Annotated in this window: 48 protein-coding genes (1 of these 48 cut by a window edge); 12 read left to right on the forward strand and 36 right to left on the reverse strand. The window is 70.9% G+C overall.

Going from position 1 to position 57469, the window contains the following annotated elements:
• The 4 genes from KVT45_RS42635 to rimP form a co-directional block, all read right to left on the reverse strand.
• Positions 1-325: translation initiation factor IF-2 N-terminal domain-containing protein (locus KVT45_RS42635; protein ID WP_217554877.1), on the reverse strand; the 325-nt coding region annotated here is incomplete at its 3' end.
• 154 nt (positions 326-479) lie between these two features.
• Positions 480-749, reverse strand: coding sequence for a YlxR family protein (locus KVT45_RS42640; RefSeq protein ID WP_217554879.1), 270 nt, complete (start codon positions 747-749; stop codon positions 480-482).
• A 147-nt stretch (positions 750-896) separates the two neighbouring features.
• On the reverse strand, positions 897-1883 hold the full coding sequence (gene nusA / locus KVT45_RS42645; RefSeq protein WP_217554880.1) for a transcription termination factor NusA: 987 nt from the start codon (positions 1881-1883) through the stop codon (positions 897-899).
• Positions 1884-1885: 2 nt separating this feature from the next.
• Positions 1886-2395: a ribosome maturation factor RimP gene (gene rimP / locus KVT45_RS42650; RefSeq protein ID WP_217554881.1), complete on the reverse strand. Its 510-nt coding sequence runs from the start codon at positions 2393-2395 to the stop codon at positions 1886-1888.
• Between the two features lie 263 nt (positions 2396-2658).
• Between rimP and KVT45_RS42655 the strand changes: the two genes are divergently transcribed.
• The 3 genes from KVT45_RS42655 to KVT45_RS42665 are packed head-to-tail and all read left to right on the forward strand — an operon-like array spanning position 2659 to position 4669.
• On the forward strand, positions 2659-3240 hold the full coding sequence (locus tag KVT45_RS42655) for a hypothetical protein (RefSeq protein ID WP_254648172.1): 582 nt from the start codon (positions 2659-2661) through the stop codon (positions 3238-3240).
• Positions 3237-3749, forward strand: coding sequence for a ferritin-like domain-containing protein (locus tag KVT45_RS42660; protein ID WP_217554882.1), 513 nt, complete (start codon positions 3237-3239; stop codon positions 3747-3749). The genes KVT45_RS42655 and KVT45_RS42660 overlap by 4 nt, the downstream gene beginning before the upstream one ends.
• A 23-nt stretch (positions 3750-3772) precedes the next feature.
• Positions 3773-4669 carry an aminoglycoside phosphotransferase family protein gene (locus KVT45_RS42665; RefSeq protein ID WP_217554883.1) on the forward strand — a complete coding sequence of 299 codons (897 nt, stop codon included), beginning with the start codon at positions 3773-3775 and terminating at the stop codon, positions 4667-4669.
• 58 nt (positions 4670-4727) lie between these two features.
• Here the strand turns inward: KVT45_RS42665 and KVT45_RS42670 are convergent, their stop codons facing one another.
• From KVT45_RS42670 to dxr, 11 genes are all read right to left on the reverse strand, one after another.
• On the reverse strand, positions 4728-4928 hold the full coding sequence (locus tag KVT45_RS42670) for a ferredoxin (protein WP_217554884.1): 201 nt from the start codon (positions 4926-4928) through the stop codon (positions 4728-4730).
• Position 4929: 1 nt separating this feature from the next.
• Positions 4930-6147 (reverse strand): NADH-ubiquinone oxidoreductase-F iron-sulfur binding region domain-containing protein, encoded by a 1218-nt coding sequence (locus KVT45_RS42675; RefSeq protein ID WP_217554885.1) that lies wholly within the window; start codon positions 6145-6147, stop codon positions 4930-4932.
• Complete coding sequence (locus KVT45_RS42680; RefSeq protein ID WP_217554886.1) at positions 6147-6722, reverse strand: ferric reductase-like transmembrane domain-containing protein; 576 nt, start codon at positions 6720-6722, stop codon at positions 6147-6149. The genes KVT45_RS42675 and KVT45_RS42680 overlap by 1 nt, the downstream gene beginning before the upstream one ends.
• The gene (locus tag KVT45_RS42685; protein WP_217554887.1) at positions 6719-7690 is read right to left on the reverse strand and encodes an FAD:protein FMN transferase; all 972 of its coding nucleotides are present in this window, start codon (positions 7688-7690) and stop codon (positions 6719-6721) included. Before KVT45_RS42685 ends, KVT45_RS42680 begins: the two co-directional genes overlap by 4 nt.
• Positions 7687-8064, reverse strand: coding sequence for a hypothetical protein (locus KVT45_RS42690; RefSeq protein WP_217554888.1), 378 nt, complete (start codon positions 8062-8064; stop codon positions 7687-7689). Before KVT45_RS42690 ends, KVT45_RS42685 begins: the two co-directional genes overlap by 4 nt.
• 135 nt (positions 8065-8199) lie before the next feature.
• Entirely contained in the window at positions 8200-9906 is a 1707-nt protein-coding gene (locus tag KVT45_RS42695) for a proline--tRNA ligase (RefSeq protein WP_217554889.1), read from the reverse strand.
• Between the two features lie 87 nt (positions 9907-9993).
• Complete coding sequence (locus KVT45_RS42700; RefSeq protein WP_217554890.1) at positions 9994-10524, reverse strand: GNAT family N-acetyltransferase; 531 nt, start codon at positions 10522-10524, stop codon at positions 9994-9996.
• 107 nt (positions 10525-10631) lie between these two features.
• Positions 10632-11480 (reverse strand): GNAT family N-acetyltransferase, encoded by an 849-nt coding sequence (locus KVT45_RS42705; RefSeq protein WP_217554891.1) that lies wholly within the window; start codon positions 11478-11480, stop codon positions 10632-10634.
• A 317-nt stretch (positions 11481-11797) separates the two neighbouring features.
• Entirely contained in the window at positions 11798-12955 is a 1158-nt protein-coding gene (ispG, locus tag KVT45_RS42710; RefSeq protein WP_217554892.1) for a flavodoxin-dependent (E)-4-hydroxy-3-methylbut-2-enyl-diphosphate synthase, read from the reverse strand.
• 170 nt (positions 12956-13125) lie between these two features.
• Entirely contained in the window at positions 13126-14418 is a 1293-nt protein-coding gene (locus KVT45_RS42715; RefSeq protein WP_217554951.1) for an RIP metalloprotease, read from the reverse strand.
• A gap of 8 nt (positions 14419-14426) precedes the next feature.
• Complete coding sequence (gene dxr, locus KVT45_RS42720) at positions 14427-15698, reverse strand: 1-deoxy-D-xylulose-5-phosphate reductoisomerase (RefSeq protein ID WP_217554893.1); 1272 nt, start codon at positions 15696-15698, stop codon at positions 14427-14429.
• A gap of 109 nt (positions 15699-15807) precedes the next feature.
• Here dxr and KVT45_RS42725 point away from each other — a divergent pair, with 109 nt between their 5' ends.
• A complete protein-coding gene (locus KVT45_RS42725) occupies positions 15808-16017 on the forward strand; it encodes a type II toxin-antitoxin system VapB family antitoxin (protein WP_217554895.1) in 210 nt (69 codons plus the stop codon).
• A complete protein-coding gene (locus KVT45_RS42730) occupies positions 16014-16433 on the forward strand; it encodes a PIN domain nuclease (RefSeq protein ID WP_217554896.1) in 420 nt (139 codons plus the stop codon). Before KVT45_RS42725 ends, KVT45_RS42730 begins: the two co-directional genes overlap by 4 nt.
• A 12-nt stretch (positions 16434-16445) precedes the next feature.
• Here KVT45_RS42730 and KVT45_RS42735 read toward each other — a convergent pair whose 3' ends face one another.
• Positions 16446-18380, reverse strand: a complete 1935-nt coding sequence (locus tag KVT45_RS42735; RefSeq protein ID WP_217554897.1) for an acyl-CoA dehydrogenase family protein — start codon at positions 18378-18380, stop codon at positions 16446-16448.
• Between the two features lie 144 nt (positions 18381-18524).
• A complete protein-coding gene (locus KVT45_RS42740; protein WP_217554898.1) occupies positions 18525-19334 on the reverse strand; it encodes an endo-1,4-beta-glucanase in 810 nt (269 codons plus the stop codon).
• Between the two features lie 233 nt (positions 19335-19567).
• On the opposite strand from KVT45_RS42740, the gene KVT45_RS42745 reads away from it, so the two are divergent.
• From KVT45_RS42745 to KVT45_RS42755, 3 genes are all read left to right on the forward strand, one after another.
• Positions 19568-20581 (forward strand): LacI family DNA-binding transcriptional regulator, encoded by a 1014-nt coding sequence (locus KVT45_RS42745; protein WP_217554899.1) that lies wholly within the window; start codon positions 19568-19570, stop codon positions 20579-20581.
• Between the two features lie 64 nt (positions 20582-20645).
• Complete coding sequence (locus KVT45_RS42750) at positions 20646-22700, forward strand: TIM-barrel domain-containing protein (RefSeq protein WP_217554900.1); 2055 nt, start codon at positions 20646-20648, stop codon at positions 22698-22700.
• A 125-nt stretch (positions 22701-22825) separates the two neighbouring features.
• A complete protein-coding gene (locus tag KVT45_RS42755; RefSeq protein WP_217554901.1) occupies positions 22826-24013 on the forward strand; it encodes a sulfotransferase in 1188 nt (395 codons plus the stop codon).
• Positions 24014-24058: 45 nt separating this feature from the next.
• Here the strand turns inward: KVT45_RS42755 and KVT45_RS42760 are convergent, their stop codons facing one another.
• The 7 genes from KVT45_RS42760 to KVT45_RS42790 form a co-directional block, all read right to left on the reverse strand.
• Positions 24059-24772: a hypothetical protein gene (locus KVT45_RS42760; RefSeq protein WP_217554902.1), complete on the reverse strand. Its 714-nt coding sequence runs from the start codon at positions 24770-24772 to the stop codon at positions 24059-24061.
• Positions 24773-24807: 35 nt separating this feature from the next.
• Entirely contained in the window at positions 24808-27018 is a 2211-nt protein-coding gene (locus KVT45_RS42765; protein WP_217554904.1) for a glycoside hydrolase N-terminal domain-containing protein, read from the reverse strand.
• A complete protein-coding gene (locus KVT45_RS42770) occupies positions 27015-29000 on the reverse strand; it encodes a beta-galactosidase (RefSeq protein WP_217554906.1) in 1986 nt (661 codons plus the stop codon). Before KVT45_RS42770 ends, KVT45_RS42765 begins: the two co-directional genes overlap by 4 nt.
• Positions 28997-31186, reverse strand: a complete 2190-nt coding sequence (locus KVT45_RS42775) for a sialidase family protein (RefSeq protein ID WP_217554908.1) — start codon at positions 31184-31186, stop codon at positions 28997-28999. The genes KVT45_RS42770 and KVT45_RS42775 overlap by 4 nt, the downstream gene beginning before the upstream one ends.
• Before the next feature lie 243 nt (positions 31187-31429).
• On the reverse strand, positions 31430-32374 hold the full coding sequence (locus tag KVT45_RS42780; RefSeq protein WP_217554910.1) for a carbohydrate ABC transporter permease: 945 nt from the start codon (positions 32372-32374) through the stop codon (positions 31430-31432).
• Positions 32371-33411, reverse strand: coding sequence for a sugar ABC transporter permease (locus KVT45_RS42785; RefSeq protein WP_217554911.1), 1041 nt, complete (start codon positions 33409-33411; stop codon positions 32371-32373). Before KVT45_RS42785 ends, KVT45_RS42780 begins: the two co-directional genes overlap by 4 nt.
• A gap of 27 nt (positions 33412-33438) precedes the next feature.
• The gene (locus KVT45_RS42790) at positions 33439-35127 is read right to left on the reverse strand and encodes an extracellular solute-binding protein (RefSeq protein WP_217554912.1); all 1689 of its coding nucleotides are present in this window, start codon (positions 35125-35127) and stop codon (positions 33439-33441) included.
• A gap of 370 nt (positions 35128-35497) precedes the next feature.
• Here KVT45_RS42790 and KVT45_RS42795 point away from each other — a divergent pair, with 370 nt between their 5' ends.
• Positions 35498-38359 (forward strand): glycoside hydrolase family 3 protein, encoded by a 2862-nt coding sequence (locus tag KVT45_RS42795; protein ID WP_217554913.1) that lies wholly within the window; start codon positions 35498-35500, stop codon positions 38357-38359.
• Positions 38360-38585: 226 nt separating this feature from the next.
• Here KVT45_RS42795 and KVT45_RS42800 read toward each other — a convergent pair whose 3' ends face one another.
• The 3 genes from KVT45_RS42800 to KVT45_RS42810 all read right to left on the reverse strand — a co-directional run bounded on the left by KVT45_RS42800 (position 38586) and on the right by KVT45_RS42810 (position 44066).
• Positions 38586-40034, reverse strand: coding sequence for an aldehyde dehydrogenase family protein (locus KVT45_RS42800; RefSeq protein ID WP_217554914.1), 1449 nt, complete (start codon positions 40032-40034; stop codon positions 38586-38588).
• 154 nt (positions 40035-40188) lie between these two features.
• Positions 40189-41757, reverse strand: coding sequence for a PucR family transcriptional regulator (locus KVT45_RS42805; RefSeq protein WP_217554915.1), 1569 nt, complete (start codon positions 41755-41757; stop codon positions 40189-40191).
• Positions 41758-41906: 149 nt separating this feature from the next.
• Positions 41907-44066, reverse strand: a complete 2160-nt coding sequence (locus tag KVT45_RS42810) for an ATP-binding protein (protein WP_217554916.1) — start codon at positions 44064-44066, stop codon at positions 41907-41909.
• A 302-nt stretch (positions 44067-44368) separates the two neighbouring features.
• On the opposite strand from KVT45_RS42810, the gene gabT reads away from it, so the two are divergent.
• Both gabT and KVT45_RS42820 read left to right on the forward strand, forming a co-directional pair.
• On the forward strand, positions 44369-45703 hold the full coding sequence (gene gabT, locus KVT45_RS42815; RefSeq protein WP_217554917.1) for a 4-aminobutyrate--2-oxoglutarate transaminase: 1335 nt from the start codon (positions 44369-44371) through the stop codon (positions 45701-45703).
• A 222-nt stretch (positions 45704-45925) separates the two neighbouring features.
• Complete coding sequence (locus KVT45_RS42820) at positions 45926-46783, forward strand: phosphatase PAP2 family protein (protein ID WP_308311032.1); 858 nt, start codon at positions 45926-45928, stop codon at positions 46781-46783.
• Here KVT45_RS42820 and KVT45_RS42825 read toward each other — a convergent pair.
• The 8 genes from KVT45_RS42825 to KVT45_RS42860 form a co-directional block, all read right to left on the reverse strand.
• A complete protein-coding gene (locus KVT45_RS42825) occupies positions 46722-48497 on the reverse strand; it encodes a chitinase (protein ID WP_217554919.1) in 1776 nt (591 codons plus the stop codon). The genes KVT45_RS42820 and KVT45_RS42825 overlap by 62 nt on opposite strands.
• A 215-nt stretch (positions 48498-48712) precedes the next feature.
• On the reverse strand, positions 48713-49159 hold the full coding sequence (locus tag KVT45_RS42830) for a hypothetical protein (protein ID WP_217554920.1): 447 nt from the start codon (positions 49157-49159) through the stop codon (positions 48713-48715).
• 127 nt (positions 49160-49286) lie between these two features.
• Positions 49287-50714 carry an FAD-binding oxidoreductase gene (locus KVT45_RS42835; RefSeq protein WP_217554921.1) on the reverse strand — a complete coding sequence of 476 codons (1428 nt, stop codon included), beginning with the start codon at positions 50712-50714 and terminating at the stop codon, positions 49287-49289.
• Positions 50715-50746: 32 nt separating this feature from the next.
• Positions 50747-51547, reverse strand: coding sequence for an ABC transporter permease (locus tag KVT45_RS42840; protein ID WP_217554922.1), 801 nt, complete (start codon positions 51545-51547; stop codon positions 50747-50749).
• Positions 51548-52480, reverse strand: a complete 933-nt coding sequence (locus KVT45_RS42845) for an ABC transporter permease (RefSeq protein ID WP_217554923.1) — start codon at positions 52478-52480, stop codon at positions 51548-51550.
• Positions 52480-53625 (reverse strand): ABC transporter ATP-binding protein, encoded by a 1146-nt coding sequence (locus KVT45_RS42850; protein WP_217554924.1) that lies wholly within the window; start codon positions 53623-53625, stop codon positions 52480-52482. Before KVT45_RS42850 ends, KVT45_RS42845 begins: the two co-directional genes overlap by 1 nt.
• 7 nt (positions 53626-53632) lie before the next feature.
• A complete protein-coding gene (locus KVT45_RS42855; protein ID WP_217554926.1) occupies positions 53633-54868 on the reverse strand; it encodes a PotD/PotF family extracellular solute-binding protein in 1236 nt (411 codons plus the stop codon).
• Positions 54869-54920: 52 nt separating this feature from the next.
• The gene (locus KVT45_RS42860; protein ID WP_217554928.1) at positions 54921-56456 is read right to left on the reverse strand and encodes a gamma-aminobutyraldehyde dehydrogenase; all 1536 of its coding nucleotides are present in this window, start codon (positions 56454-56456) and stop codon (positions 54921-54923) included.
• 209 nt (positions 56457-56665) lie between these two features.
• Between KVT45_RS42860 and KVT45_RS42865 the strand changes: the two genes are divergently transcribed.
• Positions 56666-57229, forward strand: coding sequence for an NADAR family protein (locus tag KVT45_RS42865; protein ID WP_217554930.1), 564 nt, complete (start codon positions 56666-56668; stop codon positions 57227-57229).
• Positions 57230-57370: 141 nt separating this feature from the next.
• On the opposite strand, the gene KVT45_RS56900 is transcribed toward KVT45_RS42865, so the two are convergent.
• A protein-coding gene (locus KVT45_RS56900) for a DUF4190 domain-containing protein (protein WP_254648174.1) crosses the window boundary here: on the reverse strand, positions 57371-57469 show its end. It continues 645 nt past the right edge of the window; 99 of the gene's 744 nt are visible here — the last part of the coding sequence; the start codon falls outside the window, past its right edge; it ends in the stop codon at positions 57371-57373.

Below are 57469 nucleotides of genomic sequence, written 5' to 3' on the forward strand. Positions count from 1 at the left end.
CCGGAGCCGGAGCCGCGGGCGCCGCCGAGGCCGCGGGCGCGACCGGGGTCGGGGCCGCGGGCTGCGGGGCAGCCGGGCGCGGGGCCGGCTTGGGGGCAGCCGGACGTGCCGCCTGCGCCGGAGAGGGCGCGGCGGGCCTGGGAGCCGCCTTGCGGGGGGCCTTGCCGCCGCCTTGGAAGGCGTCGGTCAGCTTGCGTACTACGGGCGCTTCGATGGTCGAAGACGCCGAACGGACGAATTCACCGAGTTCCTGGAGCTTGGCCATGACGACCTTGCTCTCAACCCCGAACTCCTTGGCGAGTTCGTATACCCGGACCTTAGCCACTTCGCTCCTTTTAGGTCCGGGTGCGTCCGGACCGTCGCTACTTCATGGGCGTACTCATCGCGTGCTCATCGAGTGCTCATCGCAATCTCGACCTACTTCCAACTCGCGGGGTACCAGAGCCGCACGGACGTTCCGAACGACGCTTCTTACGGTGTTACTCCTCGACGTACCGGCGCAACGCCTTTACGTCGAGCGGACCCGGGACGCGGAGCGCCCTCGGAAGTGCCCGGCGGCGTACCGCCTGGTCCAGACAGACCTGGGCGGGGTGTACATATGCACCCCGGCCGGGCAGCGTACCGCGAGGATCGGGGACGCATTCATCCTCGACCGCCACGATCCGCAGCAGTTCGGTCTTGGCCGCTCGCTGCCTGCACCCCACACAGGTGCGCTCAGGGCATGCGCGGGCACGCGTCCGGCCAGACACTGCTAAGTCTACCTCCCCGCACCGACCTCACCCCTTCGGGGCAAAGATCGAACGGCTGTTGTCGTAATCCAAGCGACCTGCGGCTTGGAACTATTCCCCTCGTCCGGGTGAACCCCGGACGAGGGCCGGCATCATCCGCCGGGTGATCTACTCGGACACCTGTTCGGTATCCGGGCGGATGTCGATCCGCCAGCCGGTGAGCCGGGCGGCGAGCCGGGCGTTCTGCCCCTCTTTGCCGATCGCCAGCGACAGCTGGTAGTCCGGCACGGTGACCCGGGCGGACCGGGACGCCAGGTCCACGACCTCGACCTTGGAGACGCGGGCCGGGGACAGCGCGTTCGCCACCATCTCGGCCGGGTCGTCCGACCAGTCGACGATGTCGATCTTCTCGCCGTTCAGCTCGCCCATGACGTTGCGGACCCGGCCGCCCATGGGGCCGATACAGGCGCCCTTGGCGTTCAGACCCGAACGGGTGGAGCGGACCGCGATCTTCGTACGGTGACCGGCCTCGCGGGCGATGGCGGCGATCTCGACGGATCCGTCGGCGATCTCCGGCACCTCAAGCGCGAAGAGCTTCTTCACCAGGTTCGGGTGCGTACGGGACAGGGTCACGGACGGACCGCGGACGCCCTTCGCCACCCGTACGACGTACGACCGCAGCCGCATCCCGTGCGGGTAGGTCTCACCGGGGACCTGCTCCTGCACCGGCAGGATGGCCTCCAGCTTGCCGATGTCGACGAGCACGTTCTTCGGGTCGCGGCCCTGCTGGACCACTCCGGTGACGATGTCGCCCTCGCGGCCGGCGTACTCGCCGAGCGTGGCGTCGTCCTCGGCGTCGCGCAGCCGCTGCAGGATCACCTGCTTGGCGGTGGTGGCGGCGATCCGCCCGAAGCCCGACGGGGTGTCGTCGAACTCGCGCGCCTCCTGCCCCTCCTCCAGGTCCTCGGGGTCCTCCTTCGCCCACACGGTCACGTGCCCGGTGTTCCGGTCGAGCACCACGCGCGCGTGGCGGCGGCTTCCCTCGGTGCGGTGGTAGGCGATGAGGAGGGCCGACTCGATCGCCTCGACCAGCAGGTCGAAGGAGATCTCCTTCTCCCGAACCAAGCCCCGCAGGGCGCTCATGTCGATGTCCACGGCTACGCCTCCTCTTCTTCCGTCATGTCCTTCTTGTCCTTGCGGTTGAACTCGACCTGCACACGCGCCTTGTCGATCTCGGCGAAGCCCACTCTGCGGCCGCTCGCCTTGCGTCCCTTGACACCGGGCACTTCCAGATCGAGGCCCTCGTCGTCGACGTCCAGGATCCTGGCGACCAGTTCCCCGCCCTCGGCCAGCTGGAACCGCACCAGGCGGTCCACGGCACGCAGGTAGTGCCGGTGCTCCGTGAGCTGGCGCTCCGCACCGGGGGTGCCGACCTCCAGGGTGTACTCCCCCTCGCCCATGGCGTCCGTCTCGTCGAGCCTCGCCGAGAGCTCACGGCTCACATCGGCGATCTGGTCCAGGTCCGCCCCGGCGTCGGAATCGACGACGACACGCAGCACGCGCTTGCGCCCGACGGAGTCAACGGCGATCTCTTCGAGATCCAGTCCCTGGGAGGTGACGAGCGGTTCCAGGAGCTCTCGCAGCCTCTCGCTCTGGGTGGTGCTCATCCGGGTGACTCCTCGGCCGCGTGTGCTGTTGTGGGATGGGGCGCGCGTCTGGTCAAAGGGTATCGGGTCGCGGGGGGTGTTGCGTGCGGGTGCCTCCGGCGGTGGGGCCGAGCGCCTATGGAGGTGGGGGCTGTGGTGTGCGGGCGGGTGCGGGTCGTTCGTGGCTGGTCGCGCCCACGCGGCGGAGCCGCTTATCGATACGGCCTCGCGCCCCTTAGGGGGTTGTCGCTGGGGGTGTCGGGGCGGTGACGTTGGTTGGGGGGATGCGCGGGTACCGTGATCACGGCGGAGTGCATGTCCGCCCGTGTGTTCGTACGAGCCCCCTGAGGACGTCTGCCGTGTCGTTCCCCTCTCTGTTGCGCAGAAGGAGCCTGATCGTTTCGGTGGCCTCGGCTGCCGTGCTGGTGGGCTGCTCCGCTGGTCCGGACCCCGCCGGGAGCGGTGGGAGTACGTCGGTGTCCGCACGGGCACGCGCACGTGCGGCACGGGACAGTCGGGGGCTGCTGCGGCAGTACGACGCCGTCCTCGCCGCCCATCCGGGGCTCGCGGAGCGGTTGCGGCCGTTGCGCGCGGAAGTGGCGGCGCATGCGGTGGCGTTCGAGGAGGGCACGGCCTCGCCCACGGCGACCGGCTCGCCGTCGGCCACGGCGTCCCCGTCGGCCTCGCCGACCGTGCCCGCCGACGAGAAGTCCGCGCTCGCCTCGCTGGCCGCCGCCGAGCGGAGCCTCGCCGACCGGCGGGCCAAGGCGCTGCTCGACGTGCCGGGCGAGCTGGCGCGGCTGCTGGCCGGGGTGGCGGCGGCCGGCGCCGGGCACGCGTACCTGCTGACGAAGGGTGACCGGTGAGCGACGAGGCGAAGGCGGGCCTGCTCCGGGCGCTCCAGGCGGCGCTGGCGGCCGAACACGCGGCGGTGTACGGCTACGGCGTCGTCGGCGGCCGGATCGGCGGGCAGCGGCTGGCCGAGGCGCGCTCGGCGTACGACGCGCACCGGGCCCGCCGGGACGCGCTGGTCCGCGAGGTGCGGGGCCTGGGCGGTGCGCCCGTCGCCGCGAGCGCGGCGTACGCGCTGCCGTTCGCCGTCACCGACCCGGCGACGGCGGTACGACTCGCCGCCGAGTTGGAGGAGCGGGTGGCCGACGTGTACTCCGACCTGGTCCGGGCATCCTCCGGCGAGCGGCGCGGCGCGGCGGCCGGGGCGCTGCGGGAGGCCGCGGTGCGGGCGGTGCGCTGGAGCGGGGAGAGCGTAGCCTTCCCTGGGCTCGCCGAGCGGGCGGGTTCCGGGGCGGCGGCCGGTGGGTCGGCCTCGCCCTCGGTTTCGGCCTCGCCCACGGTTTCGGCTTCGGCGACTCCCTAGAGCTGGAAAGGAACGACTCGCGTATGGCTTTCGAACCGCCGCGGCGCCTGGTGAGGGCGCTCGGTGAGACGGCGCCGGACGGTGACGAGTGGCTGGAGAAGCTGCCGGAGGCGGTGGAACAGGCCGTCGCGCTACGCGAGTTGACCGTCGAACGGGTGCAGGTGCCGGGCGGGCGCAGCAGTGTGGTGCTGCTGGTGCGGCGGGCGGACGACACGCCTGCCGTGCTGAAGCTGGCGCCACGGCGGGCCCGGCCGGAGAGCGAGGCGGCGGCACTGGCGCACTGGGGCGGGCTCGGTGCGGTGCAGGTGCTGGAGGCCGACGGGGCCGCGGGGGTGCTGCTGCTGGAGCGGCTGCATCCGGAGGTCTCGGTGCGATCGCTGCCCGAGGCGAAGGCGCTGCTGGAGGCGGCGGGGACGCTTCGGCGGCTCTGGGTGCGGCCGCCGGAGGAGCACGTCTTCGAGACCGTCGCCGAGCGGACGGGGCGGCAGGCCGCGGCGATGGCCTGGGCGGCCGGCGACGCCGAGGTGGCGCCGTTGGTGGCGGCGGCGGTCGCGGCCCGGGAGGAGTTGCTGGCCGCGCCGCCCGAGCGGCGGCTGCTGCACGGCACGTTCCGGCAGAGCAAGGTGCTGGCCGGGGGGCGGATGCCATGGCTGGCGGTGGGGCCGGATCCGGTGGTCGGGGAGTGCGCGTTCGATCTGGCGCGGTTGGTGCGGGACCGGGTGGAGGATCTGATCGCGTCCCCCTCCGGGGCGTCCATCACACGGCGGCGGATCAAGCGGCTCGCGGAGTCCTTGGAGGTCGACCAGGAGCGGTTGCGGGGGTGGACGCTGTTCCGGGCGGTGGAGTCGGGTGTCCGTGCGCGGAGGGCCGGGCGGCCGAGGGATGCGGAGCTGTTGCTTGAATTCGCCGGGTGGGTTTGACGTTTTCGGGTGCGGGCCGGTGGGGGCTTGGCGCGCAGTTCCCCGCGCCCCTAGGGAATTAGTCCTCCCTCAGTTTGAGAGCTAGGACCGGACAGTCCGCTGCTGCTCTGCGGGCTCGTTTGCGGGTGCGGGGCGGTATGGGACGGCCGTCCACCAGGGGGTAACCCCATTCGTCCAGGGTGATGTGCTCCGGGAGCAGCTCTGCGCACAGGCCGTGGCCCTGGCAGGACGTCCAGTCGATGGTTATGTGCTGGTCCATGTCAGATCCTTTCCGCCGGTACGGGGAGCAGCGGGGTGTGGTCGGTCGCGGTGCAGTGGCCGTGGGCGTGGGCGTCGAGTTCGGTGGCGAAGGTGGTGAGCGCGCTGCGGACCAGGCGGATCGTGCCGTCGGGGTGGTGGCAGGCGCCTCTGCCCTCCACCAGGCCAGCCCAGCGGGAGATGTCCGTGCGGGTGGTGCCCTGGGGGCCGGGGGTGGCCAGGGTCTGGAAGGCCGCGGCCATGCGCGGGAGGCCGTTGAGGCAGGGCCCGCACTGGCCCGCCGACTGCAGCGCCAAGTAGCGCAGGACTCGGGCGGTTTCGGCCGGGCCGCAGCGGTCGGCGGGCAGGGCGGCCAGTACGCCTGCGCCCAAGTAGGCGGAGGAGAGCGGGACTTGGGCGGCCTCGGTGGCCGGGATCCAGGTGCCGTGGTAGCCGCCGATCAGGGCCGCGGACGCGCCCTCCAGGGGGAGCAGCCGGCCGACGGGCATGCCGAACGGGGCCTCCACGACCCGGACTTCGCGGCCCGGCAGGTGCAGGGTGCAGAGGGTGCTGCCCGGTTCGGCGGGGGTGCCTGCCGAGCGGAACCAGGCGGCGCCGTAGCGGGCGATCAGCGCCAGATGGGCCAGGGTCTCGACGTTCTGGACCAGGGTGGGGGCACGCCGCACCCCGCGTTCGCGGACCGGCGGGACCGGGTGGGTGGGGCGGGCGGGGCCGCCGGAGAGGTACTGGACGAGGGCCGAGGCCTGGCCGGAGAGGAAGCGGGCGGGCAGGCGTACGACCTGCACGCGCACCGGGTCGTGGCGCTGGGCGAGGGCCGACTCCAGGTAGGTGGCGCCGTCCTCGACGGCGAGGTACGCCTCCGCCGCGCCGATCGCCTCGGCCGCCAACTGCAGCCCGTCCAGGACCAGATGGGGCGACAGCCGGAGCAGGGTCCGGTCCTTGTGGCTGGCCGGCTCGCTCTCCGCGCCGTTCGCGACGACGACCGGTGCGCGCTCGGTGCGGCGGGCCGCGTCGGCGACCGCGACGAACTTCCGGTACGCCGGGAAGCCCGCCCCGCCACGTCCGGTGAGCCCGGATTCGGCCAGGGTGCGCAGGAGGGCCGCCGGATCGCCGTACGCGAGCGGGCCGTAGCGCTGTTCGTGCGTGGTGAGGTCGGCCGGGGTGCCGCCGGGGGCCAGCAGGCGCGGGGACATGTAGACGTCGGTGAAGAGCATGGTCATCAGTGGGCCCCTTCGGTGTGCAGCAGTGCGGCGGGCGTCTGGCGGGAGGCTCGGACGGCCTGCGCGGTACGGAGGGCGAAGGCGGTGATCACCGTCGCCACGCAGGCCACGGTCAGCCAGGTCATCCAGTCGGTGCCGGCGTCCGTGCCGATGCCGATGCCGTGGACCAGGGCGACGGGCCAGGAGACGTACGCCAGCCAGTGCACGGCCCGCCAGGTGCGGTGGCCGAGGCGGTCCCGGAGGAGGCTGGTGACCAGGACCGCGAGCAGCAGGTCGAGGGCGACCGTGCCCAGGCCGAGCCAGAGCGGCTGGTAGTCGGAGACGAAGGGGACGAGGGCGTCGAGGGGGCTGATGCTGACGTAGCCGTCGACGACCGCGGTGGTGATGTGCAGGGCCAGGAAGGCGGTGGCGGACAGGGAGAGCGTGCGGTGCAGGCTCATGGTGCCGAAGCGCGGCAGGCCGGGGAGGCGGGTGCGCAGGCGGACGGCGATGCCGAGGAGGACGACCACGGTGAACAGGACCAGGCAGACGGCGCCGGTGGCCCGGTTGGCGTACCAGAGGGTCTCGGAGGTCACGCCGCCGCCTCCAGCGCCGCGAGGGGAGCGGGCCAGCCGGGCGTGGTGACGACGGTGCCGTTGTGCGCCACCAGGCGGGCCGGCAGGCCCAGGCGGGTCAGCCAGCGCTCCGCGCCGGTGCCCTTGACCAGGGCCGCCGTGGTGGCCGCGTTGGCGTCCGCGCAGGTGGCCGCGGCCACCGAGACCGTGCGCCACGGGGAGCGGACCGGCAGTCCGGTGCGCGGGTCGACGATGTGGTGGAGGTCGTAGCCGCCGCGCTGCCAGCGGCGGGCGCTGGTGCCGGAGGTGGCGAGGCCGCCGGAGCGCAGGCCGACGCTGTCGTACGACCCCTGCGCGGGCGTCTCGTCCACCGGTCCGGTGATGTCCTGGACGCGGATCTGCCAGCCGCCCGCCGGGGGCTCGCCGGCGACGGCGGTGTCGCCGCCGAGGCTCACCAGCACTCCGCAGCCGGCCGTGTCGGCGAGCATCCGCGCGGCCCGGTCGGCGGCCCAGGCCTTGGCCGTCGCGCCCAGGTCGAGGCGGACGCCCTCGGGGACGGTGACCGTGCCGGTCGCCGGGTCCAGGGTGACCTTGCGCCAGCCCGGGGCGCGGCGCACCCGCAGGGAGACCGGGCGGTCGTCCTCGCGGACGAGGGTGAAGTCGCGGTCGTAGCCGATCGCGTCCATCGCCGAGCCGACGGTCGGATCCACCGCGCCGTCCGTCGCCTCGGCCGCGCGCAGGGCGACGGCGAGGGCCTCGGCGAGCAGCGGGCTGACCCGGACCGGGCGGCCGCGGGTGGTGTCGAGGGCGGCCAGTTCGGAGTCGGTGCGGAACCTGCTGCAGGCCGCGTCGACCTCGGCGAGCTGCCGGGCGAGAAGCAGGTTGCAGGAGTCCAGCAGGGCCGGATCGGTGACGACCAGGCGGACGGTGGTGCCGAGGGCACGCCACTCGGCGGCGGCCGTCGGCCGCGGGGCGAGGGCGGCGGTCATGACGCCCCCGACGTGGAGTCGCTGGAGCCGCTGCCGGAGGTGAGGCCGTCGGAGGAGGACTGGAGGTCCGAGGAGGACGAGCCGGAGGAGCTGGACGAGTCGGTCGACTTGGCGGACGAGGAACTGTCCGTGTCCGTCGTCGAGTCGGAGCTGCTTCCGGAGCTGCTGGAGCTCGACGTCGTACCGCTGCCGCTGCTCGCCGTCGTCTCGGCGTCCGACTGCATCGTACCGACCAGGGCGAACACCCCGGCCGCCGCGGCGAGCGTGACCGCCGCCGCCAGAGCCGCCGTGCGCCGGGTCCCCCGGCGGACCGCCGCGGCCGCGCCCCTCTCCCGCCGGTCCCCCGGCTCCCTGCCTTGCACTCTCTCGGTCATGGCCGATCCCCTCCTGCGTGACTCTCTGTCACGCATTACGTTCGGGTATCGGCCTGAGAGAAGTCTGTGAGGCTCCCATACGGAGCGGAAGAACTGTCTGAGACGTTCCTGAAAAGCCGCGGCGGGAGTTGAGGCTCAGTTCGCGGTCAGGCGGGCGATCGCCTCGTCCACCGTCAGCTCCTCGCGCTCGCCCGTCTTGCGGTCCTTGAGCTCCAGGACGCCCTCGCCGGAGCGACGGCCCGCGACCAGGATCTGCGGCACACCGATCAGTTCGGCGTCCGTGAACTTCACGCCCGGGGAGACCCCGGCCCGGTCGTCGACCAGGACGCGCAGCCCGGCCGCCCGCAGCTTCTCGGAGACGTCCAGGGCGAGTTCGATCTGCAGGGCCTTGCCCGCGGCGACGACGTGCACGTCGGCCGGGGCGACCTCGCGCGACCAGACCAGGCCCTTGTCGTCGGCGGTCTGCTCGGCGAGGGCGGCCACGGCGCGGGAGACGCCGATGCCGTAGGAGCCCATGGTCACGCGGACCGGCTTGCCGTTCTGGCCGAGGACATCGAGCTTGAGGGCGTTGGTGTACTTCTGGCCCAACTGGAAGATGTGGCCGATCTCGATGGCGCGGTCCAGCTTGAGGCCGGTGCCGCACTTCGGGCAGGGGTCGCCCTCCAGCACGACGACGACATCGACGTACTCGTCGACGGTGAAGTCACGGCCCGCCACGACGTTCTTGGCGTGCGTGCCCGCCTTGTTGGCGCCGGTGATCCAGGCGGTACCCGGTGCCACCCGCGGGTCGGCGATGTACTTCACCTTCTCGCCGAGACCCTGCGGGCCGACGTAGCCCCGGACCAGGTCGGGACGGCCGGCGAAGTCGGACTCGGTGACCAGCTCGACGGCGGCCGGGGCGAAGTGCTCCTCGACCTTGCCCATGTCGACCTCGCGGTCGCCCGGTACGCCCACGGCCACGATCTCGCCGTCGACCTTCACCAGGAGGTTCTTCAGGGTGTCGGAGGCCTGGACGCCGAGGTGGGCGGCGAGGGTCTCGATGGTCGGCGTGTCCGGGGTCGGGATCTCCTCGAGAGCGGGCACGCCGGAGGCGTCGACCGGCTTCAGCGTGTACGAGATCGCCTCGGTGTTGGCCGCGAAGTCGCAGTTCGGGCAGTCGGCGAAGGTGTCCTCGCCGGCCTCGGCCGGGGCCAGGAACTCCTCCGACTTCGAACCGCCCATGGCACCGGCGGTGGCGGCGACGATGCGGTAGTCGAGGCCGAGACGCTCGAAGATCCGCTGGTATGCCGCGCGGTGCAGGGCGTACGACTTGGCGAGGCCGTCGTCGTCCAGGTCGAAGGAGTAGGAGTCCTTCATGAGGAACTCACGGCCGCGCAGGATGCCGGCGCGCGGGCGGGCCTCGTCCCGGTACTTGTTCTGGATCTGGTAGAGGATGACCGGCAGGTCCTTGTAGGAGGACGCCTGGTCCTTCACCAGGAGGGTGAAGATCTCCTCGTGGGTCGGGCCGAGGAGGTAGTCGCCGCCCTTGCGGTCCTGGAGGCGGAACAGTTCCTGGCCGTACTCGTCCCAGCGGCCGGTCGCCTCGTACGGCTCCCGGGGCAGGAGGGCCGGCAGCAGCACCTCCTGGGCGCCGATCGCGTCCATCTCCTCGCGGACGATCCGCTCGATGTTGGACAGCACCTTCAGGCCCAGCGGCAGCCAGGACCAGATCCCGGCCGCCGTACGGCGGACGTAGCCGGCGCGGACGAGGAGCTTGTGGCTGAGGACCTCGGCGTCCGCCGGGTCGTCACGCAGCGTCTTCGCCATCAACTGGGACATGCGTTGGACCGGTGCGTTCGCCATGGTTCTCGTACTCCTGCCGGAAAAGGTTGATGGCTAGGAGGTTAGCCGGGCTCGCTGTGCCGGTGGAAATCGGTTAGCGGCGACGGGTCACTTGCGGCGGAGCGGCAGGGGCGCGCCCATCACGGCGTACGGCTTCGGAGCGCTGGGAAAGTTCACCCGGCGGGCCAGGTCGACGTAGCCGAGGGAGTGGTAGAGGCCGCGGGCCGGACTGTCGGTGTCGATCGCGGAGAGGATCGAGCGGGGCTCGGTGGCGGCGTCGGTGATGAGCGTGATCAGACGGCGGCCGATGCCCCGGTTCTGGTGGTGGGGGTGCACGTGCAGCTCGGTGATGACGAAGGAGTCGTCGAGCCAGTCGGCGTTGCCCTGGGCGCGGAGGTAGGGCTCGACGACGGTGGACCACCAGTGCGTGCGGGAGTTCGGCATGCCGTAGACGAAGCCGACGAGCAGGCCTTCGGCCGTGGCGCCGAGGGCCCTGGCGCCGGGGTACTGCATGTGGCGGAGGACGATCTGGCGGCGGACCGCTACCTCGTCGGGGCCGAGGCCGAATGCGACGGCCTGGACTGCGAGGGCCTCGTCCACGTGGGCGGGGAGGTCCAGGGGGCCGATCACGAGGGTCATGTGGGGAGGGTACAGGGGGTTCCGGTTTGCCGTCCGGGTGCAGGTTGTGTGTGGCTGATCGCGCGGTTCCCCGCGCCCCTGGCGGGGCGCGTCACCTGGACGCCGGGCTAGAAGAGCACGCTCATGAACGCGCCGACCTCCTGGAATCCCACCCTCAGATACGTCCTTCTCGCCGCCGTGTTGAAGTCGTTGACGTACAGGCTCACCACGGGGGCCACGTCGGCCAGTGCGTAGCGCAGGACCGCTGACATTCCGGGGGCCGCCATGCCCATGCCCCGGTACTCGGGGGCGACCCACACACCCTGGATCTGGCAGGCCTCGGCCGTCGCCGCGCCGATCTCCGCCTTGAAGACGACCTTGCCGCTGTCGTCGAGCCGGGCGAACGAGCGGCCGGAGCCGACGAGTTCGGCGACCCTCGCCTGGTAGAGGAGGCCGCCGTCGCCGGCCATCGGGGAGACGCCCACCTCCTCGGTGAACATCGCCACGCACGCCGGCATGATGGCCTCCATCTCGTCCTTGCGGATGCGGCGGACGTACGGATCCGGGGCGATGTCGGCGGGCATCCGGTCGGTGACCATCAGGGGCTGGTGGCCGCGGACCTCGCGGGCCGGGCCCCAGTGCGGTTCGAGGAGGCGCCACAGCTGGGCGGTGGCCTCGGCGGGGCCGACGATCGAGGAGCAGCGGCGGCCGGCCCGGCGGGCCCGGTCGGCGAAGGCGCGGACCGCACGCGGGGTGGCGCAGATCGGGACCAGGTTGGCGCCGGCGTAGCAGAGGGACGTGAGCATGCCGTCCTCGTACCAACCCCACATCTCGCCGCCGAGGCGCCAGGGGTCGAGGCCGGCCACCTGGACGCGCGAGGTCACGAAGGCGTTCGTGACCGGCTCGCGGTCGAGTACGGCGAGCGCGGCGTCCAGGTCACTCGGTTCGAGCACCCGTGAGGTGGTCTGCGTCAACACGTGCGGGGCCTCACCCTGAGGGGTTCTGCTGATCTCCGCACTGTACCTGCGGAAGCTTGGCCGTGCCGCCCCGTGCACTGTGAAGTGGCCGCCGGCGGGAGTTCCGTCCCTGGGGGCTGCCGCCCCCAGACCCCCGCTTCGGCCTGCGGCCTCGTCCTCAAACGCCGGACGGGCTGAGTAGTTCAGCCCCTCCGGCGTTTGAGGAGCGGGGTCCAGGGGCGGAGCCCCTGGCGGGGTCGAAGGGGCGGAGCCCCTTCAGGACGGGACGGGTAGGGGCGGCGGGGGCGAAGAACCCTCCCCGTCGCCCGAAGACGGTCTCAGCCGGCCACCGACACCGACGGCTCCCCCGACTCCGTGCCGTCCGCCTCCATCTGCTCGGCCAGCTTCATGGCCTCCTCGATGAGGGTCTCGACGATCTTGGACTCGGGGACCGTCTTGATGACCTCGCCCTTGACGAAGATCTGCCCCTTGCCGTTGCCGGAGGCCACGCCGAGGTCGGCCTCGCGGGCCTCGCCGGGGCCGTTCACCACGCAGCCCATGACGGCGACGCGGAGGGGGACCTCCATGCCGGTGAGGCCGGCGGTGACCTCTTCGGCGAGCTTGTAGACGTCGACCTGGGCGCGGCCGCAGGACGGGCAGGAGACGATCTCCAGGCCGCGCTGCTTGAGGTTGAGGGACTCCAGGATCTGGTTGCCGACCTTGACCTCCTCCACCGGAGGGGCGGAGAGCGAGACGCGGATCGTGTCGCCGATGCCCTGGGACAGGAGGGCACCGAAGGCCACCGCCGACTTGATCGTGCCCTGGAACGCCGGGCCCGCCTCCGTCACGCCGAGGTGCAGGGGGTAGTCGCACTGGGCGGCGAGCTGGCGGTACGCCTCGATCATCACGACCGGGTCGTTGTGCTTGACGGAGATCTTGATCTCCCGGAAGTCGTGCTCCTCGAAGAGGGACGCCTCCCACAGGGCAGACTCGACCAGGGCCTCCGGGGTCGCCTTGCCGTACTTCTGGAGCAGGCGGCGGTCCAGGGAGCCGGCGTTGACGCCGATGCGGATCGGGGTGCCGTGGTCCTTCGCGGCCGCCGCGATCTCCTTGACCTTGTCGTCGAACTGCTTGATGTTGCCGGGGTTGACGCGGACGGCGGCGCAGCCGGCCTCGATCGCGGCGAAGACGTACTTCGGCTGGAAGTGGATGTCCGCGATGACCGGGATCTGGGACTTCTTCGCGATCGTGGCGAGCGCGTCGGCGTCGTCCTGGGTGGGGCAGGCCACACGCACGATCTGGCAGCCGGACGCCGTCAGCTCGGCGATCTGCTGGAGCGTCGCGCCGATGTCGGACGTACGGGTGGTGGTCATCGACTGGACCGAGACCGGGGCGTCTCCGCCGACCGCCACGGAGCCGACCTGGATCTGCCGGCTCTTCCGGCGCTCGGCGAGCTTGGTCGGAACGGACGGCATGCCGAGAGAAATCGCAGTCATCTGCTGTGCAACCCCAAGTCGTGGATCTAGGTCCAGGTCCCGTCGTAAGCGGGTTCCAGGCTTCGAGATTACGGCACCGGCACAGGAGTGAGCACATCCCCCATCCGTAAACCCACTCAATGGAAGCGGCCCGGAACACAGTGTTCCGGGCCGCTTCGAACGTGGTGTGGCTAGGAGATTTTCACCGGGTTAACCACGTCGGCGATCAGGACCAAGATCGTGAAGCAGACGAAGATCCCGGCCACCACATAGGCCACCGGCATCAGCTTCGCCACGTCGAACGGACCGGGGTCCGGGCGGCGCAGCACCTTGGCCAGGCTCCGGCGCAGCGACTCCCACAGGGCGCCCGCGATGTGCCCGCCGTCCAGGGGCAGCAGCGGGAGCATGTTGAAGAGGAACAGGGAGAGGTTGAAGCCGGCCACCAGCATCAGCGCCATGGCCAGCTGCTCGGTGGGCGGGATGTCCAGGGTGAAGATCTCGCCGCCGACCCGCGCCGCGCCGACCACGCCCATCGGGGAGTCCGGCTGGCGGGGGGCTCCGTCGAAGGCCGCGTCCCACAGGGCCGGGATCTTGCCGGGCAGGCTCGCGATGGAGTCGACGGCCTCGCCGAGGCGGTCGCCCATCCAGGTCACCGAGTCGCCGAGGTCCTGGCGGACGATGCCGGTGGCGGCGCTGAAGCCGAGGAAGCCGGCGGTGACGTACTGGCCCTGGACGATCTGGCCGCTGGAGTCCTTCTTGGCGACCTGGTTGGTGGCGATCTTCGCGTGCAGGGTGACGTCCTGGCCCTTGCGGTCGACGACGATCGCGACCTCCTTGCCGGGGGTCGACCGGATCAGGTCGGAGAGCTGGTTCCAGCTGGTCGTCTGCACACCGTTGAAGGAGACGATCTTGTCGCCGGCCTTCAGGCCCGCGGCGGCGGCCGGGGAGGCCTCGTCGGTCTTCTTGCAGGTGTCGCGGTTCTCGCTCTGCGCGATCACACACTGGGAGACCGAGCTGACCGTGGTGGTCTGCTGGCTGATGCCGAAGCCCATCAGGACGGTGAGGAAGAGCGCGACCGCAAGGATCAGGTTCATGAAGGGGCCCGCGAACATCACGATCACGCGCTTCCAGGGGGCGCGCGTGTAGAAGAGGCGGGTCTCGTCGCCGGGCTGGAGCTCCTCGAAGGCGGCCGAGCGGGCGTCCTCGATCATGCTGCGCCAGGGGGAGGTGGAGCGGGCGGTGACCCGGCCGTCGGCGCCCGGCGGGAACATGCCGATCATGCGGATGTAGCCGCCCAGCGGGACGGCCTTGATCCCGTACTCCGTGTCGCCCTTGTGCCGCGACCAGATGGTCGGGCCGAAGCCGACCATGTACTGCGGGACGCGGATGCCGAAGAGCTTGGCGGTGGAGAGATGCCCCAGCTCGTGCCAGGCGATCGAGACCAGCAGGCCGATCACGAAGACGACTATGCCGAGGATCATCATCAGGGCTGTCATGCACGCGCCTCCGCGGTCGCCTTCTGCGCTGTCAGTTCCCGGGCCCGGACCCGTGCCCAGGTCTCCGCTTCGAGGACGTCCGGCACGGTCAGTGAAGTTCCCGTACGAGGGGTGCCGTGTTCCTCGACCACCCGCGTCACGGTCTCCATGATGCCGTTGAACGGCAGCAGACCACCGCGGAAGGCTTCGACGCACTCCTCGTTGGCCGCATTGAACACCGCCGGCGCCGTGCCCGCGAGCTCACCGACGTGCCGTGCCAGGTTCACGGACGGGAAGGCCTCGTTGTCCAGTGGGAAGAACTCCCAGGTGGAGGCCTTGCTCCAGTCGAAGGCGGGCGCCGCGTCCGGGACCCGTTCGGGCCAGCCGAGACCGATGGCGATCGGCCCCCGCATGTCGGGGGGCGTCGCCTGCGCGATCGTGGATCCGTCCGTGAACTCGACCATCGAGTGGACATACGACTGCGGGTGCACGACCACCTCAATGCGATCGAAGGGAATGTCGTAGAGGAGGTGCGCCTCGATGACTTCCAGCCCCTTGTTGACCAGGGTCGCGGAGTTGATCGTGATGACCGGTCCCATCGCCCAGGTGGGGTGGGCGAGGGCGTCCTCGACGGTGACGTGCGCCAGGTCGGCCTTGGTACGGCCGCGGAAGGGCCCGCCGGACGCCGTGACGACCAGCTTGCGGACGTCGGCCCGGGTCCCCGCCGCCAGCGACTGGAAGAGCGCCGCGTGCTCGGAGTCGACCGGGATGATCTGGCCGGGCTTGGCCAGCGCCTTCACCAGCGGGCCGCCGACGATCAGCGACTCCTTGTTGGCGAGCGCGAGGGTGCGGCCCGCCTCCAGGGCGGCCAGGGTCGGCGCCAGGCCGATGGAGCCGGTGATGCCGTTGAGGACGGTGTGGCAGTCGGACGCGGCGACCTGGGCGGCCGCGTCGGGTCCGGCGAGGATCTCGGGGAGCGGCTCGCCGGGGCCGTAGAGCGCCGTGAGTGCCTCGCGCAGGTCCGGTACGACGTCCTCGCGGGCGACCGCGACGGTCCGCACCCGCAGCCGGTGCGCCTGCTCGGCGAGGAGGGCGACCCGGCCGCCGTGGGCGGACAGGGCGGTGACCCGGAAGCGGTCGGGGTTGCGCAGGACGAGGTCGATGGCCTGGGTGCCGATCGATCCGGTGGAGCCGAGGATCACCACGTCCTTCGGGCCGTCGCCCGCGAGCGGGTCGTACACGAGGTGCGGGTCGGCGAGGGGTGCCGGACTGGCGGGACTGTCGGTCATCCCCCCATTGTGGCCGCATCCGGTGGCCGGGAGGACAGCGCGTCCCCTTCATGTGCGGTGCGGTACTGTATATACGCAGGACTCGGCTTGATATACGAGGAGTGTCGCCATGGCCAAGACTTTGATCGACATCGACGAGGAACTGCTGGCGCAGGCGGCCATAGCGTTCGGGACCAAGACGAAGAAGGACACCGTCAACGCGGCCCTGCGGGATGGCGTCGAGCGCAAGAAGCGCGCTCTCGCGCTGGCCTGGCTGGCCGCGAAAGCCGACGCGGGCGACTTCGACGTCCTTCTGGACAAGGCGAACTATCGGCGATGAGCACAGCCAAATTCCTCATCGACACAAGCGCCCTGGTCCGCATCCTCAGGGACCCGGCACGTGCCGACTGGCAGAAGCCCTTGGCCGAGGGGCTCATCGCTCGCTGCCCGGTCACCGAGATCGAGTTCCTCTACAGCGCCAAGAACGCCGAGGATCGCGAGCAGACGATCCAGCGTCTGGACACCCTGTTCAGTTGGACACCGATGGACGACCGCGCGGTGACGCGGGCATGGCAGGTCCAGGAGGAGCTGACCGTCAAGGGCCAGCACCGCTCGGCGGGAGCGGTCGACCTGCTCGTCGCCGCCACCGCCGAGATACAGGGCCTCACCGTGCTGCACTACGACAACGACTTCGAGACCATCACGTCGGTCACCGGCCAGCCCGCCCAGTGGCTCATGCCACCGGGCAGCCTGTAGCAGCAGCCGTCCTCACCCGAACGGGCGGCGGACGTTCTCCCGCGCGGACGGTCCCGGCGTCGCGTCGGCGATCCACGGGCCCTCGCCCGACGGGTCGACGATCCCCCGCTCCAGCCATTCGAAGGAGCCGCCGAGCACGCCCTTGACGACCTTGCGGTCCAGGTCGTCGGTGTTCGACCACAGGCGGTTGAACAGCTCGTCGACGCGGATGCGGGCCTGCCTGCAGAACGCGTCGGCGAGCAGGTAGGCCTCGCGGCCGTGGTCGCCCTGGCGGCGCAGCAGTTCGGCGCGCACACAGGCCGCGCTCATCGCGAACAGCTCGGCGCCGATGTCCACGACGCGGCCCAGGAAGCCCTGCTTGGTCTCCATCCTGCCCTGCCAGCGGGACATGGCGTAGAAGGTGGACCGGGCCAGCTTGCGGGCGTGCCGCTCCACGTAGCGCAGGTGCGGGGCGAGGTCCACGCCGTGCTTGAAGTCGCCGTACGACGTGGGGAGCTGGCCCGGTCCCGCGACCAGCTTCGGCAGCCACTTGGCGTAGAAGACACCCGCGTTCGCGCCCGCCCTCGCCTTGTCCTGGAGGGACTTGTCGGGGTCGATGAGGTCGCCGGCGACCGAGAGGTGGGCGTCGACGGCCTCGCGCGCGATCAGCAGGTGCATGATCTCCGTGGAGCCCTCGAAGATGCGGTTGATGCGCAGGTCGCGCAGGAGCTGCTCGGCGGGGACGGCGCGTTCGCCGCGGGCCGCCAGCGACTCCGCGGTCTCGAAGCCGCGGCCGCCGCGGATCTGGACCAGCTCGTCCGCCATCAGGCAGGCCATCTCGGAGCCGTAGAGCTTGGCGAGGGCGGCCTCGATGCGGATGTCGTTGCGGTTCTCGTCGGCCATCTGGGAGGACAGGTCGACGACCGCCTCCAGGGCGAAGGTGGTCGCCGCGATGAAGCTGATCTTGGAGCCGACCGCCTCGTGCAGCGCGACCGGCTTGCCCCACTGCTCCCGGACCGCCGACCACTCGCGGGCGATCTTCAGGCACCACTTGCCGGCGCCCACGCACATCGCGGGGAGCGAGAGCCGCCCGGTGTTGAGCGTGGTGAGGGCGATCTTGAGGCCCGCGCCCTCGGCGCCGATGCGGTTGGCGGCCGGGACCCGGACCTGGTGGAAGCGGGTGACGCCGTTCTCGATGCCGCGCAGGCCCATGAAGGCGTTGCGGTTCTCGACGGTGATGCCCGGCGAGTCCGCCTCGACGACGAAGGCCGTGATGCCGCCCTTGCTGTCCTCGGTCCTGGGCACGCGGGCCATGACCACGAGGAGGTCGGCGACCACGCCGTTGGTGGTCCAGAGCTTCACCCCGTCGAGGACGTAGTCGTCCCCGTCCGGTACGGCGGTGGTGGCCAGGCGCGCCGGGTCCGAGCCGACGTCCGGCTCGGTGAGCAGGAACGCCGAGATGTCGGTGCGGGCGCAGCGCGGGAGGAAGGCGTCCTTCTGCGCCTGGGTGCCGAAGATCTTCAGCGGCTGCGGCACGCCGATCGACTGGTGGGCGGAGAGCAGCGCGCCGACCGCCGGGTTGGCGGAGCCGACCAGGGAGAGGGCCCGGTTGTAGTAGACCTGGGTGAGGCCGAGGCCGCCGTACTTGGTGTCGATCTTCATGCCGAGAGCGCCGATCTCCTTGAGGCCGGAGATCACCTCGTCGGGGATGCGCGCCTCGCGCTCGATGAGCGCCGAGTCGATCTTCGTCTCGCAGAACTCGTGCAGGCGGGCCAGGAACTCCTCGCCACGCTGCACGTCCTCGTCCGCCGGGAGCGGATGCGGGTGGATGAGGTCGAGCCGGAAGCGCCCGAGGAACAGTTCCTTGGCGAAGCTGGGCTTGCGCCAGTCCTGTTCCCGGGCGGCCTCCGCCACCTGGCGGGCCTCCCGCTCGGTGACGGTGGGTTTCTTGGCGGTGGGGGCGGACATTAAGGCTCACCTCGCCACAAAAGGGGTTGTTGAGGACCGTTCGTTACCGACCAGTGCTACTGGATCGTTGGTACCCGAAACGGGCCGCCCCCACCAGTCCTCGCGGTCCGATCGGCTGACGGGCCGGCCGGCGCGATGCGCTTCTCAGCCGATGTCGACGGAGTACGACTTGGTGTCCAGCCGCCCCGAGCCCTTGAAGACCTCGGTGCCGGACTCGATGCCGGAGAGGTACTTGTCGTTGCCGAGCAGTTTGCGGCGGACCAGGGCCTGGGTGAAGTCGTCGATGTTCAGCGTGGCACTGGTGGTGTTGGCGCGGCGGACAAAGGAGTAGACGTTCCAGCCGATGTCGCCCTGGTAGATGTCCCACATCGCGCCGTCGAGGCTGACGCTGCCGTACTTGGTGCCCAGCGGGCCGGCGCCGCCCTGGCGGTTGAGCCAGATCATGATCTCGTCGGTGGGCTGGTCCTGCCAGTCCGCGGTGTTCTTGGCGTGCAGCCACAGGTCGTAGGCCACGTCCAGGGTCCCGGGGCTGGAGCTGAGGGCGAAGTTCCACTTGGTGGTGACCTTCTTGCGGTCGCCGACCCGGATCGGCAGTCCGGTGGAGGCCTTGTCGACCTTCCAGCCCCAGTGCCAGCCGAGGACCGTGCTGGCGTACGACTTGACGTCCGAGTCGGTGCCCTTGCTGTTGTTCGCCCAGGTGTAGGACGTCCCCCAGGAGATGGTCGAGCCCGACTGGGAGTCGTCCCAGACGCACTGGGTGCCGGTGCCCTTGTCCTGACCCCAGAGGTTGTTGTTCAGGTAATACTTGCCGAGCGTGACGGTGTCGAAGGCGGTGCACTTCTTGCTCGACTCGCCGGCCTGCGCCACGGTGACACCCGCGGCGGCGGCGAGCGCGACCGAGGCGGCCAGCAGCGTCTTCGCCGTCTTGGACAGGCGCGGTCTGCGGTGTTGCATCAAGGGGTCCTTCCGGGGGACGGTTCGCGGTACGACCCGTCGGACGGCCGTACGACCTCCTTGTGGCCGCCGCCCCCCGGAATGGTTGCCGAGGCTGTCTCATCAATTCGCTGTCGAAGCGCTTCGACAGACTATGGACACCCACCCGCACTGAAGCTACTGTCGAACCACCCTCACTCGCCCTTGTCAGCAACGCGCACTGTCGAAGCGCTTCACAAAGCTTGGAGAGCTGGATGGTCACCCTCGCCGAGGTCGCCCAGCACGCCGGAGTCTCGGCGAGCACGGTGAGCTATGTCCTCAGCGGCAAGCGGTCCATCTCCACCACCACCCGGCAGCGGGTCGAGCAGAGCATCCGGGAGCTGGGCTACCACCCGAACGCGGGCGCCCGCGCCCTGGCCAGCAGCCGGTCGAACATCATCGCGCTGATGATCCCGCTGCGTACGGACATGTACGTGCCGGTGATGATGGAGATCGCGATCGCGGTGGCCACCACGGCCCGCCTGCACGGCTACGACGTCCTGCTGCTCACCGGCGAGGAGGGCCCGGACGCGGTACGCCGGGTCACCGGCAGCGGGCTCGCCGACGCCATGATCCTGATGGACGTGGAGCTGGAGGACGAGCGGCTGCCGCTGCTCCGGCAGACCGACCAGCCCTCCGTGCTCATCGGCCTGCCCGCCTCCACCTCCGGTCTCACCTGCGTCGATCTCGACTTCGGGGCGACCGGCGCACTGTGTGTGGAGCACCTCGCGAAGCTCGGTCACCGTGACATCGCTGTCGTCGGCGAGGCCCCGGCCGTCTACGAGCGGCACACCGGCTTCGCCGAGCGCACCCTGGGCGGACTCCGGTCCCGCGCACGGGAGTTGGGCCTTCGGGTGCTGCACCGGCCGTGCGAGGGCGGGTACGACGCGATGGCCGTCACGCTGGCCCGGATCTTCGACGAACGCCCCGGCACCACGGGCTTCGTCGTCCAGAACGAATCCGCGGTGGAGCCGCTGCTCGCGCTGCTGCGCCAGCAGGGCCGGGCCGTGCCGGAGGACGTGTCCGTGGTCGCGATCTGCCCGGACCAGGTCGCCGTCCAGGCCTCGGTGCGGCTGACCTCGGTCGCCATCCCCGCCCAGGAGATGGGCCGGTACGCCGTGGAACACCTGGTCGCCAAGCTGGACGGCCGGGGCAGCGACGAAGTCGTGCTGATCGCACCCGAGCTGACGGTACGGGCGAGCACGGGACCGGCGCCGGCCGGGTCCTGACCCCTTTGCAGTGCCCCGCCGTTCCGGGGCACCCCCTGTCTGCACTCCTTCAGGAGCACGTGACATGAATCAGTCTGCCCAAATCCAGACCGCGGACGACCGGCCCAAGGTCAGCCTCGCGCAGTCCTCCCCCACCGTCGGCACCTTCCGTGAGCGGGACGGTGCCCTGGAGTGGAGCGGCCGTCAGGAGACGCTGCGGATCGAGCCGTGGGGGCCGGACGCGGTCCGGGTGCGCGCCCGGCTCGGCGGGCCGGTCCTCGAAGGCCTGCCGGGGGCCCTGCTCGACGAGCCTCCCGCCACCGGGTCGACCGTCAAGATCGGTGACAGCGAAGGGCAGTTGACGGTCGGTGGGCTGACCGTCGAGGTGTCCGCCGAGGGCCTGGTCCGGTTCCTGCGCACCGACGACCGCTCGGAGGTGCTGGCCGAGGAGCGCGCCCACTTCTGGTGGCCGGGCTCGCGCCTCTACACCGCGGTCGGCAACGGCCACCACCGCCTGGAGCAGCGGTTCGCCGCCTACGAGGGCGAGAAGCTGTTCGGCCTGGGCCAGCACCAGCACGGGCGCCTGGACCAGAAGGGCCTGGTCCTGGACCTGGTCCAGCGCAACGCCGAGGTCTCGGTCCCGGTCCTGGTCTCCAGCCGCGGTTACACCCTGCTCTGGAACAACCCGGCGATCGGCCGTGTCGAACTGGCCGGCAACGGCACCCGCTGGGTGGCCGACTCGGCCCGCCAGCTCGACTACTGGATCACCGTCGGCACCCCGGCCGACGGGCAGCGCAACTACAGTGCGGTGAGCGGCCGTTCGCCGATGCTGCCGGAGTGGGCGGCGGGATTCTGGCAGTGCAAGCTGCGCTACCGCACCCAGGACGAACTCCTCGCCGTGGCCCGGGAGTACAAGCGACGCGGCCTGCCCCTCTCGGCGATCGTCTGCGACTTCTTCCACTGGACCCACCTGGGCGACTGGAAGTTCGACCCGCAGGAGTGGCCGGACCCGGCGGCGATGGTCCGCGAACTGGACGAGCTGGGCGTCAAGCTGGTGGTGAGCGTCTGGCCGTCAGTGTCCCCGCTGAGCGAGAACCACCCGGTGATGGAGCAGCGCGGCTACTTCATCGGCACCCAGTACGGCCCGACGGCACACGCCGACTGGCCGGACAAGGGGGTGGCGTCGACCGTCCAGGTGGCGTTCTACGACGCCACCAATCCGGACGCCCGGGAGTTCGTGTGGTCGAAGGTCAAGGAGAACTACCTGGACCCGTACGGCATCACGGCCTTCTGGCTGGACGCCTGCGAGCCCGAGCTGAAGCCCGGCTTCCAGGAGAACCTGCGCTACTGGACGGGCCCGGGCCTGGAGGTCGGCAACAGCTATCCCGCCGAGAACGCCCGGACCTTCTACGAGGGCCTGCGGGCCCGGGGCGAGGAGGTCGTCACCCTCAACCGTTCTGCGTGGGCGGGCAGTCAGCGCTACGGCGCCGCGCTGTGGTCCGGCGACATCGGCACCGACTTCACGGCCCTGCGCCACCAGATCGCGGCAGGCCTCAACACGGCACTGTCCGGCATCCCCTGGTGGAACACCGACATCGGCGGCTTCCACGGCGGCGACCCGGACGACCCGGCCTACCGCGAGGTGATGGTCCGCTGGTTCCAGTTCGGCGCGCTCTCCCCGCTGATGCGCCTGCACGGCTTCCGTGACCCGGGCATGCCGCTGGGCCCCGACATGACCGGCGGCCCGAACGAGGTGTGGTCGTACGGCGACGAGGCCGGCGCGATCCTGGAGAAGTACCTGCGGCTGCGCGAGCGCCTGAAGCCGTACGTCCTCCAGGTCATGTGGGAGGCCCACGAGCAGGGCCTCCCGGTGCTGCGGCCGCTGTTCCTGGAGTTCCCCGAGGACCAGGCGTCCTGGGCGGTCGACGACGCGTACCTCTTCGGCCGGGACCTCCTGGTGGCGCCGGTGCTGACGGCGGGTGCCACGGCCCGGACGGCGTATCTGCCGGCGGGCGCCCGGTGGACGGACGCGTGGACGGGCGAGTCGTACGAGGGCGGTGCGGCGGTGACCGTGGACGCGCCGCTGGACCGCATCCCGCTGTTCCTGCGGGACGGGGCGGAACTACCGGTCACGGAGTAGTCCGGCCGGATTACGACGCCTCTCGTTACCTGCCGGTAAATGTCTCAACTCGGCGGTGTGGTCGGGCAGTTGGAGGGGGTAGTCAGTATCCCCTCCGCTGTCCCCCCACGAAGGGTTCCGCTGCCGTGCCCTCAGGTCCGTTCCCCCTCACGCTCGCCAACCTGCTCCTCAGACCCGACTTCCGCGCCCGCCGCACGCCGGACCGGGCCTTCGACCGGCTGCTCGACGCGGCCGGGACCGCGGAGGACGACGAGCGGTTCACCGACGGCTTCCGTCATCTGCTGCGATGTTGGGCGGGAGCCGAACATCTCACCCCGGTCGGCTGGCTGTCCGCGCGCGGACACGTCGGCCGGCATCTCGCCAACCGGGCCCGGATCCGCCGGCTGCTCGCCGAACACCCCGAGATCGAGCGGGAGCCGGTCGAGCGACCGGTGTTCGTGGTGGGCCTGCCGCGCACCGCCACCACGCTCACCCACGGCATCCTCTCCCTCTCCGCGGACCACCGCTGCCCGCTGCTCTGGGAGTTGCTCACCCCCGACCTGGAACTCCCGCCGGAGGAGCGGGAGAAGGCGATCACGACCGCCCGTCGCCTGGTCGGCGGCATCAACCTCTTCTCCCCGCGCTTCCGGCACATCCACAACCTGCGGCCCGAGGGCCCGGAGGAGTGCACCTTCGCACTGCCGCACACGGTGATGCCGCTGTCCCAGGCGGTGATCCCCGAGTACCTGCCCTGGCACGAGACCCATGACTTCGGCGCCGACTACCGCTACCTCAAGCAGATCTACCAGGTGCTCCAGTACGGCCGCCCGCGCCGCCGCTGGGTGCTGAAGTCACCGCTGCACCTGGAGAACCTGGACGCGCTGCGCGCGGTCTTCCCGGACGCCGTGATCGTGTGGACACACCGCGATCCGGCCACCGCCGTGGCCTCGTTCTGCAGCCTGGTCGAGCACGGCATGGCGGTGAACACCCGCCCCCTGGACCTGGGTTGGATCGGCGCCACCTGGCTGGAGCTGCTGGCCCGCTCCGCCGCCCGCGGCCTCGCGTCCCGTGCCGGCATCCCCCGCGAGTCCCTCGTCGACGTGCCGTACTCCTGGCTGGGCGCCGACCCGGCCGCGGGCGCCCCGAAGCTCTACGCGGCCGTCGGCGCACGCTGGACCGAGGCCGACGCGGCCCGTCTCCCGGCGGTCGCCGCGCGTCCCAAGGGGACGCGTGTGCACAGCTACGACCTGGCCCGCTACGGCCTGACCCGCGCGGACGTCGACGCGGCCTTCGCGGACTACAACGCGCTGCGCGCCGAGGTCGACCGGGCGTGACGGCGCACGGGGCGGCCCCGCTTGTGGCGGAGCCGCCCCGATGACTCAACTGCTGCTGACACTCTCGCTGTTGACGGTGAAGTCCAGCCCGCCGGACGAGGACGTGATCTCGAAGCCGAACTGCAAGTCCCCGACGGTGACGTTGCCGAACCAGCCCTTGGTGTCCTTGATCCACTTCAGGATCGGCAGGATGTCGATCGTGCCGGAGGTGGAGTTGGAACTGCGGACGAACGAATAGACGTTGTTCGAGCCGTTGTTGCCCTTGTAGACGGTCCAGGTGTTGCTGCCCAGCGTGAGACTGCCCTGCGAGGTGCCGAGCGGCCCGACGGCACCGGTCTTGTTGACCCAGAGCATGATCTCGTTGGCGTATCCGGTGTCCCAGATGTCGTACGACGTGTTGTAGGCGCCGGACGACGGCACGGTCACGTTGTAGCTGCTGGTGAGTGACCCGAGCGAGGTGATCGTCTTGTTGATCACCTTCTTGGAGTTGGGGTACGACTTGATGCCGCCGGTGTTGGGGTGGTTGGCGTTGACGCCCCAGTTGGTGCCGGAGTTGGCCCAGATGCACTGGGTGCCGGCGCCGGAGCCCCAGATGTTGTTGTAGAGGGTGTAGCCGTTCAGCGTGGTGTTGCCCCACTGGTCGCAGGAGCTCCAGACGGCGGCCGAGGCGGGGGCCGCGGCCAGGCCGACGGTGGCGCCGAGCGCGAGCGCGGGGGCGATCAGGGCGGTTGCGACCCTGCTGAGCGTGCGTGTTGCCATGGTGTCCCTTCCATGGGTGGGGGGAGGTGCGGTGGCTACCACGTCCCCAGGGTGAGGACGTGGTCTTCTCCGGCGACGAGGTCGAGCGGCCGACTGCCGGAGGAAGTCCACAGGTCGATGCGGAGCGACCGGTGCGGTGTGAGGACGGCTCGCGCGCCGTCGGGGGTCCAGGAGAGGTCGAGTCCGGCGCCGAAGCGGGTGCGGATGCCGTGGAGCCGGCCTGTTCTCAGGGCGGCCGGCGGCGCCGGAAGCAGGACCAGGCGGTCCGGGGTCGACTGGACGAGGGCTTCGATGAGCACGGCGGGCAGCGCGTGTGCGGCGTCGGCGTTGTAGACGTCGCGGTCCGGGTAGTGGGCGCTCATCAGGGAGGCGTGGAAGAAGTCGCCGTCCAGGACCTGGGCGAGGGCGGCGGCGACCCGTGCGCCGTCGCGCAGGCGGGCCGCGACGAGCGCGTGGTGGAGGTGGCCGTGGGCCGAGTCGTTCTCGGCGCCGCGCAGTTCGAGCGCGCGGTGGGCGGCGGCCGCGAGCTCCGGGGTGTCGTACGGGCTGATCTCTTCGAGCGGCCAGACGCCGTAGAGATGGCTGAGGTGCCGGTGGTCGTAGGTGTCGTCCAGGCCGGGCCAGGCCCACTCGGCGAGCGCGCCGTCGGCGTTGGTCCGGTGCGGGGGCAGCCGGTCGGCGAGGGCGCGCCAGCGGTCGGCGTCCGGGCCCGGGCGGTAGTCGGCCGCGGTGCGCAGGGCGTGCCGGGCGGCGGAGAGGTCCATCGCCGCGTTGACCGCGCCCCAGCCGGCGTTCGCGGGCCGGTTCTCGGGCGAGTAGGAGGGAACGATCACGAGGTGGCCGTCGGCGTCGGTGCGGGTGAGGAAGTCCTCGTAGAACCGGGCGACTTCGGCCAGCGCCGCCGCCGTACGGGGATCGCGCTCGCCGCGGATCTCGTCGTGGTCGACGAGCGGCTTGAGCAGCCAGTCGGCGCCGGCCGTCCACAGGTGCAGGGGGTATTCCCGGCTGAAGTGGTAGGCCAGCCCGGACTCGCCGTCGCTGTGCGCGGGCGCGACCGCGCCCCGGGCGCCGAACACCGCGCGGGCGTTCTCCCGCCAGTCGCCGAGCTGGCGCTCGATCAGTGCGGCGCAGGCCCGGGTGACTTCGGGAAGGGCGGCGGCCGCGGCCGAGGCAGTCTGGAGGTTGACGTTGGCGTCGTTGGTGAAGGCGCCGGACCAGGCGGTGTCCCAGTCGCCGGTCCACAGTCCGGTCAGGCGGGGCGGGTTGAGGCCGGAGGCGGAGAGCAGGTGGTAGCGGCCGGCGGCGAAGAGCCTTTCCAGGAGCGCTGCTTCGGCGGGCTTTTCGAGCAGCCGGGAGCCGGGGAGGGCGCGTTCGGCCGGGTCGGCGGCCAGGTCGAGGGTGACGCGGGTGTAGGCGGTGCGGTGCGGGCCGAGGTGGCGGGCGAGCAGTGCGTCGTACGACGGCCGGCCGGCGAGCAGGTCGCCCAGTTCGCGCGCCTCGGCGGTCACGTCGATCTCGCCGGTGTGGCGTCGGACGCGGGTGAGGAGGAGGACGGACTCGGCGCCGGTGACGCGGACGCCCGGCGGGGCGAGTTCGGTGGTGCCGCCGGTGACGGCGACGAGGGTGACGCCGGTGTAGGCGCGGTCGCTGCCGGGGTAGCGGGCGCGGAGGCTGAGCAGGGCGCCCTCGGGGGTGCGCAGCGCGCCGTGGCCGACGCCCAGGCCGGACGGGGCGCCGGGGAGCTGGTGGTCGAGGGCGATGCCGAGGTCGGCGGTTCCGGTGATCTGCTGCACGATCACGTCGTCCGCGCGGGAGACGAAGACCCTGCTGGTCCGGTCGGCGGTGGTGGCGGTGACCTCGCCGGTGGTGAAGTCGACGGCGCGGCGGTAGCCGTCGGGGCGGCCGTGCGGCCTGCGCAGCCGGATCTGGAAGGCGGGGTGGAAGGGCTGGACCCACTGGAGCGGGCGGCCGTCGGTGAGGCTCTCGGCGGCGCCGGACTCCCCGGCGAGCAACCTGTCCTGCACGCCCGCGAGTTCGGCCGCCAGGTGCGGCGGGCGGGCGTGTTCGCCGCCGTTCGGGCGGACGAGGGTGTGATGGGTGACGATGACACGGTCGTCGTTCGGGTCACCGAACACGAGGGCGCCGTGATGGCCGTTGCCGCTCAGGAAGGCGTCCTCCCAGCGGGCGGCCGGGGCGGGCTCCCAGGTGCCGTGGACGGGGCCGGTGGCTGCGTCGGTGGCGGTCATGGCTTGAGCACCGCCGCTCCGTAGCGGCCGAGGACGGCCTCGTCCGTGACGGTCGTACCGGTCAGCAGGTCTCTCTGTGTTCCCATGAAGGGGATCTTCACCTCTTCACGGCCGTGGTTGAACAGGAACAGCAACTCGCCCCGGCGGACCGCCTCGACGCCCGCGGGCAGTCCGTCGAGCACCGGGCGTACCCCCGCGTCCGCCGCGATCCGGCCGAGCAGCTTTCGCAGCGCCTCCGGCTCCGGGAGCGTGGAGAGGTACCAGGCCCGTCCGGTGCGCAGGACGGCCGGCAGGCCGTCGAGTTCCCCGCCCTTGTACGGCACGGTCTCCGTGACGCCGGGCGCGGCCTCGATCTCCTCCGACCACAGGGTCCCCCGGAAGCCCTCGCATGCGGCGCTCTCCCCCGCGTCCAGCGGCCACCACTCGTGCAGGGTGCGGATGCCGAACAGCTCGCGCAGCCGTGCGTCCATGCCGCCGGGGCGGATCCGGTCGTCCTCGTCGGCGATGCCGGTCAGGAAGCCGCTGACCAGGGTGCCGCCGCCGCGGACGTAGCCGAGCAGGTTGCCGATCGCGGTGTCGGTGAGGAGGTAGAGCTGCGGGACGACCACCAACTTGTAGGAGAACAGGTCGTGTTCGGGGTGGGCGAAGTCGGTGGTGAGGTTCGACTCCCACAGGGCCCGGTGCCAGGCGTGCAGGACGTCGGGGAGGTCCACCTCGGTGGAGAGCCGGCCTTCGTGGGCGCCGGCCCACCAGGAGTGCCAGTCGTGGAGGATCGCGATGTCCGCGCCGACGTGACGATCGGTCACCTCGTCGCCGATGCGGGCGAGTTCGGAGCCGAGCTGCTTGACCTCCTGGTATGTACGGCCCTCCTCCCCCGCGTGGCTGACCATCCCGGAGTGGAACTTCTCCGCGCCCTGCCTCGACTGCCGCCACTGGAAGTAGCAGACGGCGTCCGCGCCCCGGGCCACGGCCTGGAGGGACCACTGGCGGTTCAGGCCGCGGGGCTTGGGGTGGTTCACCCCGCGCCAGTTGACCGGCCCGGCGGCCTGCTCCATGAGCATCCAGGGGCCGCGCGCCTGGGAGCGGGTGAGGTCGTGGACGAGCGCGGCGTGCTGGGCGCCCAGCGGATCCCGCGGGTCGGGGTAGAGGTCGACGGAGACGACGTCCTCCTCGGCCGCCCAGCGCCAGGCGTCCTGGCCGATCCAGAGCGGCATGAAGTTCGTGGTCACCGGGATGTGCGGGGTGTGCCGGGCGACGATGTCCCGTTCGGCCGCGTAGCACTCCAGGAGCATGTCGGAGGTGAAGCGGCGGAAGTCCAGCACCTGGGTGGGGTTCTTCATGTAGTGGGCGTGACGCGGCGGCAGGATGCCGTCCCAGGTGTCGTAGCCCTGGCTCCAGAAGGCCGTGCCCCAGGCGGAGTTGAGGGCGTCGAGGGTGCCGTAGCGCTTCCGCAGCCAGCGGCGGAAGGCGGCGGCGGCCTCGTCGCCGTAGTCGAAGGTGCAGTACTCGTTGTTGATGTGCCACAGGGTGAGGGCGGGGTGGCCGGCGTAGCGGGCGGCGAGGTCCTCGGTGATGGCGGCGGCGTACCGGCGGTAGGTGGCGCTGGAGTGCGAGAAGTGCTGGCGGCCGCCCCACCACTCGGTGCGCCCTTCGGCGTCCCGGGGCAGGGTGTCCGGGTGCAGCCGCCCGAGCCACGGCGGCGGTGACGCGGTGGGGGTGGCGAGCACGACGCCGATGCCGTGGTCGTGCATCAGGTCCATGAGCCGGTCCAGCCAGCCGAAGTCCCGCTCCCCCGGCTTCGGTTCGAGCCTCGCCCAGGAGAAGACGCCCATGGTCACGGAGTTGACACCGGCGGCCCTCATCAGCCGGACGTCCTCCTGCCAGGTCTCCTCGGGCCACTGCTCGGGGTTGTAGTCGCCGCCGAAGAGAATTCGCCCGCGGGTGGCGTCGGAGAGGCTCGGCGGCTTTCGTCCGGCGGTCATCGGACGGGGTCCCCGTACTGGATGCCGCGCCCGTTGGTGGCCAGGTAGACCCGGCCGTACACGCGCGGGTCGCCGGTGACGGCCTGTCCGATCCAGCCCCACTGGTGCCGGTCGTCGTTGATGCGGACCCAGGTGCCGGCCTCGTCGTCGGAGCGGTATACGGCGGTGATGGACTCGGTGGAGCCGACTAGGTAGATCGCCGGGTAGCCGGCGCCGTCGGCAGCCTTGCCGAAGCCGAGGGTGTAGGCGGCCCAGCAGCTGGCGACCTTGGTGAAGCTCACGCCCCCGTCGGTGGACCGGTACAACCCGTTCCACTTGACGCTCAGCCACAGGTCACCCGACCGGTGCGGGGCCGCGACCAGCTGGAACTGGTTGTCTCCCGCAGGCAGCCCGGTCGCACGCGCCGTGAACGCCCGGCCACTGTCAGTGCTGGCTTGTAGCGTTCCTGTATCGGTGTCGTACGCGTAGAAGAGCGTCGGGTCGGCCGGGTCGGCGACCGGCGTGGCGCCCTTCGGGAAGGAGGAGATCTCGGTCCAGGTGGCGCCGTTGTCGTCCGACCGGTGGGCGGGGTACTTGGTCCCGTCCCAGTGCACGAAGGACCACAGCAGCACGCTGCCGTCGGCGTTGGCGGCGATCGGCCCCGGTGCGTCGTGGGCGAGGGAGGGCTGGGCGGCGAAGGGCGCCCAGGTCCGGCCCCCGTCGTCCGAGAAGGCGCCGTTGCCGTTGTCGCCCCAGCCGGTGCGGACCACGTACGCCGGCCTGCCCGCGGCCTGCGCGAGCCCCGTCGCCGACCCGAACACGGGGTTCGTGGCCATACCGCGGGACGGAGACGCCGTGAGCCGCTCGTGGTACAGAACGCCGATGTCCCCCGAGCCGCTCAGCAGGTGTGCCTCCCCGACCGGGGGCGACACCAGCTGCAGTACGGACGTCTCCTCCAGGCCGCGGATCCGCGGGGCCCAGTGGACGAGGTCGCGGGTGCCGTAGAGGGTGGCGCCGGTGCCGTAGACGATGTGCTTCGAGTCGTACGGATCCACGGCCACGGCCTGGATCCACCACCCGAACTTGGGCTGGTCGCCGCCCCACTTCAGGAAAGGAGTCTCCGACACGTCGAAGACCGCGGAGTCCTTGAGGGACGTCCAGGTGCGGCCGCCGTCGGTGGTCCGGTAGAGGGTGTCCACGGCCGTCCACCGGTTGTTCGTCGAGACGACGACGGTGCCGGGCCGGCGGGCGTCGACGGCGACCCCGCCGTAGCCGAAGGTGTCGCTGCCGCCGGGCGTGGCCGGGGTGACGTCCGTCCACTGCCCGGTGGCCACGGCGAGCTTGTGCACGCTGCCGTCCGACTGGCCGTTGGGGCCGGGGGCGTCGGCGTACGTCACGTACAGCTCGCGGGCGTGGCGGTCGTAGGCGGCGCGGACCGGGACCTTGGCGAAGGTGCCGGTGGGCCGGCCGGGGACGGCCTCCCAGGTGGTCCCGTCGGTGGTGCGGTACAGGTTGACGGCACTCGCGCCGCCGTCCCCGTCCGCCCAGCCGGCGTAGACGGCACGGCCGACGGCGACGAGAAGGCTGACGCCCTGGCCGGAGGCGGACGGGGTGGCCGGGAAGCCGTCGGCCGCCGCCCAGGTGGCACCTCTGTCCGTCGACTTGAGCAGCCCGTCGTGTCTGGTCCCCAGCCAGAGGGTGTCGCTGTCCCGCGGGTCGACGAGGAGGCGCTCGCCCATGCCCCGGCCGTCCTCGTTGGCGCCGAGTTTCACGGTGAGGTCGGTACGGGTCCAGGTGGCGCCGCGGTCGTCCGAGCGCAGGACCGCGCCGTTGCCGGCCCAGGACTGGGCGTAGGTGCCGAGGGCGAGGTAGAGCCGGTCGGGGTGGGCGGGGTCGACGGCGAGGGCCTCGACACCGAGGAGGTTCCAGTCGTCCCAGCCGAGGTGGTCGGTGAGGGGGGTCCAGCGGGCGGTGCGGGCGTCCCAGCGGTAGGCGCCGCCGATGTCGGTGCGGGCGTAGGCGAGGCCGGGGGTGGTGGGGTGGAAGAGGACGCCGGTGACGAATCCGGTGCCGCCGATCACTGCGTTGCGCCAGCGGTACGCCTGCGGCCGGGGCTCGGCCGCATGGGCGGTGGGCATCGGGAGGGCGGTGAGGGCGGCGGTCGCTGCGGTGCCGGCGAGGACGGTTCTGCGGCTCAGGGTGGGCATGGGGAACCTTCGGTGGGTTTGGTGTGTGGGCCGGGGGTGGGGCTGGGCGGGGGGGGACGCTTACCGGCGCTGGCAGGGTGCCGCTGCGCCCACCCGTGCCGCCCCAGCGGCACGACTGCCCGCAGCTATGCAGCCGACGCGACTACAGCGCCCCGTAAGGGGCGCGGGGAACTGCGCGACCGGCCACGAACCACCCGCAGTCGCCGACGCTCCCCCGCCACCCCCTCCAGAAGGCGACGTCGGCTATCCCTTCACCGCCCCGGTCAACATGCCCTTCTTGAAGTGCTTCTGGACGAAGGGGGACAGGACCGCCACCGGCAGCAGTGCCATCACCATCACCGCCATCTGCACGGCGAGCCCGGACAGTTCGCCCGTCTTGATGGACTGCGCCAGTCCCACCGGGGCCTGCTGTTTCTGGACCAGCTGGATCATGACGTTCTGCAGCGGCATCTTGTCCTGGTCGTTGAGGTACAGGGACGCGTTGAACCACGCGCTCCAGTACCCGACCGCGTAGAAGAGGGTGATGACCGCGAGGACCGCCCGGGACAGCGGCATGACGATCTGCCAAAGGATCCGGAAGTCGCCGGCGCCGTCGATGCGCGCGCTGTCGGTCAGTTCCGGCGAGATGCCCATGAAGAACCCGCGCAGGACGAGGATGTTGAAGACGCTCACCGCGCTCGGGAGGATCAGGGCGAGATAGCTGTCGGTCAGGCCCAGGGACTGGACCAGCAGGTAGGTCGGGATCAGGCCGGCGCTGAAGAACATCGTCGCCATCAGCAGCATCAGGAACCAGCGGTGGCCGAGCGACCCGATGCGTGAGAGGCCGTAGGCGCACAGGACGGACACGGTCATCGAGAACACCGTGCCGACGAGGGTGATCAGGACGCTGATGACGGTGGCCCGGGTGACCTGGCCGCCGCTGAGGAGTTCCCGGTAGGCGACGAAGGTGATGCCCTTGGGGATCATCACCAGTCCGCCGGCCTCGTCGATGGTCTTGCGGGAGGACAGGCTGGTGACGACCACGATCCAGAGCGGGAAGAGGACGCCGAGGCAGGCCAGGGTCAGGACCAGGCCCTTGCCGGCGACGCCGGCCGCGCTCGGTTCCTCCTCCCACACCGGGCGGGGCGGCGCGGCCCACCGGGACGGCGGCCGCTCCCGCGTGGGCGGTTCGTCGATGACGGCGGTCATTTCTTGTACACCCCCTGCTCGCCCATGAGATGGGCCACCTTGTTCGCGGCGAGGACCAGGCCGAGGCTGACCACGCCCTTGATGAGGCCTGCGGCGGCCGCGTAGCCGAAGTCCTGGTTTCGGACGCCGTTCCACCAGACGAAGGTGTCGAGGACCTCCGAGGCTCCCGGTCCTACGGCGTCGCGTTGGAGGAGGATCTGTTCGAAGCCGACGGTCAGGGCATCGCCGACGCGCAGCACCAGCAGCAGGGCGATCACCGGGCGCAGGGCCGGCAGCGTGACGTGCCAGATGCGGCGCCAGCGGCCCGCGCCGTCCATCGCCGCGGCCTCGTAGAGGTCCGGGTTCACGGACGCCAGCGCCGCCAGGAAGACGATGATCCCCCAGCCCGCGTCCTTCCAGACGCCCTCCGCCGTGACCAGGAACTTGAAGGTCGACGGGTCGGTCATGATGTCGAGACCGTCGTAGCCGTGCTGCCGCAGCAGCTGTGACAACAGGCCCGCCCCGCCGAAGATCTGCTGGAAGACGGAGATGACCAGCACCCAGGAGAAGAAGTGCGGGAGGTACAGGACCGCTTGGGCGATCGCCCGCACCCGGGGCCGGAGCACGCTGTTGATGAGCAGCGCGAGGCCGATCGGGATCGGGAAGAAGAGAACGAGCTGGAGGAAGAACAGCACCAGGGTGTTCTTCACCGCGTTCCAGAAGGCGGAGTCGGCGAAGATCTGCTGGAAGTTCTCGATGCCCACCCATGCGCTGTGCAGCATGGAGACGATGCCGTTGTCGCTGACGTACGGGTCGTAGTCCTGGAAGGCGACGATGTTGCCGAGGATCGGCAGGTAGTTGAAGACCAGGAGCAGCAGGACCGCCGGCAGGGTCATCAGGATCAGGGTGCGGTCGCGTCTGAATCTGACGCGCAGGCTCAGCTTCCCGGTCTTCGTCTTCTTCCCGGTTCCGGTGGCGTCGCCGGACTCCACCGGGGTCCTCCCCGTACCGTCGTCGTCTGCCTCGGCCCTGCTGCGAGGCACCGTGCTGTGGGACACGGCCGTTCTCCTTGCCTCAGTGCCCGGTCAGCTCGCCGAACCGTTGTCGTCGAGCAGCTTCTGGTACCAGTCGCGCAGCTTGTCGCCGCCCTTGCTCTTCCAGTCGGAGACGGCCTGCTGCATGTCGCTGATCTTCTTGCGGCCGCGGGTGATGTCGTCTTCGAGCGTCTCGAAGTTGTCCATGAGGTTGGTGTAGCGGGACGGCTCGGTGATCATCTGGCCGAAGAAGCTGGACTTCCTGGTGAAGGAGCCCATCCGCTGCTGCCACTCGACCTGCGCCTTGGCGACGTCGGGGAAGTCGGGGTGGGCGATGGTGGCGGCGGGGCTGGCGACCATGACGTAGGCGTTGATGACCTCGTTGTTGCCCCGGGTGGTCTTGGTGGGCACGCCGTTCTTGACGGTGTAGTGGGTGCCCTCGACGCCGTAGTTGGTGGCCATGTACTCCTTGGTGCCGTACGGCGCGGCGGTGGTGTTGGCGACGGCCAGCACGTCGTGGATGACGGACGCCGAGGCCTTCTTGTTGACGAAGGCGAAGATGCCGGCCGGCTGTTCGGCCCAGACCTGCGGGTCTCCGCCGTCGTGTCCGTAGACGTCCATGCCCCAGATCTTGAAGTCCGGGTTCTGGGTGGCCTGTTCGGCGGTGCGGCTCCACCACTGGCTGATGTCCTGGGCGTAGATGAGGAACTCGCCGGCCGCGAACTTGGGTCCGGGGTCGGGGGCGTTCTTGCCCAGCTTGGCGTCGGGGTGCACGACCCCGGCGGCGAAGAGCTTGCGGGTCCACTCCAGCGCTTCGAGGTACTCGTCGGTCTCGATGCGGTTGATCAGCTTGCCGTCGACGAGGTTCCAGCCGAGCGGCTTCTCGCTGCCGGACAGGACGCTGAACATCTGCCAGGCGGTCCACTTCATGTCCATGCAGGCCCAGCGTTTGGCCTTGGCGTTGGTGATCTCCTTGGCGAGGGAGAGGAACTCGTCCGCCGAGCGCGGGACCTCGTAGCCCTCCTTGTCGAAGATGTCCTTGCGGTAGAGGGGCACGATGTTGGTCACGTACGAGGACGGCATCGGCAGTCCGCGCAGCTTGCCGCCGAAGATGCAGCGCCGCCAGGCGTCGGTCGGGATGGCTGCGAGGTTCGGGTAGTCCTTGACCTTGTCGCCCGACAGGTACGGGCCGAGGTCGGCGAACTTGCTGATGATGGCGGTGGGTATCTTCCCGCCCATGTTCCAGTTCGGGATGACCACGACGTCCGGTACGTCGCTGGAGGCGAGGACCGCGCCCAGCTTCTGGTCGTAGGTGTTGCCGTCCTGGTTCTGCCACTCGACGTCGACGCCGATCATGTCGTTCATCGCGTTGTAGTAGGGGTTGTCCTGCTTGGGCGGAGAGCCCCAGAACGGCGCCATGACGGTGACCTTGCCGCCCTTGCCGAGCTTCTTCGGGACCGAGGTCTTCAGGGTCGCCAGGTCGAGCTTGCTGGTGAAGCCGATCGACGAGCCGTTCTTCGACGGGATGTCCGGGGTCACCACGTTGTTGGCGACGTACGACGGCAGCAGCTTCTTCGCGTCCTTGCCCGAGGAGGAGCCCCCTCCCGAACCGCTGTCCGACGCCCCGCAGGCGGCGAGCAGCGGCATGCCGCCCGCCACCGCTGCGGTGGCGACTGCCGTGGAGGCGAGGAAACTTCTCCGGCTCGGCCCGGAGGGGGCGGAAGCGGCGTTCGGCGTCATTGCGTCAACCCTTCATGGCGCACCAGGACACCCGGCGGTGGCCGTCGGCTGCGGTGTCTTGAGTGGAACTGGCTGAGCTGAAGCGATCCTCCGACCCATGTCATGCGTCCCTGGCAGGAACCGGCTGACCGGCTGATCGACTGACCGGCCATTTGACTAGTCGAAGCGCTTCGATGTTGCTGCGAGGTTAAGTGAACACCCGGGGGTACACAAGGGTCGCTCCCAAGATTCCTCCGAGGTATGGGGGGTGACCTCTTCGTATGCGCCACTTGAAATATCGATGAGCCTCTCTTGACACCCACCCCCGCGTCGAATGAGCATCGAAGCGCTTCGAAAGGGCCTCGCCGCTCCATCGCAAGGGGAACCGTACGTGACCGCAAAAACGCCGCCCGCGCCGCCTTTCCGCGATCCGCACCTGCCGCTCGCGAAGCGCATCGACGATCTGCTGGCGCGGCTCACCCTGGACGAGAAGGTCTCCTTCCTGCACCAGTTCGCGCCCGCCGTCGAGCGCCTGGGCATCGCCGCCTTCCGCACCGGTCAGGAGGCCCTGCACGGGGTGGCCTGGATGGGCCCGGCGACGGTGTTCCCGCAGGCGGTGGGGCTCGGCGCGACCTGGAACACCGATCTCGTACGACGGGTCGGGGAGGCCGTGTCCAAGGAGGTCCGGGCAATGCGCGCCCGTGACGACCGGGTCGGCCTCAACGTCTGGGCCCCGACGGTGAACCTGCTGCGCCACCCGCTCTGGGGCCGCAACGAGGAGGGCTACTCCGAGGACCCGAAGCTCACCTCCGCCATCGCCACCGCCTACACCCGCGGTCTGCGCGGCGACCACCCGGTGTACTGGCGCACGGCCCCCGTCCTGAAGCACTGGCTGGCCCACAACAACGAGACGGACCGGGCGACCTCCTCCTCGTCGGTCCGCCCGCGGGTGCTGCACGAGTACGACCTGCGCGCCTTCCGGGAGACCGTGGAGGCCGGTGCGGTGGCCGGGGTGATGCCCGCGTACAACCTGGTCAACGGCCGCCCCAACCACGTCTCCCCGTACCTGCGCGAACAGCTGCGCACCTGGACCGACGAGGAGCTGCTGGTCTGCTCGGACGCCGGCGCGCCCAGCAACCTGGTCGACCACGAGCACTACTTCGCCACGCACGAGGAGGCCACGGCGGCCGCCCTCCTCGCCGGTGTCGACAGCTTCACCGACCACGGCACGGACGGCTCGATCATCGTCGCCCGGATCCAGGGCGCTCTCGCGCGGGGCCTGCTGACCGAGGCCGACGTCGACACGGCCGTCCGCCGCCAGCTCTCGGTCCGGTTCCGCCTCGGCGAGTTCGACCCGCACGACGGCCCCGACGGCGACCCGTACCCGAGCCCTGACGAGGTCGCCGCGTTCGACACCCCGGCGCACCGCGCCCTCGCCCAGGAGGCGGCCGAGCAGGCGGTCGTCCTGCTCAAGAACGACGGCGACCTGCTGCCGCTCGCGCCCGACGCCCGGATCGCCGTGGTCGGTCTGCTCGCCGACGAGTGCAAACTCGACTGGTACAGCGGCACCCTGATCCACCGCTCCACTCCGCTGGAGGGCCTGTACGAGCGGTTCGGCGCGGAGCGCGTGGAGTTCGCGGAGGGTGTGGACCGGGTCAGGCTGCGGCTCGCGGACGGCGCCTTCCTGCACGTGCCGACCGCTCCCGAGGCCGCCGAGGAGGTGCGCGGCGCCGAGGGCGCCCTGGACCCGGCGCTGCTCGCCGGCCGCACCGACCTCCCGCCGCTCACCACCGACACCACCGGCACCGAGTTCGCCCTGGTCCACTGGGGCGAGGGCGTCCTCACCCTGCGGGCCCCGGACGGCCGCTATCTCTCCGTCGCCGAGGACGGCTTCGTCCGCGCCGCCGCGGACCAGCCCGGCGGCTGGGTCGTCCAGGAGACATTCCGCCTGGAACCCCATGAGAACGGTCACCTCCTCCGGCACCTCGGTACGGGTCGCCACGTCTCTGTCGCCGCCGACGGGGTGAAGGTTGCCGCCGAAAACGCCTCGATCTTCGAATTGATCATCGTCGAACGCGGTACGGACGCCGTCGCCAGGGTGGCCGCCGCGGCCGACGCGGTCCTGGTGGTCGCGGGCAACGACCCGCACATCAACGGCCGCGAGACCGAGGACCGTACGACCCTGGCCCTGCCCCCGCACCAGGAGCGCCTCCTGCGTGCCGCCCGCGCGGCGAACCCGGACACGGTGCTGGCGCTGGTGTCGTCGTACCCGTACACGGTGGACGTGGCCCGGCTGCCCGCCGTGCTCTGGACGGCCCACGGCGGCCAGGCGGCCGGCACCGCGCTCGCCCGCGTGCTGGCCGGGGACGTCTCCCCCGCGGGCCGCCTCCCGCAGACCTGGTACGCGGCCGACGCCGACCTGCCCGACCTGCTCGACTACGACGTGCTCGGCGCCCGCCAGACCTACCTCTACTTCGAGGGCACCCCGCTCTTCCCGTTCGGCCACGGCCTGTCCTACGCGTCCTTCTCCTACACGGACCTGGAGACCGAGGTGGCGGACGGATCGCTCCGGGTCTCCTTCACGGTCGCCAACACGGGCGATGCGACCGCGGACGAGGTGGCCCAGCTCTACACCCGGGCCGTCGAACCCTCGTCGGTACGCCCGCGCCGCGAACTCCTCGCCCACCGCAGGCTCACCCTGCGCCCCGGCGAGCGGACCGGCCTGACCTTCGACGTCCCGCTCTCCGCCTTCGAGTTCTGGGACGTGGCACGCGGCGGACGGCGCCTGGAGGCCGGCGCGTACGACGTGCTGGCCGGCGCGTCCAGCGAGGACATCCGGCTCCGTACGACCGTGGTCCTGGACGGCGAGCCGGCGGCACCCCGGCCCGCCGCCGAACACGGCCTGGCGGCGGCCGACTTCGACGAGCAGTCGGGCATCGCGATCGTGGACCGTACGAGGACGGAGGGCGACGCGGTCACCCCCGGGGGCGACGGCCCGGGTGAACTCGTCTACCGGGACTGCGACTTCGGCGCGGGGGTCACGGAGGTGACCGTGCGGGTGTCGGGCACCGGCACGCTGGAGCTCTCCCTCGACGGCGGCCCGTCGCTGGCCGCGCTGACGCTCGCCGAGCCGACGCCGGATCCGTACACGTACACCTCGCTCACCGCCGGCATCGTCACCGAGGGCGTCCACGACGTCCGCATCGCACTGCGCGGCCCGCTGCGGCTCGCGCACGTCGGCTTCTCCGGTTGAGGGTCCGGAGCGGCCGGCACAGAGAAGGGGCCCGGCACCGGAAGGCATCGGTGCCGGGCCCCTTCGAGGGGACGACGATCCAGCGTCACGGACGACGATACATGAAAATGGTTCCCATTAGCTACCCGCTCGGACAGCGGGCACCGGCAGCTGGTACGCGAACGGCCGCAGCCCCCGCACAGCGGGCTGCGGCCGTCTCGTCGCTCTCGGGCCCGTCCGTGGCAGGTCAGAGGGCGAGGCCGGTGAGGACCAGGACGCGCTCGTAGGTGTAGTCGTCCATCGCGAACTTGACGCCCTCGCGGCCGACGCCCGACTGCTTCACGCCGCCGTACGGCATCTGGTCGGCGCGGTAGGAGGGGACGTCGCCGATCACGACGCCGCCGACCTCGAGGGCGCGGTGGGCGCGGAAGGCGAGCTGGAGGTCGTGGGTGAACACGCCCGCCTGGAGGCCGTACTTGGAGGTGTTGACGGCGGCGAAGGCCTCGTCCTCGCCGTTCACCTTCTGCACAGTGAGGACGGGGCCGAAGACCTCCTCGCAGGAGATCGTGGCGTCGGCCGGGACGTCGGTGAGGACGGTCGGCGCGTAGCTGGCGCCGTCGCGGTCGCCGCCGGTGACCAGGGTGGCGCCGTCCTCGACGGCCTCCTTCACCCATGCCTCGACGCGCTCGGCCGCCGCCTCGCTGACCAGCGGGCCGACGTCGGTCCTGTCGTCGGCGGGGTCACCGGTGACCTGGGCCTCGACGGCGGCGACGATGCGCGGGAGGAGACGGTCGTAGACGGCGGCGTCCACGATGACCCGCTGCACGGAGATGCAGGACTGGCCGCCCTGGTAGTTGGAGAAGGTCGCGATGCGGGTCGCGGCCCAGTCGAGGTCGGCGTCGGAGGCGTAGTCGCCGAGGACGACGGCCGCGCCGTTGCCGCCGAGCTCCAGGGTGCAGTGCTTGCGGGGCACCGAGTCCATGATCGAGTAGCCGACCTTCTCGGAACCGGTGAACGAGATGACCGGGAGACGCTCGTCCTGGACGAGGGCGGCCATCTTGTCGTTGGCGACCGGGAGGACCGACCAGGAGCCGGCCGGGAGACCGGTCGTCTCGGCGAGCAGGTCGCCGATGATCAGGCCGGAGAGCGGGGTCGCGGGGGCCGGCTTCAGGATGATCGGCACGCCGGCCGCGATCGCCGGGGCGATCTTGTGGGCGCACAGGTTGAGGGGGAAGTTGAACGGCGCGATGCCGAGGACGACGCCCTTCGGGAAGCGGCGGGTCAGCGCGAGGCGGCCCTGACCGCCGAGGTCGGTGTCGAGGCGCTGGGCCTCGCCGCTGTTGAAGCGGCGGGCCTCTTCGGCGGCGAACCGGAACACGGACACCGCACGCCCGACCTCCCCTCGCGCCCACTTGATCGGCTTGCCGTTCTCGGCGGAGATCAGCCGGGCTATCTCCTCGGTGCGCTCGGCGAGGCGGCGGCTGACGTGGTCGAGGGCAGCGGCGCGTACGTGGGCCGGGGTGGCGGCGAACTCGTCCCGTACGGAGTACGCGGCGGCGACGGCTTCCTCGACCTGGGCGTCGGTGGGCACGCTGACCTTGCCGACGAGACGGGCGTCCCACGGGTTGGTGACGTCGAAGGTGTCCTCGCCGGTGACCTGGCGGCCGGCGAGCCAGAAGGCGTGGATGGAGGTCATGTGCGAGTCCCGGCCCTTCCGCGTTGAGGGTGGTGTGTGCAGGGTGTTCGCCTCCACGGTAGGTCCGCGGGGGCGGGGGTGTGTTTGGCCGGGGTGTAGTGGTGGGGGTGGAGGGTGCGCCGGTTTGGCACGGTGGCGGGCGGGCGGGGAACGCTCAGTCCGGCGATGTCGCCTTCAGGGCCAGCCACAGCTCCATCCGTACGTCCGGGTCGTCCAGGGAGCGGCCCAGGATCTCCTCCACCCTGCGCATCCGGTAGCGGAGGGTGTGGCGGTGGACGCCCAGGTCGGCGGCTGCCGCGTCCCACTGGCCGTGCCGGGAGAGCCAGGCCCGCAGGGACGCCACCAGGTCGCCCCTGCCGGTCGCGTCGTGCTCGTACAGCGCCCTCAGCAGACCGTCGGCGAACGCCTTCACCGCGTCGTCGGCCAGCAGGGGCAGGACCGAGCCCGCCGCCAGCTGTTCGTGCTCGACCAGGATCCGGCCCCTGCGCCGGGCCACGGACAGCGCCTGTTCGGCCTGCTTGTAGGCGGCCGCCGCCCCGATCGGACCGGACGGGGCCGACAGCCCGATGACCGGTTGGTCGCCGTCCTCCGCGGCCCCCTGCTCCGGCACCGCCCGTGCCGCCTCGCGCGCCGCCGCGTACTCCACGCACGCCGCCACCGCCGCACCCCCGTCCGCGGCCAGCACCACCAGCCGCTCCCCTTCGGGCACCACCAGCACCGCCTCCCCGGAACGGGCCGCGGCCGACTCCACCGCCTCGGTGAGGCCGGCCAGCAACTCGCCCCCGCCGTCCGCGACGATCATGCGGAACGGGGCGTCGAGCAGCCCGCCGTACAGGTCCCCGGCGACTCCGCGGGCATGGTCCGGCTGCCCGGCGAGCAGCATGCGCAGCACCGCCGCCCCGACCCGCTGCTCGGCCGCGTGGAGCGAGCGGGAGCGTTCCGTCGTGAGGGTGAGGAGCGCGATGGCCGAGTGGACGGCGTAGCGCTCCGCCGTGCCGAGCGCCGACGCCGTGCCGACCGCCAGGGCCGCGCGCGGGCGGCGGCCGGTGCCGAGGGAGTGCAGTTCCACCCGGTCCTCGTTGTCGGGGCCGCCGACCACCGAGGACGCCGGTGCCGGGCGCTCCCGGAGCCGTTCGACCTCCGCCGTCAGGCGCGCCGCCCGGCGCCCCGCCCACTCCGGCGCGGTCGCGACGACCGCGCCGGACGCGTCGTAGAGCGCCGCCCAGCCGTCCACCTGCGCCGCGAGCGCGGACAGCACCCCCTCAGGACCGGCGTTCAGGGCCTGCCTGGTCAGTTCGCGCTGGGCGGCGAAGCCCGCCGTCACCGCCCGGTACTGGTCGGCCGCGATCGCCGCCGAGACCGCCTTGCTGATGGCGAGGAAGGGGGTGCGGCGCGGCACCTCGATCAGCGGCAGTCCCTCGCGTTCCGCCGCGTCGACGAGGGCCTTCGGGATCTCGTCGTAGTTGACCCCGACAGCGAAGCCGAGGCCCACCACACCCGCTCCGACCAGGCGTTTCACATACTTCCGCATCGCCTCCGGATCCTCCGCGTCCAGCTTCAGCGCGGTGATCAGAAGCAGTTCCCCGCCCTCCATGTACGGCACGGGGTCGGCGAGTTCGCTGACATGGGCCCAGCGCACGGGCACGTCGAGGCGGTCCTCGCCCGCGCGCACGGTCAGTTTGAGCGCGGAGTGGTGGACGAGCGAGGCGAGCGTCGGTGGCATGGGGCCGTCAGGTCTTCTCTTCGGTCGTGAACGTGGTGAGCATCGCGAGCGACATGAGCGTCGTGAGCGAGGGCAGTGGTCTTTGGCCGTCCCGTATGAACGGCCTCTATCGATTCTGCCTCACTGTACGGTCGCCTGTGCCCCCGTGTTCAGAGCCGGCCGCCGCCCCTCAGGTCCACCAGCAGCGGGGGCGCGTGCTCGCCCTTGACCGTCGTGAGGGACAGGACCGCGTGCCCGGGCGGAACTCCGTGCGCCAGCTCGGACGCCGACCAGCGCTCGCGCTCCACCTGCCGGACGGTGACCGCCCGCGCGGTGGGCGCCTTGCCGGTGATCACCCGGCGTACGACGTGCAGTGCCTTGCCCGCCGGGGTCTCCGCGATGATCTGGCGGTCGGTGACGTCCCGGGCCTCGGTCCACTCCTTGCCCCAGACCTCCGCGAAGTCCTGGCCGTCCCAGGGGGTGAGTCCGGCGAAGGCCATCCGGCAGCCGGTGGCGCCGAGCAGGGGACCGCGGAGCGGGCGGGGCACGTCGTCCAGGGTGCGCAGGGTCAGCGCCACGCCCGCGTTGGCCGAGCGCAGCCGCTGGATGCCGCGGACCGCCTCCGGTGTCACCACGCCCGTGGCGTCGTCCAGGAGCAGGCAGGAGAAGAGCGAGCGGTCGTCCCGTACCGTCACGCTCGCCGTGAACTGGGCGAGCACCAGGCGGGCCAGGATGCGGGAGGCGTCCGCGTGGCCGCGCTCGGGCAGGTCGATGCGGACCCGGACCGGGTGGTCGAGGGCCTTGAGGGAGAAGGGGCGGGACTGGCCGGAGGTGTCGAAGAAGCCCGCGAAGGCCGGGCGGTCGAGGAGGGCGATGCGGTCGGCCAGGATCGCGCCGACGTCCCCCGGGTGTCCCATCTGGCGTTCCCGCGCGTCGAGCTCGCGCAGCAGCGACTCGTGGCCGGTCGACGTCAGCGCCTTGCGGAGCGCGGCGAGCGGGCCCGTGGCGCCGTCGAGGAGCTGGCGGAGTTCGGGGACGGAGGGGAAGCGGCCGTGGACCGCCCTGAACGGGCCGAGCAGCTGGGCGAGGACGGTGGTGGAGCGGCGGCTGTCGCTGCCGGGGTGCGGGTCGGCGAGGTCGCCGGCGAGGGCCTCGGCGAGTATGGCGGCGGCCTCGTCGGGGTCGGTGGTGCCGCCGTACAGGTCGAGGTCGTAGACGGACTCGGGGTGGGCGATGCGGACGACGACGTCGTAGGCGTCGGCGGGTCCGAGGCCGGCGCCGGCCGCGCCGACGACGACCACGGAGGCGCGGCCGGCGAGCGCGTGCAGGCAGAGCGACTCGGCGAGCGGGCGGATCAGGGAGCCGGTCTTGCCGGAGCCGGCCGGGCCGACGGCGAGCAGCGAGGTGCCGAGCAGTTCGGGGCCGAGGGCGAGGCCGGTGCCCCGGTACTGGTAGGGGTTGCGGGGGTCGTCGGCCGTCGTACCGAGCCGCACCTGGCCGGTGACCAGGTCGTGCCGGGCGTGCCGGGCGGGCAGGTCGCGTTCGCCGGAGGGGTGCAGGCAGGCGGCGGCGCCGTCCTTGACCACGGCGGCGGTGAAGGTGGCCATGCCGTGCCGGCCGCTCCGTACGCCCTGCCAGGCGCGGGCGATCCGGGCGTGGTCCACGTCCCGCATCAGCCCGCTCCGCGCCTCACGGGCAAGCCGGTCGGCGGCGTCGTCGGCGCCGGCCTGGCGGAGATACAGGAATTCGGCGGGGTCCTGCTCGGGGGCGGGCGGCCGCTCAGGGGTGGGAACGGCCGATACCCAGGCAGGCGGACCGAAGCGCTGCCAGAGTTCGGACCAGTGACCGATTTTCCCGAGAACCAGGAAAATGGCACCGAAGACGAGGCCGATGTAGATCCAGGAGGACACGCCCCCGATCACGCCGCCGGTGCCGTGCGTCCACGATTTCGGGGCCAGCACGTACCAGGGCCACTGCCAGAAGTCGCCGAGGTACCCGTTCCACAGCAGCGAGCACAGGAGCCAGCCGCAGAGGAAGGCGAGCAGCGCTCCGCCCAGCAGCTGCTGGGCCGGTGTGCGCACCGGCTCCTCCGCCGGACGCGCCCGGTACCCGAACCGCCACACCCCCGGTGCCGTCTCCGGGCGTGGGGTGCGCAGCCAGGTCAGGAAGGCCGAGCCGTCCGGCAGCGGGGGCACCGTCGGCGGTGCCGTCGGCCGTGGCGGCAGCGCGGGCGCCTCGGTCGGCACCGCCTCCGCGTCCTGTGGCCCCGCCGGGCGCGGCACAGGATTCGCATGCGTACGCCGCGTGTCCCACGTCCCGTCGCTGTCCATCGCTCTCGCTCCCTGACCAGCCGTTCCGTCCACCGTCAGCGGCCAATCTAACGCCCTCACAAGGGGAGTTCACCGCTTACGCGGCCGAGGATCCGTCCGGCCGGGCAGCGGCACCCTGCCCGCACTATGTCCACCACGGACAATGGCACTCCCCGACAACGCCCACATGGAGCATCCCCACCTCCCACACCCGGCCCTAGCCTGCGAAGAAAGAAGGAAAGCGTCCGAAAACGCACCACCGGAGCAACCGGACGGGACGCGCCCGGCACGCATCGGTTCGCACCACTCATCAGGGAGCCCCCATGACCGCACTTCCGCAGGAGCGTCGCGTCGTCACCGCCATCCCCGGCCCGAAGTCGCAGGAACTGCAGGCCCGCCGTCTGGCCGCGGTGGCGCAGGGTGTGGGCTCGGTGCTGCCCGTCTTCACCGCGCGCGCGGGCGGCGGCATCATCGAGGACGTCGACGGCAACCGCCTCATCGACTTCGGTTCCGGCATCGCCGTGACCTCCGTCGGCGCCTCCGCCGAGGCCGTCGTACGCCGGGCGAGCGCCCAGCTGGCCGACTTCACCCACACCTGTTTCATGGTCACCCCGTACGAGGGCTACGTGGAGGTCGCCGAGGCCCTCGCGGAGCTCACCCCGGGTGACCACGCCAAGAAGTCCGCGCTGTTCAACTCCGGCGCCGAGGCCGTCGAGAACGCCGTGAAGATCGCGCGTGCCTACACCAAGCGCCAGGCCGTCGTCGTGTTCGACCACGGGTACCACGGCCGGACCAACCTCACCATGGCGCTCACCGCCAAGAACATGCCGTACAAGCACGGCTTCGGTCCGTTCGCCCCCGAGGTCTACCGCGTCCCGGTCGCCTACGCCTACCGCTGGCTCACCGGCCCGGAGAACGCCGGCCCGGAGGCCGCCGCCCAGGCCATCGACCAGATCAGCAAGCAGGTCGGCGCCGACAACGTCGCCGCGATCATCATCGAGCCGGTGCTCGGCGAGGGCGGCTTCATCGAGCCGGCCAAGGGCTTCCTGCCGGCGATCAGCCAGTTCGCCAAGGACAACGGGATCGTCTTCGTCGCGGACGAGATCCAGTCCGGGTTCTGCCGTACGGGTCAGTGGTTCGCGTGCGAGGACGAGGGGATCGTCCCGGACCTGATCACCACCGCCAAGGGCATCGCGGGCGGTCTCCCGCTCGCTGCCGTCACCGGCCGCGCCGAGATCATGGACGCCGCCCACGCCGGTGGCCTCGGTGGCACCTACGGCGGCAACCCCGTCGCCTGCGCCGGTGCGCTCGGGGCCATCGAGACCATGAAGGAGCTCGACCTCAACGCCAAGGCGAAGGCCATCGAGGCGATCATGAAGCCGCGCCTGTCCGCCATGGCCGAGAAGTTCGACGTCATCGGTGACGTCCGCGGCCGGGGCGCGATGATCGCCATCGAGCTGGTCAAGGACCGCACCACCAAGGAGCCGAACCCGGAGGCCACCGCGGCCCTCGCCAAGGCCTGCCACCAGGAGGGACTGCTGGTCCTGACCTGTGGCACCTACGGCAACGTGCTCCGTTTCCTGCCCCCGCTCGTCATCGGCGAGGACCTCCTCAACGAGGGCCTCGACATCATCGAGCAGGCCTTCGCGCGGATCTGAGCCACAGGCTTCTCCCAGCCCGCGCAAAGGGTCTCGAACCCATGTGTCACATCCGCCCCACCCCTCCCACCTGGCGTGATGCGGGGGGCTGGGGCGGCCCCCGTCAGGCCGTGTGAAGAAGGTGTGCGAGGTGCATGACGGGACGCGATTCCGCCTGTCGCCGCACCGGACCCTGCCGTAGGTTCTACCCAGATGAGAGATACACCCCGCCCACAGGGGACTGTGGGCGATTTCAGGCCGGGGCCTCCCCAGCTTCGACCTGGTCGTGCCCTCGCGCACACAACCGGGGCCTCCGGCTCCGGATCTCCTCACCGATCGGACGGTCGCCCGCCCCAAACCCCCCGGGGCGCGCGGCGTTCCGATCCGGACGGCCGCCTCGGAACTACCCCCCCTGTTCCGGGGCGGCCGACCTCCTTCCTTCGCCTTCCCCTCGTGGGACTCCTGGCGCTTCTGGGCCTGCCGGCCCTCCTCTTCGCGCTGATCACCTGGCAGGTCGTGGCCCATGGCCCGCTGCTCCGCCTGGACAGCCGCCTGAGCAGCGCACTCGTCCACCCGGACCGGTTCTCCGAGCTCCTCTCCGACCTCGGGAACGTGCAGGTCGCGGTCCCGGTCCTGGTGCTCGTCATCGGTTACGTCGCCCGGCGCGGCCATGCCACTGGTACAGACCGCTGGTGGCTGCCGCCCGCGGCCGCCGCCGTCCTGATGGCCCTGGTCCCGGCGATCATCGTGCCGGTCAAGGACTGGACCGCCCGTCCGGGGACCCCGGTGGTGCCCCCGGCGGTCGGCTACTTCCCCTCCGGCCACACGGCGACGGCGGCGATCGCGTACGGCTCCGCGACCCTGCTCCTCCTCCCCTGGCTCACGTCCGCCGCCGCCCGCCTGACCACCGTCGCCGTCTGCGCGGCCCTGGTCCTCGGCGTCTCCTACGGCCTGGTCCGCCGCGGCTATCACTGGCCGCTGGACGTGGTGGCCAGCTGGTGCCTGGCCACCGTCCTGCTGACGTCACTGGGGCTGCTGCTCACCCGAAGTACGCGTCGAAGTTCTTCTGGAACTCCCAGTTCGAGAACCGGTCCCAGTTGATCGACCAGGTCATCAGGCCGCGCAGGGCCGGCCAGGTGCCGTGGGTGGCGTACGACCCGCAGTTCGTCTTCTTCGTCAGGCAGTCCAGGGTCTTGGTGACCTCGGACGGGGCCACGTAGCCGTTGCCCGCGTTGGTCGACGCCGGCATGCCGATGGCGATCTGGTCCGGGCGCAGGGGCGGGAAGACGTTGTTCGCGTCGCCCGCCACCGGGAAGCCGGTGAGCAGCATGTCGGTCATGGCGATGTGGAAGTCGGCGCCGCCCATGGAGTGGTACTGGTTGTCGAGGCCCATGATCGAGCCCGAGTTGTAGTCCTGGACGTGCAACAGGGTCAGGTCGTCGCGGAGGGCGTAGATGACCGGGAGGTACGCCCCGCAGCGCGGGTCCTGGCCGCCGAACTTGCCGGTGCCGTAGAACTGGTAGCCCATCTGCACGAAGAAGGTCTCGGGCGCCATCGACAGCACGAACTTCGACCCGTACTTCGCCTTCAGCGTCTTCAGCGCGGAGATGAGGTTGACGATCACCGGGGTCGTCGGGTTCTTGAAGTCCGTGTCGCTCGTGTCCAGGGAGAGCGAGTGGCCCTCGAAGTCGATGTCCAGGCCGTCGAGGCCGTAGGTGTCGATGATGTTCGAGACGGAGGAGACGAAGGTGTCCCGGGCGGCCGTCGTGGTGAGCTGGACCTGCCCGTTGGCGCCGCCGATCGATATCAGCACCTTCTTGCCGGCCGCCTGCTTGGCCTTGATCGCCGCCTTGAAGTCGGCGTCGCTCTCGACGTTCGCGCACTCGGTGACCGGGCAGCGGTTGAAGCGGATGTCCCCGGAGGTGGCCGACGTCGGTTCACCGAAGGCCAGGTCGATGACGTCCCAGCTGTCGGGGACGTCGGCGAGCCGGGTGTAGCCGGAGCCGTTGGCGAAGGAGGAGTGCAGGTAGCCGACGAGGGCGTGCGTGGGCAGGCCGGTGGAGCCGCCGGAGGAACCGGCGGTCGTGGTGGCCGTCACCGCGGCCGACTTCGCGGACTCGCCGGCATCGTTCACGGCGGTGACCTGGAAGCTGTACGCCGTCGACGGGGACAGCCCGGTCACGGTGGCCGAGGTCCCGGTCGCCGTCTGGACCTTGGCCCCGTCACGGTAGACCGCGTAGCTCGTGGCGCCGGTGGCCGCCGTCCAGGAGAGGGCCACGCTGGAGGAGGTGATCGTGCCGGCGGTGAGGCCGGTGGGCGCGGCCGGCGGCTGGCCCGCGGAGGCGCCCGGTCCGACCAGCGACACGTCGTCGGCGTAGTAGGCGCCGGTGCCGTACCAGCCGTGGGTGTAGATCGTGACCTTGGACGTCGAGGCGCCGGTGGTGAAGGTGGTCGTGAGTTTCTGCCAGTCGGGGGCGGACTGGGTCCAGGTGGAGACGTCGGTGGTGCCGGTGCCGCTCGCGCCGAGGTAGACGTAGGAGCCGCGGACGTAGCCGGACAGGGTGTACTGCGAGCTCGGCTTGACGGTCACGGTCTGCGCGCACTGGGCGTTGTCACTGCCGGCCGGGGTCGCCTGCAGCGCGGAAGCCCCGCTGTGCACGGGTGAGTTGACCGTCGTACCGCTGCCCGCCGTGCAGGTCCAGCCGGAGAGGCCGGATTCGAATCCGCCGTTGACGGCGAGGTCCGCGTCGGCCGCCCGGGCGGCCGACGAGAGCGCGGTGATACCGGGTACGGCCAACAGCAGGGCCGTGAGCATGGTGAGAACAGGTCTCGCGCGAACCACAAGTGCCTCCGGTGGTGGGGGAATTGGAGGTGGGGTGCTCGCTCAATTTGGTCCAGACCAATTGGCTTGTCAAGGCCTACGGCAACGATCCGGCGCACAGCCCTGCCACCCCGCAAAGGGGCGCGGGGAACTGCGCGACCAGCCACAACGGCGCCGCACCCGACCGCCGGCCGCACCCACCGCGGCGCCTAGTCACCGTCGGCCAAGCCGGCGGCAGCCTCGTGCATGGCCAGCTCCAGCAGCCCCGGATCCGTCAGCGTCCCCGACCCGTCCGGCACCACCAGCCACCGCACCCCCTGCGTCGACCGCCCGGGATACGGCACGACGATCCAGGTGCCGGCCCCCGCCGTGCGGATCCCCGTGCCGAGCCACCGGGCGGCCGTGCCGGGCGGCACGAAGAAGCCCACCCGGTCGTCCCCGAAGTCGACCAGGACGGGCCCTGGCTGGTCGAGGACGCGGGTGAGCACGTCGAGGGTCGGATAGCCGAGCTCACCCGGCAGGATCAGTACGTCCCAGGCCCTGCCGGCTGGCAGCAGCGCGCGCCCCAGGGGGTTGCGCTCCCATTCCCAGCGGCAGGCCTCGGGATCCGGTGCGACGGATGCCAGCCATTCGACCGCCGTCTTCGCCCCAGTCATCAGAAGACCTCCCCGTCCCACTCGTCGACGCGGGCGTCGCGTCACGGGGAGAGAGGGAGGTCTTCCAGGGGCATTACGCGGGTTTCAGCGCCGCGTTGAAGTGAGCTGGATCACATAATGAACCGGCTCAGCTGTCGAAGCCGAGACCCAGCCGGTCCATCGCCCGCAGCCACAGGTTGCGGCGGCCGCCGTGGGCGTCGGCGCGGGCCAGCGACCACTTGGTGAGGGCGATGCCCGTCCAGGCGAACGGCTCGGGCGGGAACGGCAGCGGTTTCTTGCGGACCATCTCCAGGCGGGTGCGCTCGGTCTCCTCCCCCGACAGCAGGTCCAGCATCACGTCGGCGCCGAAGCGGGTGGCACCGACGCCGAGGCCGGTGTAGCCCGCCGCGTACGCCACCTTCCCCTGGTGCGCGGTGCCGAAGAACGCCGAGAAGCGGGAGCAGGTGTCGATCGCGCCGCCCCAGGCGTGCGTGAAGCGGGCGCCCTCCAGCTGCGGGAAGCAGGTGAAGAAGTGCTCGGCGAGCTTGGCGTAGGTCTCCGGGCGGTCGTCGTACTCGCGGCGCACCCGGCCGCCGTAGTGGTGGATGGCGTCGTAGCCGCCCCACAGGATGCGGTTGTCGGCGGACAGCCGGAAGTAGTGGAACTGGTTGGCGGAGTCGCCGAGGCCCTGCCGGTTCTTCCAGCCGATCGCGCCGAGCTGCTCGGCGGTGAGCGGCTCGGTCATCAGGGCGTAGTCGTAGACCGGGACGGTGTAGGCGCGGACCCGTTTGAGCAGGTTCGGGAAGATGTTGGTGGCGAGCGCGACCTGCCGGGCGCGGACCGCCCCGTACGGGGTGCGTACGGCCATGCCGGCGCCGTAGGCCTTCAGGGCGAGGGCCGGCGTGTGCTCGTACACCCGCACGCCCAGCGCGAGGCAGGCCTGCTTGAGGCCCCAGGCGAGCTTGGCCGGGTTGAGCATGGCCACGCCCCGGCGGTCCCACAGACCCGCCTCGAAGGTCGGCGAGTTCACCTGTGCGCGCACCGCGTCGGCGTCGAGGAACTCCAGGTCTTCCGCGAGGCCCCGCTGCTCCAGGTCCTTGTGCCAGTCGCGCAGTTCCCACGCCTGGTAGGTCTCGGTCGCGACGTCGATCTCGCCGGTGCGCTCGAACTCGCAGTCGATGCCGTGCCGGGCGACGGCGGCCTCGATCTCGTCGAGGTTGCGCCGGCCCAGCTCCTCGATGCGGTGGATCTCCTCGGGCCAGCGGGCGAGGCCGTTGGGCAGCCCGTGGGTGAGGGAGGCGGCGCAGAAGCCGCCGTTGCGGCCCGAGGCGGCCCAGCCCACCTCGTGGCCTTCCAGCAGGACCACATCGCGCCCGGGGTCGCGCTCCTTGGCGTTGAGCGCGGTCCACAGTCCGCTGTAGCCGCCGCCGACGACCAGCAGGTCGCAGGTGTCGGCGCCGGTCAGCGCGGGCTCGGGGTGGGGCTTGCCGGGGTCTTCGAGCCAGTACGGGACCGGCTGTGCTTCGGAGAGAGACCTGGTCCAATCTGCCTGACGGCTCATGGCGCTTGGGGCCATGATTTTCAACTCCCTACAGAGTCAATCAGTGGTTATGCCTTTTGCCTGTTGCGGCGGTTGTTGATGAGCATCGATGCCAGGACGAACAGTACGGCGACCAGGAACATGGCCGTACCGATGACATTGATCTGGACGGGCGTGCCGCGCTGTGCCGAACCCCAGACGAACATGGGGAAGGTGACGGTGGAGCCCGCGTTGAAATTGGTGATGATGAAATCGTCGAAGGAGAGCGCGAAGGAGAGCAGCGCGCCCGCCGCGATTCCGGGGGCCGCGATGGGGAGGGTGACCCTGACGAACGTCTGCACCGGTCCGGCGTAGAGGTCCCGGGCCGCCTCCTCCAGGCGCGGGTCCATCGACATCACGCGCGCCTTGACCGCGGTGACGACGAAGCTGAGGCAGAACATGATGTGGGCGATCAGGATGGTGTAGAAGCCCAGCTGGGCGCCCATGTTGAGGAACAGGGTGAGCAGCGAGGCCGCCATGACGACCTCGGGCATCGCCATCGGCAGGAAGATCAGCGAGTTCACGGCGCCGCGGGCCCGGAACCGGTAGCGGACCAGTGCGAAGGCGATCATCGTGCCGAGGACGGTGGCGCCGATCGTCGCCAGGGTGGCGATCCGGAGGCTGATGGAGAGCGAGCCGCACATGTCGGCGACCCCGCACGGCTGCTTCCAGGCGTCGAGCGAGAACTGCTGCCATTCGTAGTTGAAGCGCCCCTTCGGTTTGTTGAAGGAGAACACCGTGACGATGACGTTCGGAAGGAGGAGATATCCGAGGGTCAGCAGTCCCGCGATGACGACGAGACGCTTCTTGAACCAGTTGACGAAGGGCATTTAGACCAAGTCCTCCGTCCCGGACCGGCGAATGTAGATGGTGACCATGAGCAGGATCGAGGCCATGAGGATGAAGGAAAGGGCGGCCGCCGTCGGGTAATCGAGAATCCGCAGGAACTGCGTCTGGATCACGTTTCCGATCATGCGGGTGTCGGTCGAGCCGAGGAGTTCGGCGTTGACGTAGTCACCGGCCGCCGGGATGAAGGTCAGCAGCGTGCCGGAGACCACGCCCGGCATCGACAGCGGGAAGGTGACCTTCCGGAACGTCGTCCACGGCTTGGCGTACAGGTCGCCGGCCGCCTCGTGCAGCCGTCCGTCGATCCGCTCCAGCGAGGTGTAGAGCGGCAGGATCATGAACGGCAGGAAGTTGTACGTCAGACCGCAGACGACGGCGAGCGGTGTGGCCAGCACGCGGTCGCCGGCCGTCCAGCCGAGGAAGTCGGTGACGCTCAGGATGTGCAGCGAGTTCAGGACGTGCACGACCGGGCCGTTGTCGGCGAGGATCGTCTTCCAGGCCAGGGTGCGGATCAGGAAGCTGGTGAAGAACGGCGCGATCACCAGGATCATGATCAGGTTCCGCCAGCGGCCGGCGCGGAAGGCGATGAGATACGCCAGCGGGTAGCCGAGCAGCAGACACAGCACGGTTGCCGCGGCCGCGTAGAAGACGGACCTGAGGAACTGCGGCCAGTACTCGCTCAGCGCGTCCCAGTAGGTCACGAAGTGCCAGGTGACCTTGTAGCCCTCTTCCAGGGAGCCCGTCTGGATCGACGTGGACCCCTGGTAGATCATCGGCAGGGCGAAGAAGACGACCAGCCAGAGGATGCCGGGCAGCAGCAGCCAGTAGGGGGTCCACTTGCCGCGCTTGCGCGGAGCCTTCTTCGTCTCGGGTTCGGCGGCCGCCGGCGGCGAGGGCGCCTCGGAGAGCGTGGCCATCAGGCGGCCTCCTCCTCGGTGCCGGCGTCGATGTCCTGGGCGGCGTCGAGGCCGAAGGTGTGGGCCGGGCTCCAGTGCAGGACGACGTCGGCGCCGGGGACGAGCCGTCCGTCGCGCTCGACGTTCTGTACGTACACCGCGAATTCGTCGCAGACCGGGCTGTCGATGACGTACTGCGTGGAGACGCCGATGAAGCTGGCGTCGACGACCTTGCCGGTGATCCGGTTGCGGCCCTCGGGGATGGAGCCCGCGTCGTCCGCGTGCGTGAGGGAGATCTTCTCGGGCCGGACCCCTACCAGCACCTTGCCGCCGGTCGTGGTCGGCGCCGAACATCGCGCCTCGGGCAGCACCAGCTTCCCGCCGCCGGCCTTCAGGATGATGTCGTCACCGTTCTTCGTGTCGACCTCGGCCTCGATGAGGTTCGAGGTGCCGAGGAAGTTGGCGACGAAGGTCGTGTTCGGGTTCTCGTAGAGGTCGGCCGGGGAACCGAGCTGCTCGACGCGCCCCGCGTTCATCACGGCGACCGTGTCGGCCATGGTCATGGCCTCCTCCTGGTCGTGCGTGACGTGGACGAAGGTGATGCCGACCTCGGTCTGGATCCGCTTGAGCTCCAGCTGCATCTGACGGCGCAGCTTGAGGTCGAGGGCGCCGAGCGGCTCGTCGAGGAGGAGCACCTTCGGGTGGTTGATGAGCGCGCGGGCCACGGCGACACGCTGCTGCTGGCCGCCGGAGAGCTGGTGCGGCTTCTTGCGCGCCTGCTCGCCCAGCTGGACCAGCTCCAGCATGTCCTCCACCTGCTTCTTCACGCTCTTGATGCCGCGCCGGCGCAGGCCGAAGGCGACGTTCTCGAAGATGTCGAGGTGCGGGAAGAGGGCGTACGACTGGAAGACCGTGTTCACCGGCCTCCGGTACGGCGGCAGATGGGTCACGTCCTGGTCGCCGAGGTGCACGGTGCCGCTGGTCGGCTCCTCGAGCCCCGCGATCATCCGCAGGGTGGTGGTCTTGCCGCAGCCGGAGGCACCGAGGAGGGCGAAGAAGGAGCCCTGCGGCACGGTCAGGTCCATCGGATGTACGGCGGTGAAGCCGTTGTCGTAGGTCTTGCCGATGCCGGTGAGGCGGACGTCGCCGCTGTTGTCTGTCGTCATTGTGTCGTCACGCCCCTGTGAGCTTCGCGAACTTCTGCTGGTAGGCCGTCTCTTCCTTCGAGCTCAGCGAGCGGAAGGCGTGGGACCTGGCCTGCATGGCCTTGTCGGGCACGATCAACGGGTTGTCGGCCGCCGACTTGTCGATCTTGGCAAGGTACGGCTGCACGTCCGCGACCGGGCTGACGTAGTTGATGTAGGCGGCGAGTTCCGCGGCCGGCTCGGGCTCGTAGTAGTAGTCGATGAGCCGCTCGGCGTTCGTCTTGTGGCGCGCCTTGTTCGGGACCAGCATGTTGTCGGTCGACGTCATGTAGCCGCTGGCCGGGATGACGTAGGAGACGTCCGGGTTGTCGGCCTGGAGCTGCACGATGTCGCCGGCCCAGGCGACACAGGCGGCCAGGTCGCCCTTGCTGAGGTCCGAGGTGTAGTCGTTGCCCGTGAAGCGGCGGATCTGGCCCTTGTCGACGGCCTTCTGCAGCCGGGCGATCACCGAGTCGTAGTTGTCGTCGGTGAACTTCGCCGGGTCGATGCCCATGTCGAGCATGGTCATGCCTATGGTGTCCCGCATCTCCGTCAGCAGGCCGACCCGGCCCTTGAGCGCGGGGTTGTCGAGCAGGTCGGAGACCGACTTCACCTCGACGCCGTTCAGCGCCTTCTTGTTGAAGGCGACGACCGTCGAGATGCCCTGCCAGGGGTACGAGTAGGCCCGGCCCGGGTCCCAGTCGGGGCTGCGGAACTGGTCCGACAGGTTGGCGAAGGCATGCGGCAGGTTCGACGCGTCCAGTTTCTGGACGTAACCGAGCCTGATCATGCGGGCGGCCAGCCAGTCGGTGAGGACGATCAGGTCCCGGCCGGTGTCCTGGCCGGCGGCGAGCTGCGGCTGGATCTTGCCGAAGAACTCGTCGTTGTCGTTGATGTCCTCGGTGTACTTCACCGTGATGCCGGTCCGCTTGCGGAACGCGTCCAGGGTCGGATGGTTCTTCCCGCTGTCGTCCACGTCGATGTACTCGGGCCAGTTGGAGAAGTTGACGACCTTCTCCGTGGCCGAGTGGTCGTCGGCGGAGACCCCGCCCTGGGACTTGCCGGCCGCGGGGATGCCGCAGGCGCTCAGCGCCCCGACGCCGCCCACCGCGAGCGCGCCGCCCAGGAACGACCGGCGGGCCAGGGCGGCCCGGCCGGTGCGGAGGCTGCGCCGCATGGCGGCCACTTCTACCGGGGTCGGGCGGTCGGGCTCGTACTGCCTCATGCGCTTGATGCCCTTTCGGGAAGGGGGCCGTGACGAACGGCCGAAGATGTGACTATCGGTCCCCGAAGATCGTGCGGTGCCAGTCCTTCCGCGCCACCGCCGTATTGTCGAACATAACGTGCTTGACCTGGGTGTACTCCTCGAACGAGTACGCCGACATGTCCTTGCCGAAGCCGGACGCCTTGTAGCCGCCGTGCGGCATCTCGCTGATGATCGGAATGTGGTCGTTGACCCACACGCACCCCGCCTTGATCTCGCGGGTCGCGCGGTTGGCCCGGTAGACACCGCCGGTCCACGCGGAGGCGGCCAGACCGTACGGGGTGTCGTTGGCCAGCCGGATGCCCTCATCATCACTGTCGAACGGGAGAACGACCAGCACCGGACCGAAGATCTCGGACTGGACGATCTCGCTGTCCTGCGGCGCGTCGGCGACCAGGGTCGGCCGGTAGTACGCACCGCTCTTCAGCTCCCCTCCGGGAGCCTCCCCGCCGGTCACCACGCGCGCGTAGCCGCGCGCCCGCTCGACGAACCCGGCGACCCGGTCCCGCTGGGCGTGCGAGATCAGCGGCCCGAGGTCGGTACCGGGAGCGAACGGGTCCCCTAGCCGCACGGTCTCCATCAGGGCGGCCGTCCCCTCCACGAACGCCTCGTAGAGCGGCCGCTGCACGTACGCGCGCGTGGCGGCGGTGCAGTCCTGCCCGGTGTTGATGAGCGCCCCCGCGACGGCCCCGTGCACGGCCGCCTCCAGATCGGCGTCGTCGAAGACCACGAAGGGCGCCTTGCCGCCGAGCTCCAGGTGCAGCCGCTTGACGGTCGCGGTGGCGACCTCGGCGACCCGCTTGCCGACGCCGGTGGACCCCGTGAAGGAGGTCATGGCCACGTCGGGGTGCCCGACGAGGTGCTCACCGGCCTCCTTGCCCGTCCCGGTGACGATGTTGATGACACCGTCCGGGATACCGGCGAGAGTGGCGGCCTCGGCGAACAGCAGCGAGGTCAGCGGGGTCAGCTCGGCGGGCTTCAGCACGATGGTGTTGCCGGCCGCGATCGCCGGGAGGATCTTCCAGGCGGCCATCTGGAGCGGGTAGTTCCAGGGCGCGATGGAGCCGACGACACCGATGGGCTCGCGGCGGATGTAGGAGGTGTGGTCACCGGAGTACTCGGCGGCGGCCTGCCCCTGCAGATGCCGGGCGGCCCCCGCGAAGAACGCGGTGTTGTCGATGGTCCCCGGTACGTCGAACTCGCGCGTGAGCTTCAGCGGCTTGCCGCACTGGAGGGACTCGGCGCGGGCGAACTCCTCGGCGCGGTCGGCGAGCACGGCGGCGAACCGGTGCAGCGCGTCCGAGCGGTCGCCGGGGGTGGTCGCGGCCCAGCCGGGAAAGGCGTCCCGCGCGGCGGCCACGGCCCGGTCGACGTCCTCCGGGCCGGCCAGCTCGTACGTGTACACGTCCGCGCCGGTGGCCGGGTCGACGACGGCGTGCGTACGGCCCGACGTGCCCTTGGCGAACCGTCCCGCGATGTACTGCGCGCCGCCCGCGAGCCGTTCCTGCGCGGGGAAGGTATCCGGGGTGGCGGTGCCCGGGTTGTCCATGTCGGTTCTCCTCCGCCGTCACCCCGTCCCGAGAGGCGGGTGGCGTAGCTCCAGCTGGATTTGACTGCCGATCCTGACAGAGCAGGGGGCGACCAACAAGTGATTCCGTTGTTGCCTTTTGGTTACGCGACGGAATCTGTCGACCAGGTGTCGAGTCAGCAGGGAAAAGGCGGGACGGAGTGTCAGTGGTGGCTGCCAGACTGGCGTGCATGGCGAAGATCGATTCTGTGGAGACCCTGATCAGGGTGGTCCAGACGGGGGCCAGGATCAGGTACCTGCACTTCTGGGGCCACCGGCCGAGGCCGGACGGGCAGGTCTCGGCGAGCTGTCTGAGCCAGTGGTGGCCGTCACGCTTCGTGGTCGACGGTGTGGAGTACGCGACCGCCGAGCACTGGATGATGGCAGGAAAGGCCCGGCTCTTCGGGGACGCGGAGGCGGAGCGGGCGGTCCTGGCGGCGGGGCACCCCGCCGAGGCGAAGAAGGCGGGCCGACTGGTCCGGGGCTTCGACGAGGCGATATGGGAGCGGGAGCGCTTCGAGATCGTGACCGAGGGCACCGTGCACAAGTTCGCCGCCGACGCCGGGCTACGGGCCTTCCTGCTGGCGACCGGCGACCGGGTCCTGGTGGAGGCGAGCCCGGTGGACCGGGTATGGGGAATCGGCCTGACGGCGACGGACGCGGCGGCGGAGGATCCGGCACGGTGGAGGGGGCTGAACCTTCTGGGGTTCGCGTTGATGGAGGCGCGGGAGCGGTTGCGGGTGGCGGGGGCGTAGAACGATGAGGGGGTGGGGCTTCTGACCGACGGAACTGGTCCCACGCAAAGGGGCGCGGGGCTGTATCGATATGCGGCTCCGCCGCGTGGGCGCGACCGGCCCCCACCGCGCCGCACCCGACCACCCACCGGTCCGCCCGAGCTATTGGCTCCCCTGGCTCCCCGCCACCACGATCAGCGTGATGAACGCCGCGGCGAGCACCAGCCCCGCCGACCCGCAGATGATCCCCGCGAGCGCCTG

This window comes from Streptomyces sp. GbtcB6, from assembly GCF_019091475.1.
In the GTDB taxonomy this organism is placed as follows: Bacteria; Actinomycetota; Actinomycetes; order Streptomycetales; family Streptomycetaceae; genus Streptomyces; species Streptomyces hyaluromycini.

Coding starts and splice junctions, on each gene's coding strand:
- rimP (WP_217554881.1), bottom strand. CDS start 2,395: ATGAGCACCACCCAGAGCGAGAGGCTGCGAGAGCTCCTGGAACCGCTC.
- KVT45_RS42655 (WP_254648172.1), top strand. CDS start 2,659: ATGCGCGGGTACCGTGATCACGGCGGAGTGCATGTCCGCCCGTGTGTT.
- KVT45_RS42665 (WP_217554883.1), top strand. CDS start 3,773: ATGGCTTTCGAACCGCCGCGGCGCCTGGTGAGGGCGCTCGGTGAGACG.
- KVT45_RS42670 (WP_217554884.1), bottom strand. CDS start 4,928: ATGGACCAGCACATAACCATCGACTGGACGTCCTGCCAGGGCCACGGC.
- KVT45_RS42675 (WP_217554885.1), bottom strand. CDS start 6,147: ATGACCATGCTCTTCACCGACGTCTACATGTCCCCGCGCCTGCTGGCC.
- KVT45_RS42685 (WP_217554887.1), bottom strand. CDS start 7,690: ATGACCGCCGCCCTCGCCCCGCGGCCGACGGCCGCCGCCGAGTGGCGT.
- KVT45_RS42690 (WP_217554888.1), bottom strand. CDS start 8,064: ATGACCGAGAGAGTGCAAGGCAGGGAGCCGGGGGACCGGCGGGAGAGG.
- KVT45_RS42695 (WP_217554889.1), bottom strand. CDS start 9,906: ATGGCGAACGCACCGGTCCAACGCATGTCCCAGTTGATGGCGAAGACG.
- KVT45_RS42700 (WP_217554890.1), bottom strand. CDS start 10,524: ATGACCCTCGTGATCGGCCCCCTGGACCTCCCCGCCCACGTGGACGAG.
- ispG (WP_217554892.1), bottom strand. CDS start 12,955: ATGACTGCGATTTCTCTCGGCATGCCGTCCGTTCCGACCAAGCTCGCC.
- KVT45_RS42715 (WP_217554951.1), bottom strand. CDS start 14,418: ATGATGATCCTCGGCATAGTCGTCTTCGTGATCGGCCTGCTGGTCTCG.
- dxr (WP_217554893.1), bottom strand. CDS start 15,698: ATGACCGACAGTCCCGCCAGTCCGGCACCCCTCGCCGACCCGCACCTC.
- KVT45_RS42725 (WP_217554895.1), top strand. CDS start 15,808: ATGGCCAAGACTTTGATCGACATCGACGAGGAACTGCTGGCGCAGGCG.
- KVT45_RS42730 (WP_217554896.1), top strand. CDS start 16,014: ATGAGCACAGCCAAATTCCTCATCGACACAAGCGCCCTGGTCCGCATC.
- KVT45_RS42735 (WP_217554897.1), bottom strand. CDS start 18,380: ATGTCCGCCCCCACCGCCAAGAAACCCACCGTCACCGAGCGGGAGGCC.
- KVT45_RS42740 (WP_217554898.1), bottom strand. CDS start 19,334: ATGCAACACCGCAGACCGCGCCTGTCCAAGACGGCGAAGACGCTGCTG.
- KVT45_RS42745 (WP_217554899.1), top strand. CDS start 19,568: ATGGTCACCCTCGCCGAGGTCGCCCAGCACGCCGGAGTCTCGGCGAGC.
- KVT45_RS42750 (WP_217554900.1), top strand. CDS start 20,646: ATGAATCAGTCTGCCCAAATCCAGACCGCGGACGACCGGCCCAAGGTC.
- KVT45_RS42760 (WP_217554902.1), bottom strand. CDS start 24,772: ATGGCAACACGCACGCTCAGCAGGGTCGCAACCGCCCTGATCGCCCCC.
- KVT45_RS42765 (WP_217554904.1), bottom strand. CDS start 27,018: ATGACCGCCACCGACGCAGCCACCGGCCCCGTCCACGGCACCTGGGAG.
- KVT45_RS42770 (WP_217554906.1), bottom strand. CDS start 29,000: ATGACCGCCGGACGAAAGCCGCCGAGCCTCTCCGACGCCACCCGCGGG.
- KVT45_RS42775 (WP_217554908.1), bottom strand. CDS start 31,186: ATGCCCACCCTGAGCCGCAGAACCGTCCTCGCCGGCACCGCAGCGACC.
- KVT45_RS42780 (WP_217554910.1), bottom strand. CDS start 32,374: ATGACCGCCGTCATCGACGAACCGCCCACGCGGGAGCGGCCGCCGTCC.
- KVT45_RS42790 (WP_217554912.1), bottom strand. CDS start 35,127: ATGACGCCGAACGCCGCTTCCGCCCCCTCCGGGCCGAGCCGGAGAAGT.
- KVT45_RS42800 (WP_217554914.1), bottom strand. CDS start 40,034: ATGACCTCCATCCACGCCTTCTGGCTCGCCGGCCGCCAGGTCACCGGC.
- KVT45_RS42805 (WP_217554915.1), bottom strand. CDS start 41,757: ATGCCACCGACGCTCGCCTCGCTCGTCCACCACTCCGCGCTCAAACTG.
- KVT45_RS42810 (WP_217554916.1), bottom strand. CDS start 44,066: ATGGACAGCGACGGGACGTGGGACACGCGGCGTACGCATGCGAATCCT.
- gabT (WP_217554917.1), top strand. CDS start 44,369: ATGACCGCACTTCCGCAGGAGCGTCGCGTCGTCACCGCCATCCCCGGC.
- KVT45_RS42825 (WP_217554919.1), bottom strand. CDS start 48,497: ATGCTCACGGCCCTGCTGTTGGCCGTACCCGGTATCACCGCGCTCTCG.
- KVT45_RS42830 (WP_217554920.1), bottom strand. CDS start 49,159: ATGACTGGGGCGAAGACGGCGGTCGAATGGCTGGCATCCGTCGCACCG.
- KVT45_RS42835 (WP_217554921.1), bottom strand. CDS start 50,714: ATGGCCCCAAGCGCCATGAGCCGTCAGGCAGATTGGACCAGGTCTCTC.
- KVT45_RS42840 (WP_217554922.1), bottom strand. CDS start 51,547: ATGCCCTTCGTCAACTGGTTCAAGAAGCGTCTCGTCGTCATCGCGGGA.
- KVT45_RS42845 (WP_217554923.1), bottom strand. CDS start 52,480: ATGGCCACGCTCTCCGAGGCGCCCTCGCCGCCGGCGGCCGCCGAACCC.
- KVT45_RS42850 (WP_217554924.1), bottom strand. CDS start 53,625: ATGACGACAGACAACAGCGGCGACGTCCGCCTCACCGGCATCGGCAAG.
- KVT45_RS42855 (WP_217554926.1), bottom strand. CDS start 54,868: ATGAGGCAGTACGAGCCCGACCGCCCGACCCCGGTAGAAGTGGCCGCC.
- KVT45_RS42860 (WP_217554928.1), bottom strand. CDS start 56,456: ATGGACAACCCGGGCACCGCCACCCCGGATACCTTCCCCGCGCAGGAA.
- KVT45_RS42865 (WP_217554930.1), top strand. CDS start 56,666: ATGGCGAAGATCGATTCTGTGGAGACCCTGATCAGGGTGGTCCAGACG.